The following is a 55,050-nucleotide window of genomic DNA, read 5'->3' as shown; positions in this document are numbered from 1 at the left end:
CGCAGCGGCGCGGTCCAGCTCTGGCGGCTCTGGCCCGACGCCTAGGACATGGCTCGACCGACCCGACGACCGTCCCGACGACCGACCGGCCGGACATCCGAACGTCCGGCCGTCCCGAGCGCCCGGGTCATCTGCGGGGCAGGCCGGTGCGGCGCAGCCACGCGTCGATGTCGGGGCCGGCGCCGGTGACCTCTTCGCCGCGGACGGCGAGGCCGTCGCCGATGGTGGCGCCGGGGCAGGAGGCGGCGTAGTCGCGTTCGGTGGTGCCCAGGCCGCTCACGGCGTAGGTGGTGACGGGGTGGACGGTTTTTCCGGTGAGGTCGAGCTTCTCGGTGAACGTCGTCATGATCATGGGGGCGCGGACGTTCCAGATGGGGCCGGCCAGCAGGACCGTGCCGTAACGGCCGAGGTCGGGCAGGGGGCCGGCGATGGCGGGGCGGGCGTCGGCGTCCTGTTCCCGGACGTTGCGGGCGACGGTCTGGCCGTAGTCGTCGGGGTAGGGGTCGGCGGCCCGGATGCGGTGGAGGTCGCAGTCGAGACGCTCGCTGATCATCTGGGCGAGGACCTGGGTGTTGCCGACCTTCAGGTTCCGGCGGCCGCCGTAGTGGTAGTTCTCGCCCGGCCGCGAGAAGCAGGCCAGCAGGACGGACGTCGCGGCCGGGCTGGAGCGGGCAGGCCGGCCCGCGCGGGGCTGGGCGGGTCGGGCGGGGAGGAGGCACAACCGAGGATCGGGACTCCGGCCATCACGGCCCCTCCGGCCAGGAACGTGTTACGCAGGAACGAGCGCCGTTCCGGCGCGGCGGTGTGATCGTCGCCGAGGTTCGTCATCACATGCTCCGGTGGGTGTGAGGGCGTGGGGCTGGACGACGTGCGGGCGGGCCGCCGCTCCGCGCGGCGTGGGGATCGCACCGACGCGGCAGGCCGACGGCGGAGCCCGCTTCCGGCATCGCACCGGCGCGGCGGGCCGGTGACGGAGCCCGCTTCCGGCCGGGTCAGTCGCTGACGCGCGCCCGGCCGAGTTGGCTGACCATGGCCGGGTCCCGATGGTCGAAGAACAGCGAGCTTCCGGTGTCCAGAGTGGCGATGCGGGCCATCTGGTCGTCGGTGAGCTCGAAGTCGAAGACGTCGATGTTCTGCGCCATCCGGTCGGGGCGCACCGACTTGGGGATCACCACGACGCCTCGCTGGACGAGCCAGCGCAGCACGACCTGCGGCACCGACCTGCCGTGCGCGCCGGCGACCTCGCTCAGCAGCGGGTGGGCGAACAGGTTGTTCCTGCCTTCGGCGAACGGGCCCCACGACTCGATCTGGACGCCGCGCTCGCGCATGATCTCCTGGTCGGCGGTGCGCTGGAAGAAGGGGTGGGTCTCGATCTGGTTCACCGCGGGGGTGACGTCGTTGTGGTCGATGAGGTCGACGAGCCGGTCGGGATAGAAGTTGGAGACGCCGATCGCCCTGATGAGGCCTTCGCGGTAGAGGTTCTGCATGGCGCGCCATTGGCCGTAGACGTCGCCGAAGGGCTGGTGCATCAGGTACAGGTCGAGGTGGTCCAGGCCGAGCTTGCGCAGCGAGGCGTCGAAGGCGCGTTTGGTGTTGTCCTCGCCGGGGTCCTGCACCCACAGCTTGGTGGTGACGAACAGGTCGTCGCGCGCGATGCCGCTGCTCTTGATCGCGCGGCCGACGGCCTCCTCGTTGCGGTACGCGGCGGCGGTGTCCAGCAGCCGGTAACCGGCGGCCAGGGCGTCGGTGACGGCCTGCTCGGTCTGCTCGGGCGGGATCTGGTAGACGCCGAAGCCGAGGATCGGCATCTCGACGCCGTTGTTCAGGGTGACGGTCCGCATGGGATGTCCTTTCGCGGGTGATGCCGGGACTGTGTCGCGGCGTCGCCTCATGCTCAGGGGCGGATGAGGACTTCGAGCGCGCGGCGCTCGGCCATGGCGCGGCAGCCGGTGCCGTACATGACGGCTGCTCGCATGACGTGCTCCTCGATACTCCTCGATACTCCTCGGGTCAGCGCTCCATCATCCGCAGGCCGGATTCGGGGTGGGTGTCTCCCGCGGCCGGAGGGAGGCTGGAGAGCCGGTCGATCTGCCGGGGGGTCAACCGGACGCCGTCGGCGGCGGTGTTCTCCTCCACCCGGCTGACACGCTTGGTGCCGGGGATGGGCGCGATGTCGTCGCCCTGGGCCAGCAGCCAGGCCAGCGCGACCTGGGCGGGGGTGGCGCCCGCCTCGGCGGCCACGGCCTCGACCTCGTCGGCGATGCGCAGGTTGCGCTGGAAGTTCTCGCCGGTGAAACGCGGGTTGCCGCGGCGGAAGTCGTCTTCGGCGAAGCCGTCGGTGGAGCGGACCTTCCCGGTCAGAAAGCCGCGCCCCAGCGGCGAGAAGGGCACCAGGCCGATGCCCAGTTCGCGCAGCACCGGCAGGACGCGCTCCTCCAGGCCGCGGGTCCACAGCGAGTACTCCGACTGGACGGCGGTGACCGGGTGGACCGCGTGGGCGCGGCGGATGGTCTCCGGGCCGGCCTCGGACAGGCCGATCGCGCGGATCTTGCCCTGGGTGACCAGGTCGGCCAGCGCGCCGACGGTGTCCTCGATGGGCGTGTTCGGGTCGACCCGGTGCTGGTAGTACAGGTCGATGCGGTCGGTGTCCAGGCGCTTGAGCGAGCCTTCGACCGCGACGCGGATGTTGGCGGGGCCGCTGTCGAGGTTCCAGGGGCCCGCGCCGCCGTGTGAGACCAGGCCGAACTTGGTGGCCAGCACCACCTGGTCGCGACGGCCCCGCAGCGCCCGGCCGAGGAGTTCCTCGTTGGTGTAGGGGCCGTAGATCTCGGCGGTGTCGATGAAGGTGACGCCCAGTTCCAGAGCACGGTGGAGGGTGCGGACGGATTCGGCCTCGTCGGTGCCGGCGCCGGTGTAGCCGTGGGACATACCCATCGCGCCCAGGCCGATGCGGGAGACCTCCAGGTCTCCGAGCAGGATGTGCTTCATCGGGTTTCTCCGTTCCTGGCATGGATGTCGTGAGGGGCGGGCGCGGCTCCCGCCCCAGGATGTCACTTTCCGCAATATTTCACATGCGTAGAGTGCGCTTCCGGGGCGGGGTGGCCGGGTGGTCACCGCCGCGTCGCGGCGATCATCAACCCGCACCAAAATGGACATATAGCTCGTTATTAATGTCCACTCTCGCGTGGTTCCGGCTTCGGTGCCAGGGCGGGTCGTGCCGGGGTGTGACGTTCGGGGTAATGACACGGCCCCCCACCCGGCCACCGAGCACGCCGGCACGGTGTGAGACTGAGGGCATGGCATCCCAGCACCCCACCACCGGCGGCAGCGACACGGAGCTGGGCCGGTTCCTGCGTGCCCGCCGTACCCAGACCGGCCCCGAGCAGGTGGGCCTGTCCGCCGGTACGGGTCTGCGCCGGACCCCGGGGTTGCGCCGGGAGGAGCTGGCCACCCTGTCCGGGATCAGCATCGACTACTACGTGCGCCTGGAGCGCGGCAAGGAGACCCGCCCCAGCCCCTCGGTGATCGACGCTCTCGCACGCGCCCTGCGGCTCGACGACCAGGAACACCAGCACCTGCGCGAGCTGGTCGCCCGCGCGGCCCACCACGCCTCCGGACCACCGCCCTCGCCCAGCCGTACCGTACGCCCGCACCTGAGGCTGCTGCTGGAGACGATGCGCCCCAGTCCCTCCTACATCGTCAGCCGCAGCATGGACCTTCTCGCCTGGAACCCCGGCGGGCTCGCCCTGTACGCGGGCATGGACGACTGGCCGCTCAAGCAGCGCAACCTGGCCCGCTACCTCTTCCTCCACCCCGCCTCCCGCGATCTGTTCCCCGACTGGGACAACCAGGTCCGCGGCTGCGTGGCCCGCCTGCGGGCCCAGGCCGGCACCGCCCCCGACGCGCCCGACCTGACCAGCCTGGTGGGCGAGCTGCTGCTGAAGAGCGCCGACTTCGCCAAGCTCTGGGAGCGCTATGACGTGACCGGCCGCAGGCACACCCTCAAGACCTTCCACCACCCCCACGTGGGCACCATCGAGCTCAGCCCCCAGTCCATGAACCTGGAGGGCACCCCCGGCCAGCGCCTGGGCGTCTATGTCGCCGAGCCCGGTACCCCCGACCACGACGCGATGCTGCTGCTCGACATGACCGCGCCCGGGCCCGCCGCCCGCCCGGCGGCGAAGGACGAGGGCCGGCCCCGCCCGCGGCCCTGAGCCCACCGGCGACGCGAGAGCGTCGGGGGGTGCCGTTCTCCCGGGCGCCGTTCCCCCGAACGGCGTTCCCCGGCACGCCGTTCCCCGGCACGGCACGGCCTGTCACGAAGCCGATCAAGCCGCCAGTCCGACAGGGGCGGTCGTGTACCGCCCCGGTCACGGTGCCACGTCCGCGCCGTGCACGCCTTCGCGCACCACGCACGCAACGGAACACCCTCTACCCCACCCCCGGCTCCGACAAGAGGCGGCCTCGATCCGGCCTGACGACGCGACGGTCGCCAAGCACGCCTCGTCGCCGGACGGAGACGGCCGGGCGAGGGGTCCGGATCTCGCCACCGCCCGCCCTGCCGCGTGCAAACTTTTCCTCCGGAAGGCGCGTCTCACCCTTATGGGAATGTTGTTTCGCGGCGCCGCCGCAGCCATCGCCTTCTTCGTCGCCGCCGGGCCGGCCGCCGCCCACGCCGTGGCACCGGCCGGTCAGTGGAGCATCGTCCATGAGCAGCGCCGTGACTCCTACGACGCGGTGACGGTGACGCCGGGCGGGGCGGTCTGGGTCGCCGGGACGAGGCGCCCGGATCGCGGATCGGGTCGCACCGAGTCGCTCCTGCTCAAGGGCGGCCGGTCCGCCTTCAAGCGGGTCACCGGGCCGGGCTTCCGGGTGAAGCGGCTGACGTCGGCGTCCGACACCAGGGTCTGGGCGTTCGGCACGTCGCGGTACGCCCGGTGGGACGGCAGGCGCTGGCAGGTCAAGCGGTGGCGCCATGGCCGGGTGGACCGGGCGTACGCCATCGGCGAGAACCTGTGGGTCGTCGAGAACTCGAACACCTTCCCCGTGGCCGACGGCTCCGGGTGGAAGGCGCGGTCCACGCTGCGGCGCCTGACCGGGTCGGTGTGGCGCAAGGTCGACACCCCGATCGTGGTCAAGGGACTCGACGGCAAGTGGGCGGCGGGCTCGGTGCGGGGCAGGGCGGCTCTGGCCCGCTGGAGCGGCGCGGCCTGGCGCACGGTCGCGCTCCCCGCGATTCCGTCCGCGCGCTCGGGCCAGATCTCGGAGCTGACGGATGTCGCGGTCGACGGTGAGACCGGCCGGGTGATGGCCGTCGGCTGGGTCGCCTGGCCGTGCGGCGGCGCCAGGCGCTCCTTCTGCGGTGAGACCTTGCTGCTGACGGGCTATCTGGGCGGCTTCGGCTTCGAGGTCCGTGGCGAGCCGGGCATTCAGCCGCGCGCCCAGGCGGAGCCCGACGGCAGAGGCGGGGCCTGGGTCGTCTACGACGCCAAGGGCGGGGGCAGCGGGTTCCTGCACATCGGCACCGACGGTGTCGAGCCGGACGCCTTTCCGGCTCCGCCGAACCGGAGAGCACTCGTCCGTGACCTCGCCATCCGGCCGGAGAGCGGTTCCGCCTGGGCGGTCGGCGCGGCGTCTTCCGGCCAGGGCGGTCTGATCTGGGCCCACGGCCGCTGAGCCGGCCGCGGTGATCCAGCCCCTGCCCGGCCGCTGCCGCCCTCCACGGCCCTCGACGGTCGCCGTCCAGGGCCGAGGACCGTGAACGTCGGCGATGTCCTCACCGGGACCGTCGCAGAGATCACGCGATCGGGAACGACCGTGCTTCTCGACGCTTTCGCCGGCGCTCCAGTCGGTGCCATCGGCCCGCTCGATCTTTCCCGGGGTCCTTCGGGGGCTCGGCCGCCGACATCCTTGAAGTCGGCGGCCGGGTCTCTGCCGAGGTGATCGCCGTTGATCTCCCCGGGCGACAGGTTCGGCTCTCGCGGTCCGCGACCGAGAACCCCCGGCCATGGGCCTATCCGAAGTCACCGCGTCCGGGACAGCGACTGTCCGGCACCGTTCTGCCGATGAGCGCCCCCCTGGCCTCCGGAGCGACGTCACGTGACGAGCACGGCGGTGAGCATCGAGAGATACGACTCATGGGCGAGACTCAGGCTGTCAAGGTCGGACGTCTCGAACCACGCCACAGCGTCGTGCTCGTCCGGCGCGGCGTTGACGGGTGTTCCGGCCCACCCGTCGACCAACCAGATCTGCATGTCGAACGTCGCGGTCCGGATCTCACGCATCGGCGGGCCGGACGGCTCCGATGCCGTGATTCCCAACTCCTCCCGAAGCTCGCGGACAAGGCTCTCCTTCGGATCCTCCCCCTCCTCGACATGACCGCCCGGCAGGTCCCACACATCGGGATACCAACGGCGTCCGGCGCTTCGATGACACAGCAACACCCGATCGCCGTCGCGAAGAACGGCCGTCACAATCCGGACCGGACCGGAGTCGCCAGCGGACATCGCCATCGGCACATTCTGACCCATGCGGATCTGCCGCAGACAAGGCGCTGTCGAGGCCGGTCTCGGCTCCTGCCCCTTCCAGGCCGGGATCTCCCAGAGCGCCTGCGGGTGCGGGCGGCCTCCAGGGAGTCGCCGATCAGGGTGGCCGGCACGCCGGCCCCCAGCGAGCCCGCCACGTGACGGCACGCCCGTGGGCTTACCGGTTTCCGGCGGGCGACCGTAAGCACCAGACGTCGGGGAGGCGACGGCCACCTCCGAACCCTCTGACATGCGGCTTTCACCTTAGTTTCAGCCGAAGCAGGCAGGACGGATTCATCGGCGCAGCTCAACGTGGCCCACTTGACGCGAATTCACGGGAATCCCCGCCCGGCCTTGTCCGGCCACGGCAACCTCATCAGAATCAGTTCAGTCTTCAACTAATTGGTCGGAGGCTCACTCGCACGGATGAGGAGAGGCATGAAGCGCACCATCTTCGTTCTCATCGGCGTCCTCGGCGCCATGCTCACCGGCATCAACCCCGCGTCCGCGGCCACCTCCGCGGTCGACTGTTCCACTGGCGGGTACACGCGGGCGTACAACAGCTATATCCCCTCCAACATGGAGCGAGGGGCCATCGACGGGCGCAGCTACAACATCGGAGGCTCGCTTTCGTACGATTACGAGATCTGCCTCGACATCCCGGACACCTCAACGTTCACGATCGAAGTGCGGATCTGGAACAACGGCACACAGACCGCCTTCGTGGACGACCGGCCCGGTGACAAGGTCTTCCGCTTCTCGCTCGCCCCGAACAGCTTCTGGCAGGTCTACGGCACGCTGACCGGGCCCGGCAGCACCTACCTCTACTACACCTGGCACGAGAAGCGGGTCTAGTCGCAGAGGGTCCGGCCGCTCTGCCACGCCGCCCTGGCGAAATCGCGGCCCCGGACGACGCGCTCCTTCCTCGCCAGGAGGCGGGTCGGGGCGGCGTAGACGGTGTAGCGGCCCCAGCCGTTACCGTGGGCGCCCTGCTGCACGCGCAGCAGGGCGCCCATCTCGACGGTGCACGGGATGACGTTCTTCGACAGGGTGACCCCTCGGTCGAGGCCGGTCCCCTGTTCGTACAGGAGATGGGTGGTGGCCCGGCCGTTCTGCCGGCGATGCCGGTCGACGACGGTGAACCCGGCCCCGTACAGGTCTTCGGCCGTGTTGGGGTTGGGCTCCCTGACCCTCGTCGGGCTCGGGCTCGGGGGACGGCGAGGGCGTCGGGGTCAGGCTCGGGCGCGGCTTGTCGGCCACGTGGGGGCGTTCGGTCGGGGCCTCCGCCGTCGGCGCGGGCGGTTCGGCTGTTTCACCTCCGCCACAGCCTGCGCGGGGTGTCGCTGTCGCCGCGCCGGACGGGCCGGTCGCCGCAGATGAGCGTGCACCCACTGACGACCCGTGTGCCGTACTGACATCCGCAAGGGCCCCAGGCAGACTGTCTGGACTCATCGAAGATGACAGTGGGACCTGCTCCCGACCTCGGCACTGTCAGTTCGACGGGTGTCGAAATATGGGTGGTCGCGTCATCGAAGTTGGCAGTACCCGGTCGAAGATCAAGTGTCATGCTTCGGGTGGACTGGGTGGAGGCTATGACGGCCTCGGGGAACAATGGAGCAGCCCTCAGCGCTGAGGGCTGCTCCATTGTTCCAACTGCCGCTGGACAATGTCGCCGAACGACGTGGGCGGCGGCGAGGTCTTCGATGGCCCGTCGTTGGCGCCCTTGGCCCTCACCGTGAGACAGCCGCCCGACGGTGTGCGCGGCGGGGCAGCTCGGTCAGCTCGCCGGATCGATGACATCGTGGAGGTACTGCACGGCAAGCTTTTCGGCGTGGCGGCGGCGTTCGATCGCCGCTTCGGTGTCGTCGAGCCACTGCCGGTAGATCTCGACGCTGGCGAGGAGAGCCTGACCGGCGTCGTGCCGGTCGTAACCGCAGAGAGTTCTCCGAAGGTCACGCGCCTCATCCGGTGCGATGGATTCGAGATGGCGGACTCCGCGGGGTGATGCACCCACCCGTTGAGCAGCCAGAGGACCCAGCACGGCCTCGCGCAGGTAGCTGAGGAAGCCGATGACCTCGAACAGCTCACCGCGGCCGAGTTTCGTCGCACCATAGTGCACCCAGATCCAGAACCGGTCCTCGATCCACTGGAGGTCGAGCTGCGGGGCTGCCAGCGGATGCTCCGCGAGGGAGCCGGCCAGGTCGCCGTCTCGGTCCCACAGGATGTCCGGGTCCTCAACGCGCTCGGCGAATTCGGAAGCCCGCACGAACTTGAAGTCGACATGGAGGAGGGGTGGCCCGACGAGCGTGATGATCAGGCGGGGTTCGCCGACGTGCTCCCCGGTGAACCCCGCCACAAGGGCGGCCCACGAGCCGATCAGCGCGAGACGCTCCTTCATGACCGAGCCGAACGCCTCGTCGTCGATGACCACGATGAGATCGACATCGGAGTAGATGTCGGGGTGTCCCCCCGCGAGGGACCCCGCGACGGCAACACCGGCCACTCTCGAATCCTGCCGAATCCGAGGAAGCGCGTCGCTGAGGAACCGGCTGTGCAAAGAGAGGGCGTCCATGGCGTTCCTTCCCGGTACGAACAAAGTTTTCAAACATACCAGGCCAGCCGGTCGGATTCGCGAGGAGAACACGGCGAAGAAGGCGCGGGCCGAGCCCGCGGTGCTCTCCAGGAGCTCGGCCCCGTTGTCGCACGCCGATACCCTGCCGGAGAGCACCTACGGTTACCATCCAGGCCGGGCTTCACGGGGAACCGGCGACAGTTGAAAACGAGCACCGTCACTCCGGTATCGGAATGCACACCCCGGCATCGGTGCACGACGGCTCCGCGGTCGAGGTCCACGCCCAGCGGATCGCCACCTTGAACGCGGCCTTCCTGGCCCACCCCGAGCGGTTCCGCGGCCGTCGGCCCTGCCCTCCGCCGCTGCCCACCCGCGTGTGGATCAACAAGCCATCCATGACTCTTCAGACGCAGACCTCAGTACAGACGCCACAAGTAGCCTGATGTCTCAATCGGTTTGACAGCTACCGACTGACCGGCACTCACCACTTGGCCCGCGATCAGCGCAGGCCGGCGACGCGTCGCCACCTTGAGCACGAGCTGCTGCTGATCGGCGAGTTCGTTGCTCACCGTGCTCGTGCTGATCTGTGGGATCGGCTGGTCGCATACAGCCCCGCTGAGGAGCGCGCCGCACTGCAACGGAGCCGACATCCGTGAGCGAGACAGACGGCCCGGCTGACCGGCCGGGCCCCGTCGCACGGGAACGCGGCATCTCGGGCAGTGATCCACCGGCAGCACCCGATGCGCGGGACAAACCGCGGCCCAGCCCAGCTTCCACCAGACCTGCCACACTCCCTCCGAAGCCGCTAGGCACTTCGGGCATGCCCGGCCGCCGAAGAACTGCACCCACTCACGGCCCTCTGCCCGACGGACTGACTCCCTACCCCCACGGGAACGCCTGCCAGGTCCACGGCCGAGCCGTCGAACACCTCCAGGTGCATACCACGCACGATCTCGGCGCTTACGCCTGTCGCAGCCTCGATCGCTCTGCACATCTTCGGTGTCGCAACGATGCCGTACGCCAGTGAACGAACGTCACTTGACGCGCGTACATCCAGCCCTAACGCCTCGACCATCGTCCACGGCGGGCATCCGTTCTGCAGGGCCATACGATCAACCCACGACGCGAACGACTCGCCGCACGCCGGTGCCACCACTAACGCCAGTCGCCGGGGCCAGATCGCCGGCATTTCTTGGGCCGAACCTCCTGCCGTACACGCCCCTACTGCCAACCCCGATGTCGCGCTTCCATGTCCGCTTCCATCTGAGGTGACGCACTTCCATCTGCAAGGCCGTCAGACACAGACGACCAGGGGATCACGCCACTGTTGACATATCAAATGAACGTTCTTTTAATTGGCCTATGGGGCGTATCGCGGGCGTCACCGCCACCGAGACCCGGGAGCGGCTGCTGCGAGCGGCGGCCGAGTCCTTCGCCCTGCGCGGCTATGACGGCACGCGCGTGGCCGACATCGCCGCGGCCGCGGGGGTGAGCAACGGCGCCCTGTACGCCCACTTCGGCTCGAAGGCCGAGTTGCTGGTGGTCGCGCTGCGCGCGCACGGGCCGCAGCTGCTGGCCAAGCTGTTCGCCGCCGAGCCGGACCGGCCGATCACCGAGCTGCTGGCCGTCGTCGGCCGCGGGCTCCCGCGCCGGCGGCCCGACGCCCACGGCTCCCTCATCGTCGAGGCGCTCGTGGCCGCGCGCCGCGACGAGGACGTCGCCCGGCCGATGCGCGACTACGTCGGCGAGCGCGCCGACTGGCTCGCCGGGCTCGTCCGTGCCGCCCAGGACGCCGGCGAGCTGGACGGCGCGCTGTCGCCGGACGCGCTGTCGCACTTCTGCCTGCTGCTCGCGATGGGCAGCGCGCTCGTCACATCCGACCTGCACACGGTCGACGACGAGGAGTGGGCGGCCTTGCTCACCCGTGTCGTCGCCGCCCTGGCCCCTGCCGACAGCGTCGACAGCACCGCACAGAGGGGAGCGCCCTGATGAGAGTGAAGCTCGACTCCGACAGATGCCAGGGGCACGGTCGCTGCTACGACCTCGCCCCCGGCCTGTTCGGCGAGGACGACGAGGGTTACGGGCATGTCGTCGGCGACGGCGTCGTACCACCGGACGAGGAGCAGGCGGCACGCCTGGCCGTGGCGAACTGCCCGGAAAGAACGATCGAGATCCTCCAGGAGGCGCGACATGACCGTCGATGACCGCTTCGGCCAGCAGGAGTTCCAGGAGAGGTTGCGAGACCGCCCTGACGGCGTGCGCAACGCGGTCGTCACCGGACCGGTCTCCGACTGGGCGACCGACTTCTCCCACACCGAGCCGGAGTGGGCGGCCGACCCGTACCCGATCCAGGACGACCTGCGGCGGCGCTGCCCGATCGCGCACACCGACCGGTTCGGCGGCGCGTGGCTGCCGACCCGCTACGAGGACGTCGCGGCCATCGCCTACGACACCGAGCGCTTCTCCTCCCGGTCGGTCGTCGTGAGCAACTTCCGGCCGCCGCCCGAGGTGGCGCCGGTGGGCGGCACGCCGCCGATCTCCTCCGACCCGCCCTTCCACCACGACGCGCGCAAGCTGCTGCTGCCGATGTTCACCAAGACGACGGTCGCCAGGCAGGAGCCGGCGACGCGGGCGTTCTGCCACTCGCTCCTCGACACGCTGGAGGGGCAGGACGTCATCGACGCCGCCCGTGACTACGCCCAGCACATCCCGACGCGCGTCATCGCCGACATGCTGGGCTTCCCGCCCGAGGACGGGCCGCGGTTCCGCGAATTCGTCGAGAACGCGCTGGAGGGCGTGAACCTGCCCCCGGAGGAGCGCATCCCCCGGATGGAGATGCTGTTCGACTACCTGCTGAAGCAGATCCGTGACCACATCGACAACCCTCGGGACGACCTCACGACCTACCTCATCAACGCGGAGCTGTACGGCCAGAAGCTGGAGTCGCTGCACGTGGCGGGCACGATGGCGCTGCTGCTCATCGCCGGCATCGACACGACGTGGAGCGCGATCGGCGCGTCGCTGTGGCACCTGGCCAAGACGCCGGCCGACCGCGAGCGCCTGGTCGCCGAGCCCGCCCTGCTGCCGACCGCGATGGAGGAGTTCCTCCGGGCCTACGCGCCGGTCACGATGGCGCGACTGGTCAAGGAGGACATGCACTGGAACGGCGTCGACATGAAGGCCGACGACTGGATCCTGCTGTCGTTCCCCGCGGCCAACCGCGACGAGGCGCAGTTCGACCGGGCGGGCGAGGTCGTCATCGACCGCGAGGTCAACCGGCACGCCGCGTTCGGCCTGGGTATCCACCGCTGCGTGGGCTCGCACCTGGCCCGCATGGAGCTGCGGGTCGCCCTTGAGGTCTGGCTGGAGCGGATCCCGGCTTTCAGCCTCGACGACCCGGCGGCGGTGACCTGGGCGACCGGCCAGGTCCGCGGGCCACGCACGCTCCCGCTCCGCATCGGCTGACCGCCTCGGCTGACCGGATCGGCCGACCGGATCGGCTGACCGGGGCCCGGTGCGGGTCCCGGACGAGGGCCGGTCGGCTCCCGGTGCGCGTCCCGCGAAGCGGGCCCGTGCTCAGCCGTCCAGCGGGAGTGCCCCGGCCAGGCGGCGCCACGCGGCGCGCGGCAGGTCATGGAAGGGGTCGTCGGTCACCACCTGGATCGCCAGGTGGTCGGCTCCCGCGGCCAGGAAGTCCGCGGCCCGCTCGGCGACGGCGTCGGCGTCCCCGAGCGCGAACACCGCGTTCACCAGCCGGTCGCTGCCCCCGTCGCGGAAGTCGTCCTCCCCGAACCCCAGCCGGCGCAGGTTGTTGGTGTAGTTGGGCAGCTTCAGGTAGAGGCGGAGATAGCCGCGCGCGGTGTCGCGGGCGCTTTCGAGGTCGGGATCGAGGACGACCTTCAGCTCGGGGGCGAGCAGGGCGTCCTCTCCCAGGATCTCGCGGGCCCGGGCGGTGTGCTCGACGGTGACGAGGTACGGGTGCGCGCCCGCGGCCCTGTCCCTGGCCAGCTCCAGCATCCTGGGGCCGAGAGCGGCCAGCACCCGCGCCTGCGCGGGCACCGGATCGGCGGCGGAGTCCAGCGCGTCCAGATACTCCCGCATCGCGGAGTACGGGCGCGCGTACCGCTCGGCGAAGCCCTCGTGGCTCACGCCGAGCCCCAGGACGAAACGCCCGGGATACCTTCTCTCAAGGTCGGCCCACTGGGCGGCGACCTCGGCGGCCCCGTACTCCCAGATGCTGAGGATGCCGGTGGCCACGGTGACGCGAGGAGCCGCGTCGAGGAGCGGTACGGCGTAGCCGACGGCAGGGTTCCCGCCGAGCCAGAGGGTGCCGTACCCCAGCGCGTCCAGCTCGGCCGCCGCGTCGTCGAACTCGCCCATGTCGGCCGGGCCGTTGCCGCGCAACGCGTTGCCCCAGGCCCCGCTCCAGATACCGAACCTGCCCAAGCGGCTGTGCCGCGGCATGACGACCTCCCTGAACGTAGGTGGACATGTCCTGCAATCCTCGGTTCCGCTCACGCGGCCGAGGCGCGGTCACCGGCCATCCGACGCACCGGCCCTCCCGCCTGCCCCTTCATCTCCACCACGTCCCCCGGTCAAACCGGGTGCGCGCGCAGCGTGGCGTCCGGCCTCCTCGGCCGGAACCGGCGGTGTCTGGATTAGGGTGGCGGTGCCCGTGGCGCGCGGCCTGCCCGTCGACGCGGGGCGACCTCCCCCCCTCACGCTTCACAGCCGAGGCCGAGGAGAGACCACATGTCCCGCAGTCACATCGCCGCCACGGGGTGCCTCCTGGCGATCACCGCGTTCATCCTGACGACCCTTCCGGCCGTCGCCACGCGCCGACCGGCGGGCACCGCCCCCGCCCCGGCACCTTCACCGGCCGGCACCGCACCCCGGCCGGTGGGCACCGTTCCCACCGCGCCGGCCGTCACCGCTTCCCCCGCCGTCACCGCACCCCGACCGGCGGGTACCGTTCCCGCTCCGACGGCCGTCACCCCGACGCTCCTCATCCCGGTGGCCGTCACCCCCACTCCCCTCATCCCGGTGGCCGTCACCCCGACGGTCCTCACCCCGGTGGCCCCGCCCCAGAGGGCGGAGAGCACTCCCCCCGCGATAAACCTGCCGCGGGGTGTCATCGAGGCGCTCCAGCGCGATCTCGGTCTCACCAGGAAACAGGCCGAGGAGCGGTTTCGCAACGAGATGCGGCTGACGCAGGTCGAGGCGCGGTTGCGCGAGGAGCTCGGCGGCCGCTTCGGCGGCTCCTGGTTCATCGGAGCCCTGGCGCAGACCCTCGTGGTCGCCACCACCAGCGCCGCCGACATTCCGAGGATCGTCTCCGCGGGCGCCAGGGCCGAGGTCGTCCGCGCGTCGCTGGCGACGCTCAGGGCGGTCAAGCGGAAGCTCGACGAGGCGCTGCTCACCCACCCGGCCGGGGGGAGCGTCCGCTACGTCGACGTGCGGAACAACAGGGTCGTCGTCCTGTCCAGGCACGCCCCGCTGACCCGCAACGCCATCAAGTCCATCGGGGTGGACATGGACCTGGTCGTCGTGCTGGCCTCCATGGAGGACCCGCGCCCTGCTCGCCCTGGAGCGTCCCGGGTACGGTCTCAAGGGCGGTGACGCCCACCACGTCGGCACGGGCCGGGTGCTCCGCCGGTTTCCCGGTGACCCGCGGGACCCGCAGGGGGTTCGTCACCGTCGGCCACTGCGGCAGGAGGGGAGACGCCACCACCGGCTTCAGCCAGGTCGCGCAGGGCGTCTTCCGGGGCTCGACCTTCCCGGCCCGCGACTTCGGGTGGGGCGCGGTGAACGACGACTGGGTGCCCACGGCGGAGGTGAGCGGTGGCGGCGGGCGGGTCAGCCCGCGAAGAGGAGGAGCAGGCCCACCACCGTGTAGACCACCATCAGCACGAGCAGCGGAATCTGCCCGATGACGGCGGTCCGCCTCGGGAACAGGGCCAGCGCGCGGTCGTGGGCGAGCACGGTGCCGAGCACGTGGCCGACGACGATGACCGTCACCTGGAGCATGGCGATCCCGGCGGGGGAGGTACCGATCGCCTGGACGGTCCACCCCGCGGTGCCCAGCCAGTCGGCACCGGTGCCCAGCGGGTCGGAGAGCAGGGCGAGGGTCCGCTGGCCTTCCAGGAGCAGGAGCGTGTAGTAGTGGGCGACCACGTACCCGACGGCGATCGGGACCACCGCGTGGGCGAGCTCGCCCGCCGTCGTCCCCGGCTCCGCCGCGCCCCACCGGCCGGCCAGCGAGGTCGCGCCACGGTACGCCGCGAGGACCAGCCCGATGACGGTGAGCAGGCCCACCGTCCCCATGACCGGGGCCGGCACCGAACTCTCCTGCACGAAGCGCACCCAGATCGGCGCGTTGGAGAGGCTGTCGTACATGGTGGAGCCCAGGAGCACCACCACCAGCACCGTCAGTCCCGGCACCGGCCGGAGCCCGGCCATCCCGTCGAGCGAGTTCCGCCAGGTCACGACGCCGTCGGGACCTCTCACCACCGGGGCGAGCCGGCCGACGAGGGTGCTGTAGACCTCGAACGCGTCCGCGTGGTCGAACCAGCGCGACCCGAAGAGCACCGCTCCCCCGAGCATGAACACGACGTACACGGCGAGCCAGGCCCCGATGACGGGCAGGGTGGCCCGTTCGGGGGCGACCAGTTCCAGCCAGACGAAGGCGAGGAGACCGGCGGCGGCGGGCCAGTAGCCGAGCCCCTCCGGCAGCGGGCGCAACCCGGTGCCGGGGTCGCGTCCCAGTCCCCGGCAGGCCAGCAGGTGCAGCGTCCGCAGCGGGTTGAGGGCCGGCCACACCGGCCCGAACAGCAGCGAGAGCGGCACCAGGCCGACCCAGAACAGGACGTAGAACACCCCCGCCGTGGGGTTCTCGACCCGGTCCGGGCCGAAGAGCAGGCCCACGCAGAAGTACGCCGCGGCGACGAGCCCGGCGACGCGCCAGAACCACGGCCACGCCCGCGCGGACACCATCCCCTGGACCAGGGAGGCGAGCGGGCGGGGACGGCGGAGGTCACCGCCCAGCCGCGGCTCGGTCCACAGGGCGCCCAGTGCCACGAACGACACCAGCAGGGCGAGGATCGCGCCGATCAGCGCGGCCGAGAACGGGATCGGCAGGTCCTGGCGACCGCCGATGCCGTGAGCCAGGAGCATCACGCGGGCCTAGCGCACCACGAGCTGGAAGAGCTGCAGCTTCGAGTGGTGGGTCTCGACCTCGAACAGGCCGTCCTGGTCGGCGACGAACTCGATCGTCGCGGGGGTGCCCGGCTTCAGGTCCGCCGCCTTGTCGTAGCCGTGGACGTGCGCCTCGTCGGCCGCGTCACCGGTCATCGTGATCCGTACCGTCTGGCCCTTGGTCACGTCGATCCGCCCGGGCGGGGGCGTCACCTGCCGCCCGGCGATGGTCACCGTGATCTCCTTGACCGTCGAGGCGCCGGGGGCCGCGCTGGGCGAGCCGCAGGCCGTGGCCGTCAACAGGGCCATCAGCATGGTCACGCCGAGCATGAGCGCGGCGGACAGCGGGCGGCGGCGGGCAAGGGGGGGCGTCATGACTGTTCTCCTGGGGGTGGGTGTCAGGCCGGCGCGAGAGGCGGCGAGCCGGCACGGTGGCGAGGACGGCGAATCGGTACGGGGACGGGACAGCGGGGCACCGGCGGACCGGAGGCGAAGGCGGGAGCGGGGGCGGGGGCGGGCGGGTCAGCGTCGCTTGGCGGTCTTGACCGCTTTGCCGCTCCGCGCCTTGCCCGACGTGGCCGCCGCGGGCCTGCCCGGGGGCTTTCTCCCTGGCGGCCCGGTGGAGCGCCGCCGGACCTCCGCGCCACGGGGCGACGGCCGCCGTGCCGCCCGGACCACCATGAACCCCGCTCCGACGACGAGGAGCGCGGGCAGCAGCCACACCGACAGGTCGAAGCCCGAGGTGGCCTGCGGCGCGTTCGAGGCCGCGGCCTGGGGCGTGGTCTGCGGGGTGGCCTGGGAGGTGACGGGCGCGACCGGCCCGGCCGACGGCGCGGTGGTGCCGGGTTCCGCCGGGTTGAGCAGCGCGGGGTCGGGCTCGTTCGTGGGAGCCTTCCACCCCTTGGGCGGTTGCGACATCTTGCCCTTGTAGGTGAACTTGACCTCTCCGGTGACCTTCTCGCCGTCCGAGGCGACCGACACGTAGCGGGCGACGTACAGGCCCTGCTCCGGCCAGTACGCGACCGGGACGATCGCCGGGAACCCGGTGTGGTAGAGGTTCGGCTGCCAGTTGCCGTCCACGAGGTTGTACTCCGTGACCGGCTCGTCGAGGCGCTTGGGCTGCCCGTGCGACCACGGCTCGTCGACGCGCGCGCCGCTGGGGGTGGTGACGGTGAAGTACGCGTTCGGGGCGGGCTTCTCGGTGAAGTAGAGCGCGAGCGACTCCATCGGCTCTTTCACCGTGCTGTCCTTGGCCGGCGTCGACATCGCGAGCTGGCCGTGCGCGGACGCGGGTGTCGCGAGGGCGGTCAGCGCGACGCCGGCGACAACGGCCAGTACGAGCAACTGGCCCAACCAGCGCGCCATCGCCACCTCTGCTCTCCACCGAAGGCCCGCAGGCCAAGGGAACCGCGGGCGATTTCGACCGCTCATGGTCAATTCCCGTCGAGAGTAGCCGCTTTTGTCCCATATGAACAGAACTACGGTGCTCATCCAACGAAAGAGCGCCAGAGATTGTGAACCACGCCCGTACCAGGCCCGCTCCGGGACCCGCCCCCCATCCGCCCCGGGCCCGCTCCGGGTCCGCCCCACATCCGCCCCGCGTCCGTCCCGCTCCCGTTCCGCGACGCGCGGCGGCTCCCCGCGGACCTCGCGGCCGGAGGTTGAGAGCGCTCTCAGGCTTTTTCCGACGAGAGTGTTGACCAAACTTAACCTTCGCGTAACAGTGAGATCAATCGGTCTTTACGCTGCAGCGACGTTCGGCCGTTCCTTCTCGTTCGCCCTGTGAGAGGTTCCGAATGAGCAACCCCCCGCGAAGAAAGCGCTCTCTCGGATGGATCTCGGTCATCGCCGCCGCCCTGGTGCCGACGCTGATCGCGATCGCCGCCCACGCCTCCGTACCGTCGACCCCCTCCGGCTGGTCCCTGGTCTGGAGCGACGACTTCAACGGCGGCGCCGGATCGCTCCCCTCGTCCGCCAACTGGATCGTCGACACCGGCCACGCCTACCCGGGCGGCCCCGCCAACTGGGGCACCGGTGAGGTCCAGCGCTACACCGACAGCCCCGCCAACCTCAGCCTCGACGGCGGCGGCAACCTGCGCATCACCCCGATAAAGAGCGGGAGCGAGTGGACGTCGGCCCGCGTCGAGACCCGCCGCGCGGACTTCAAGCCCGCCGCGGGGCGCGTCCTGCGCATCGAGAGCCGCCTCCAGATGCCCAATGTCACCGGCAGCGCGGCCCTGGGCTACTGGCCCGCCTTCTGGGCGCTGGGAGCCCCGTACCGCGGCAACTACTGGAACTGGCCCGGCATCGGCGAGTTCGACATCATGGAGAACGTCAACGGCCTCAACTCCGTCTGGGGCGTGCTCCACTGCGGCGTGAACCCCGGCGGGCCCTGCAACGAGACCACCGGCCTCGGCGCCAGCAGAGCCTGCCCCGGCTCCTCCTGCCAGTCGGCGTTCCACACCTACCGCTTCGAGTGGGACCGCGCCGTCACACCGAACCAGTTGCGCTGGTACGTCGACGGGCAGCAGTTCCACAGCGTCAGCCAGTCGCAGTTCGACTCCGGGACCTGGAACGCCATGACCGGCCACCAGGGCTACTTCCTGCTGCTCAACGTGGCCATGGGCGGGGCGTTCCCCAACGCCCTGGCCGGGTCGACCCCGACCTCCGCCACGGTCTCGGGACGCCCGATGCTCGTCGACTACGTCGCCGTCTGGCAGAGCGGCTCCGGCTCCACCCCCAGCCCGACGGTCACTCCTCCCCCCGGCGGGGTGGACGCCCGCTCGACCATCCAGGCCGAGCGCTACCAGGCGCAGTCGGGCACGTCGCTGGAGACCACCACCGACAGCGGCGGCGGGCAGAACGTCGCGCAGATCGGCAACGGTGACTGGCTGCGCTTCGACGGCGTGAACTTCGGCAGCACGGCGGCCACCCAGTTCAACGCCCGCGTCGCGTCCGGGGCGGCCGGAGGGGTCAGCGGGCTGGTCCAGGTGCGTCTCGGCAGCCCGACGGCCACCCCGATCGGCGACTTCGCCGTCGGCAACACCGGGGGCTGGCAGAGCTGGCGCACTGTCCCGGCCAACATCAGCGGGGTGACCGGGACCCAGACGGTCTACATCACCTTCAGCAGCGGGCAGCCCGCCGACTTCGTCAACCTCAACTGGTTCTCCTTCGGCGGCTGACCCCCGGCCACCGGACCCACCGCGGCTCGCGCGCCCCCCGGGACGCGCGAGCCGCACCGCTCCGGATCACGCCCACCGCGCGCCCCGGCGTACCGGGGAGACGTCACCCCACCGGGGAGACGTCAACCTGCCCGATGGGTCAGCCTGCCCGGTGGACGTCGGCGTACCGGGGAGACATCGACCCGCGGGGGAACAGCAGGGGGACATCGGCCGGGGAGACGCCGGCCCGTCTCAGTCGTCGACCCAGCCGTGGGACCGGGCGAACGCCAGGAAACGCTGCCTGACCTGCCCGATCTGCGCGCCCGTCAGCGTGGGCGCGTGCTCGATGAGCAGCTCGGTCACCGCACCGCTGAAGGACTTCGCCGACAGGACGTCACACACACCGTCGTCGTCACCGAGCTGCTGCGCGGTGGTGCCGACGACCGAGGGCGCCGCCACCACGACCGGCCGCCGGGTCGGCGGCGGGTCCAGAAGACTGACGGTCGAGACCTTCAGGCCGCGCTCGCCCTCCATGACCTCGTACTCCACCCGCAGACCGGGCTGGACGGCGTGCCGGCTCTCACCGAAGTCGTTGGCGTGGAAGAACACATCCTCGCCCCCGCCGACAGCGGCGATGAAACCGTACCCGCGTACCTCGTCGAAACGAAGGATCGTACCGACTGCCACAACAACACCACCTACACAGAGAATCGCACCGCTTCGCTGTCACTGTCCGGAACTGTCCGGACAGTGAGTCCGCCTGCCTGTCGCGCCGCGGACGACTCGATGCTAGACCGGAGGGCCCACCGTGTCCGAGCCGATTCCACGACACCACTCCAGGCCGCCGCCGTCTCACGACAGCGCGGGCGGTCACCCGCCGGGGCCGCCTCGCGCGGCGCGGGAACCTCCCCCGGTACACCGGCCGTTCGGCGGGGATGCCAGGCTTCGAGTCCGTAGCCGTGCCGACCGAGGAGAGGCAGCCGATGTCCCCGTCACCGACGCCACCGACCTACGACGACGTCCTGAGCGCCGCCGCCCACATCGCGCCGCAGGCCCACCGCACCCCCGTGCTGCGCTCACGCCGGGTCAACGAGAGCGTCGGCGCCGACGTGGTGTTCAAGTGCGAGAACTTCCAGCGGATGGGCGCCTTCAAGTTCCGTGGCGCGTTCAACGCGCTGTCGCGGTTCACCCCCGAGCAGCGGCGCTCCGGCGTGGTCACCTACTCCTCGGGCAACCACGCCCAGGCGATCGCCCTCGCCGCCCGGCTGCTCGACATCCCGGCCACGATCATCATGCCGCACGACGCGCCGGCCTCGAAGGTGGCCGCCACCGAGGGCTACGGCGGGAAGGTCGTCCGCTACGACCGCTACACCGGTCACCGGGAGGAGATCGGCCGCGCGCTCGCCGCCGACCAGGGCCTCACGCTGATCCCGCCGTACGACCACCCCCACGTGATCGCCGGTCAGGGCACCGCGGCCAAGGAGCTGTTCGACGAGGTCGGCGACCTCGACGCGCTCTTCGTGCCCCTGGGCGGGGGCGGCCTGCTCTCCGGTACGGCGCTGTCGGCCCGGGCGCTGTCGCCCGACTGCGCGCTGTACGGGGTCGAGCCGGAAGCGGGCGACGACGGGCGGCGGTCGCTGCGCGAGGGCTCCATCGTCCACATCGACACGCCGAGGACCATCGCCGACGGCGCGCAGACCCAGCATCTGGGCGCCTACCCCTTCGAGATCATCCGCCGCGAGGTCGACGCCGTCGTCACCGCCACCGACGCCGAGCTCGTCGACGCCATGAGGATCTTCGGATCCACCATGAAGATCGTCGTCGAGCCCACCGGCTGCCTCGGCCTCGCCGCCGTCCGCAACCTCGCCGCCGAACTGGGCGGGAAGCGGGTCGGTGTGATCGTCAGCGGGGGCAACGTCGACCTGGAGCGCTACGCGTCACTGCTGGCCTCGTGACCGCCCGCCCGCCGCGCGTGGGGCGCGCTCGGCCGGGGGGGACGAACCGGAACCGTGGTCAGCGGGCGGGGCGGTCGGCGCCGTAGGCCGGGATCGTGACCATCGGGGGGCGTTCGGCGACGGCGACGTCCCGGACGCTCACCTGGTGGCCGTCCGCGCCCCGGCGGAACTGGGCCAGTCGGGGGGAGGGCCGGTGCAGGGAGACCATCATGTTCTGGCGCTCCAGGCGCGACCACGAGGTCTGCAGGATCTGGGCGGCCATCCCGCCGAGCGCCTCCGTCGACTGGTGGGAGTGCACCCGGCGGCCCAGGTCGACCTGGGCCAGGGCGTCGAGCCCGGCGAGCTCGAGCAGGTCGATCAGCAGGGCGAGCTCCACCCCGTAGCCGGTGACGAACGGGACGCTCTCCAGCACGGACCTGCGCCCGGCGTACTCCCCCGCGAGGGGTTGCACGAACCCGGCCAGCCGTGGCCAGTGCAGGTTGAGCAGGGGGCGCGCGACCAGCTCGGTGACCCGGCCGCCGCCGCTCTGCACGTTCCGCAGGGGCCGGTCGTAGCAGCCCTTGACGTAGACCACCGACGGGTCGGCGAGCAGCGGGCCGAGCAGCCCGGTCACGAAGGACGTACGGAACTCGCGCAGGTCGGCGTCGACGAAGACCAGCAGGTCGCCGGAGGTCGCGGCGAGGGACTTCCAGAGCGCCTCGCCCTTGCCGTCCAGCGGCTTGAGGTCGGGCAGGACCTCGTCCTGGGCGATCACCGTCGCCCCGGCCCGCGCGGCGCGTGCGGCGGTGTCGTCGACGGAGCGGGAGTCGATGACCACGAGTTCGTCGACGAGCGGCGCGGCCTCCATGAGATCGCGGCGGATCGCGGCGACGATCTCCCCGACCGTCTCCTCCTCGTCGCGGGCGGGCAGCACGACGCTGATCGTCGTCCTCCCCTTGGCCGCCAGCAGCTCCGGCAGCGCCCAGTCGGCCGAGGATGAGGTGCGCCCGCGTAGCCACGCCTCGACCTCAGGCAGCACGGCCCGTCCTCTCCATCACCTCGGTGGTTAGGGGTATCACCCTATGTGGCGCCGATTCCGCACACCTACCGGCTCCCGTCCCCACCGCGCAGGTGGGAAGATCAGTTCAGTCCGGAAAGAGGCCGGAAAGAGGGGGGACGGCATGAACCCGGTAGCCGTGATGCGGGCGGCGCGCGGCGTCCGCGACGAGCTCGACAGCTTGATGGGCGGCGCCTCCGGCGAGCTTCGCGACCGGCTGGATCCGCTGCTCGCCGAGGCGGGCAGCCGGCCTCCCGAGCAGCTGGCCGACGCGGTCATCATGCTCATCGCCGAGTACGGCCCCGCCTGGGACCGGCTCACCACGCTGCTCAGCCTGGACCGGGGCATCACCGCCGAGCAGGTGCTTCCCCTGCTCTCCCAGAAAGCGGGCGCCGAGTCCGGCCCGCATGGGGGCGGCGGGAGCAGCCTCAGCCCTCCGTCGCCGGGCGGCGCGGGTCCCATGCCGCCCTCCTGGGGCGCGGCGCCGCCGAACGGCACCGACCCCTCCGGCTGGGACCCGGCCGACGCCCCGCGGACCGCCTCCTACACCCCGGAGTGGATGCTCTCCGGCGCGGAAGAGCGGGAACCTCCGGCATCGGGCCCCGGGCGGGCGTCGCGGGACCGGGGCGAGGACCCGCACGAGGGCGAGCACGACAACGGGTACGACGACATGCCCGCCACCGGTGCCATGAGCGCCGACTGGCTGCGTCCCGACCAGGCCGCGGACCTCGCGGACCCGGCGGCCCCCGTATCCTCCGCGTCTCCTGTGTCTCCTGTGTCTCCGCCGTTCCCGTCGCCGTTCCCCCAGCCGCCGCCGTCCCAGGGACCGTCGGCACCCCAGGTCCTCTCCCCCGGAACCCCGGGAACACCCGGAACACCCGGAACACCCGGAACGCTCGGAACACCGGGAACACCGCAGGCGTCACAGGCACCGCAGGGGGCACCACCGCCGGCACCCCAGGCGCCGATGCCGGCGGCACCGGCCGGGGTACCGGCACCGGCTCCCACCGGGGCCCGGGGCCCCTCGGTCCTCGACCGGCTCACCGGCGCCTTCCGCAGGCGGCGCAAGGAGACGCCCGCCGCCGCGCCGGGGCCGGAGTGGAGGGGGATCCCGCTGATCGAGTCCCCCGCCGAGGCGGTCGCGGGCTGGGGCGCCGAGGTCGCGATCGGCGTCGCCCCCGGCCAGGGGCAGGACGGCACCGCGACCCCGCGCGAGCCGCTCGACCTGGACATCCAGATCGTCGCCGAGGGCTTCGACGCGCCCGGCGGGTGGCGGGTGCGGCTGCGCGCCGACGAGACGGGACCGTACCCGCGCGCCGCGGTCAACCTGGTCGCCCTCCCCCAGGAGGAGCCGGAGGTCTCCCGGCAGATCCAGGCGACCTACGCGGTACGCGGCCAGGTGATCGGGTTCGGCCTGCGCGCGATCACGGTCCACGGCTCGCCCGGCAGTCTGAGCGGGCACGAGGCGCTGGAGCCGGTCTCGGGGACCCGCATCCGCCCGGCCCTGATGGGCGAGCCCGCGGACGTCACGGCGATCATCGTTCACGGCGACAGGCCGGGACGGCTGTGGTGGACCTACCAGTCGCCGCACTTCGTCACCCCCGACCGCGCCGAGCTGTGCGACCTCGGCACGCGGGCCTCGGAGTTCGGCGGGCGGCTGACCGGGCGGGGCCGTCTCTCGGAGGAGCTGGGACGGGAGGTCGGCTCGCGTGTGCCGTGGGGGTTCTGGGAGCTGCTGAACGCGGTGGCCGGCCGGGTGGCGCCGCGCCGCCCGAGCGTGCTGTTCCTCTCCCAGGAGCCGCACGTGCCCTGGGAGCTGGCCGTGCTGGAGCAGCCCTACGACCCCTCACTCCCCGGTTACCTGAACTGCCAGACGGTGACCGGCCGCTGGCCCCTCGGCGGGCGGCGTCCGGAGTTGCCCCCTCCCCCCAGCGCGCGCGCCGACCGCGTCGTGGTGGTGTCCGGCGAGGCGCGGGCGCATCCGCTGGTGACGGACCACGGCGCCACGCAGGTCTCCCCCGCCCTCGGCGACGTCCTGGGCGTGCTCGGCCAGGGCCCCGAGGTCGTCCACTTCACCGACGGCGGATCCGCCTCCGAGGCGCTGGGCCACGAGCTGCCCGGGTCCCCGTTCGTCTTCCTGGAGGAGCCGGGGAACGCCCAGGCGTTCCTGCTCGCGGGCGCGAGCGCGGTCGTCGCCCCGCTGTGGCCCGCCGGTGGCGGGCCGGTGCCGGAGTTCTACCGGCGCTGCTTCGCCGGCGAGCCGCCGGCCGAGGTGTTGCGGTCCATGCGCGGGCAGGACCCCGACGGCGCCGGCGCCTACCAGTTCCACGGCCACCCGTCCCTGACGCTGCGCCGGACGGCCCCGCCCGCGGGGTGAGCCCCGCCTGCGAGGTGACGCCGGGCCCCGCGCGTTCAGCCCGCGGCGTGGCGCTCCAGGAAGGTGTAGACGTCGGCCTCGTCCACCCCGGGGAAGGACCCGGGCGGCAGCGCGGCCAGGATGTGGGAGTTGCCGCGGGCAGAGGGCCAGGCGTACCCCTCCCAGCGCTGGGTCAGCTCGGCGGGCGGGCGGCGGCAGCAGTCGCCGGTGGGGCAGCCGGACTTGGTGCGGGTGGTGACCTCCCGGCCGCGGAACCAGCGCGACTCCCGGTAGGGGACGCCCAGGGTGATGGCGAAGTCGCGCTCGCGCGAGATGTCGACGTGGGCGAGGCAGAAGTAGGTGCCGGTGGGCGAGTCGGAGTACTGGTAGTGGACGGAGAAGCGGTCGGGTGACAGGAAGACCTGGCGCCCCGACCACTGCAGGCACATGCGCTGGCCCTCGATCGCGCCCTGCTCGTCGGCGGGGAAGACGATGCCGTCGTTCTCGTAGGCCTTGTAGATGATCCCGTCGGCGTTGTTGCGGACGAAGTGGCAGACCAGGTCCAGGAAATTGGTGGCCAGGTTGGTGAAGCGGTGCGCGGCCATCTCGTAGGAGACGGCGAACACGTCGCGCAGGTCCTCCACGCTCAGCGCGCGGTCCTTCTTGGCCTCCCGCAGGTACGGCACGGCGGCGGCCTCGGGCACCAGGACGGCGGCGGCGAAGTAGTTGGCCTCGGTGCGCTGGCGCAGGAAGTCGGCGAAGTCGCGGGGCCTGTGGTGGCCGAGGGAGAGGTGGCCGAGGGTCTGCAGCAGGATCGTGCGCGGGGTGTGCATGCCGACCTGCTCGTGCTTGACGTAGATGCGCCGGTTGCGCAGGTCGGAGATGGAGCGCACGGTGCGCGGCAGGTCCTGGACCGTCTGGACGGTGTAGCCGAAGTGGCTGACCAGCGCCTGGACCGTGCTCTGCGACAGCGCGCCCGAGCGGTAGCCGACCGCGGCGAGCGCCTCGGCGGCGGCCTGCTCGATCTCCGCGAAGTAGTTGCCCTGCTCACGCTGCTTGCGGCGGAGCTCGGCGTTGGCGGCGCGGGCCTCCTCGGGGGTGGCGGTCCCCCTGGCCTGGCGTGAGCGCAGCTCGCCGTAGAGGCCGAGGATGTGTTCGAGCACGTCGTTGGGGACGCGGGCGGAGAGTTTCAGCCTGGCCAGGCCGAGCCCGGCGTACAGGGGGTCGCGCTGGGCCTCCTCCAGGGCCATCTCCAGCTGGGCCCGCCGGTTGGGGGCCTGCCTGCGCAGCAGCTCCTCGATCGGCACGTTGAGCGCGGCGGCGAGGGACTTCAGCAGCGACAGCTTCGGCTCGCGCTTGCCGTTCTCCAGCAAGGAGAGCTGGCTGGGCGCGCGGTTCACGCGTTCGCCCAGGTCGGAGAGGGTGAGGCCGCGCTGCTTGCGCAGGTGTCTCAGCCGCTGGCCGAACGCGATGAGATCAAGCTCCTGCGTCAAGGAAAGCGGTTCTTCACCCACCAAAGATGCCATGACCCGATGCTAAACGAAATTTCCGAGGAAATTTCATCTCCGGCCGGGTCCCCGGGGCGGATGTCGTCCCACCCGCCCCTCGGGGACGTCGCCGCCCACGGAACCCACGCGGGGCGATCCCCGGCGCGCCCGTTCCGGCGCGGCGGTGATCTCCCCGCCGCGCCGGAACGGGCGCGCACCCCGGGCGACGGCATCCGGAACCTGATCCCGGCACAAGAATTGGTCTAGTCCATAGAGAAAACTATTAACTTCTTCCCATCCAAATACCGACGAGTATTGATCCCAGGAGAATAATCTCCATTCTTTCGTCCGAGTCGACCTTGTTTGACCGTTTCGTCGCGGCACACACTCGGAGTAGGCCACCCAGGGGACGAAAAGGAGCCACACCATGAATGATCGCCTCAAGGGAGCCGCAGACGAGCTGCGGCGCGAGTGGGAGACCGACCCTCGCTGGAAGGGGACCGAGCGGACCTACACGGCCGAGGACGTGGTTCGACTCAGGGGTTCCGTCCAGGAGGAGCACACCCTCGCCCGGCTCGGCGCCCAGCGGCTGTGGGACCTGCTGAACACCGAGGAATACGTGCACGCCCTGGGCGCGCTCACCGGCAACCAGGCCGTGCAGCAGGTCAAGGCCGGGCTCAAGGCCATCTACCTGTCCGGCTGGCAGGTCGCCGCCGACGCCAACCTCGGCGGCCAGACCTACCCCGACCAGAGCCTCTACCCGGCCAACTCGGTCCCGGCCGTCGTGCGGCGCATCAACAACGCGCTGCTGCGCGCCGACCAGATCACCTGGTCGGAGGGCGACGGGGACGCGCCGCACTGGCTGGCGCCGATCGTGGCCGACGCCGAGGCCGGCTTCGGCGGCGTGCTGAACGCCTTCGAGCTGATGAAGGGCATGATCGCCGCGGGCGCCGCCGGGGTGCACTGGGAGGACCAGCTCGCCTCGGAGAAGAAGTGCGGCCACCTGGGCGGCAAGGTGCTCGTCCCCACCGGCCAGCACATCAAGACCCTCAGCGCCGCCCGCCTCGCGGCGGACGTGCTGGGCGTGCCGACCCTGGTCATCGCGCGGACCGACGCTCAGGCCGCGACCCTGCTGACCACCGACGTCGACCCCCGCGACCAGGCGTTCACCACCGGCGACCGTACGGCGGAGGGCTTCTACCGGGTCCGCAACGGCGTGGACGCCTGCATCGCCCGCGGCCTGGCCTACGCGCCCCACTCCGACCTGCTGTGGATGGAGACCTCCACCCCGGACCTGGACGTGGCCCGCGAGTTCGCCGAGGCCATCAAGGCCGAGTACCCCGACCAGATGCTGTCCTACAACTGCTCGCCCTCGTTCAACTGGAAGAAGCACCTGGACGACTCCACCATCGCCAAGTTCCAGCGCGAGCTCGGCCACATGGGCTACAAGTTCCAGTTCATCACGCTGGCGGGCTTCCACTCACTGAACCACTCGATGTTCGACCTCGCCCGCGGCTACGCCGAGGACGGCATGACCTCCTACGTCGAGCTCCAGGAGGCCGAGTTCGCCTCCGAGGCGCGCGGCTACACCGCCACCCGCCACCAGCGCGAGGTCGGCACCGGATACTTCGACCTGGTCAGCACGGCCATCGCGCCGGACTCCTCCACCACGGCCCTGAAGGGGTCGACGGAGGAGCAGCAGTTCGCAGAGGCTCACTGACTCTCCGGACCGGGCTCGTCAGGACGACTTCCAGGGCGTGGGACGGTTCCCCGGACGAGCTCGACGACCAGGCCGACGGGCCCCGCCGCACGGATTCCCCCCGAGGCCGTGCGGCGGGGCCTCCCCGTTTCCCGGCCTGCCCGCCCCTCGCGCTCCGCGCGCCGGCCACGGCGGGCCTTCCCGTGCCCCACGGCCCGCGTTCCCGGGAGTCTCCTTTCCGGGAGTCTCCTTTCCGGGAACGCGGGCGGTGGACGGCGGGCGGCACCTCAGCGGCCGACGGCCTCGATGAGCTTGCGGCGCTGCTGGGTACCGAGGCCTCCCAGCCGGCGCGCCTCGTCCACGTCGGCCTGGGCCATCAGCTGCGCGGCCTTGACGGTCCCCACTCCGGGCAGGGCTCGAAGGGCCTGCGACACCTTGATGCGCTTGGCGATGTCGTCCTCACGGCCAAGCAGTTGCTCCAGGCTGAGCGCGCCGTTCTTGACCTCGGCGAGAAGCTTGGCGCGAGCTGTACGGGTCTCGGCGGCCTTGACCAGGGCGGCCTGACGCTGTTCGGGGGTGAGCTTGGGCAAAGCCATGGTGTTTTCTCCCTGATGACGGTAATTCCAGCGTCCTGCTACCCAAAGCCGCCAGGTTAATCATCGAGAGACATACATATAGATCCACAGCTTCCACTCCGCGTATCACGATATGCCCGTTTGGTTACCCCGCGCTTACCCGGTTCTCCGTAGCCTCGAGCTCATGGGTATCTGGCGAAGCCCCCAGGGCATCGAGGTTGAGGCGATCGTGATCCACGACGGCCCCTGCCTGCTGGTCACCCGCCGGATCGACGGGCGGAGGGTCCTGGTGGCGTACTGCATGAACATCCGTGAGGTCGGAGAGCACGTCGATCTGGCGCAGCTGGTCCCGGCCTAGCGGACCCCGGCGTATACGAACGATCAATGTTGGATCACGCCCGAGTCTTGTTCGGTACGCGTGTCAACTTCTGGGTCCGCTGGGGCGTCAAGTAGTCAGGGAGGCTCGATGGATGTTCTGATCGGCCTCGTTGACGAAGATCTCCTTCTGGAGCTCATCCTCGTCGAGGCACTGCACACAGAGGCGGAACGGCTGGCCGCCCAGCCCGAACGCTGAACGAGGACGGGTGCCCGCCGCCCGAAACGGCGGGCACCCACACGGCAGGCGAAGGCCACCCGAGCCGCGCCGGGGCCCGGTCACCGTGAAAGCCCTCGCGAGGACCAGGTCACCGTGAAAGCCCGTGTGGGGACCCGGTCACCGCGGAGACCTCCGGACGCCGGCGCAGAACGGCCGTACGACAACCCGGTCACCGCAGGAGCCTCCGGACTGCGGCGCACGACGGCCGGCCGTACAAGGACCCGGTCGGCGCGCGGCCGCCATGAGTGGCGAACGGGGCTCGATTCACCGGGTGGTGATGGCGTTAACTGTTCCCATGAACAAGCGCGAGCTGATCGAGAAGGCCGCCGCCGAGGCCGGGCTCACCCGGAGGCAGACGGCCGCGGCTCTCGACGCGATCCTGGGGACGATCCAGACGGCCGTGGCGGCCGAGGACAAGGTGGCGATTCCCGGGTTCGGGTCCTTCGAGATGGTGCACAGGCCCGCGCGGAGCGGGCGCAACCCGCAGACCGGGGAGCCGCTGGAGATCGCGGAGACCTGGACCGCGAGGTTCAAGCCCAGCCCGGGGTTCATGGGCCTGATCCGCCAGCGCAAGAAGGACTGACGGCCCCTCCCCCACCCCCTCGGGCGGGGAAGGCGACGGCCCCCGGGGAAGTATCCATTCCCCGAGGGCCTGGAGTGCCGCCATATCGCGGCACCGGCACGTTTAAGGATCCGGGTCACTCATGATGAGGTCGCACTCTGCCGTTAAGTTATAGGCGCATGTGGAGCACCCAGCGGGATTCGAACCCGCACTCGACCATCGTCGCCCGTATCCGTTCGATCCGGCGCCCGGCGGCGAATGCTGAGCCTGGAGCGAGAGTCTGAGCGTGAGCGGCTGCCTCTGCCGGTTGGGCTACCCCGGCAGGTGGTGCCGGGGGAGGGACTCGAACCCCCACTGTGGCCGCGTGTCAGTCTGACGGTTCAGTTTCAGCTTTCGCGCTTTCGCGCATCCCCGTGCTCCGACGGGGAGTCCTGTGATCTTACCCGAGCAGGTAGCCCAGCACCTTCTCACCGACGCGCTGGTAGGTGATCTCGGTGCCGTTCGCCTCCTCCCGGGCGAACTTCACCGCGTTCTGAAGCCTGCCGACCCGCTCCAGGAGCTCGTTGACCCGCTTCTGCGGCACGGCCCCGGAGAAGGTGACCTTGGTCCAGAAGCCGACGACGATGTCCTCGTGGTAGACCTCGACCTGGGCCGGGTGCTTGTCGGTGGCCTCCGCCTTGACGTGGTTGCGGGGCACCTTCTTGGTACGGGTCGTCTTGACCGGCTCGGTCCGCCAGCAGTCGGTCGACTGGTCCAGCGTCCAGGCCTCGGCGGCGTCCAGGACGGGCAGCTTGGCGATGAAGGTGTGCAGGTCGACCAGCTGCTTCTCCAGGAACAGCAGATAGGTGACGGGCACGTCCTCCAGGAGGGTGGAGCCGTCGACCTTCACGTCGGCCCGCGCGGTGCAGTTGGCCCAGTCCTTGGTGGCGGTGACGTCGAACAGCCGGGTGAGCGCGGCGCCCACCTGCTTGAGCAGGTCCTCGCCCTGCACCTGCACCCGGGTCGACTCCGGGGGCAGCCGCTCGCCCTCGTCGTCGATGGGCTGGTAGGTCCGCGAGAGGCCCGACAGCAGGGCGTTCTTCTGGATCGTGTGGTAAGCGTCGGTCACCTTGCGCTGGGTGTCGGACTTGACGCCCTTCTCCACGGCGAGGATCTGGTTCAACTTGGTCGCCATGCGTGACACCGTACCGGGAAGATCACCCGCATAACACCGCTTTTCCCGCAGATCACCCCTCCCCGGCGCGGAGCTCTCAGCCGCGTACCGCGCGGGCGGACCAGCGGCCGTCGAGGTGGTCGACGCGCAGCGGACGCCCGAAGCACTCCGACAGGTTCTCCGCGGTCAGGATCTCCGCCACCGGCCCGCCCGCCTGGACGCGGGCGTCGCGCATCAGCAGGGCGTGGGTCGTGGTGGCCGGGACCTCCTCCAGGTGGTGGGTGACGGTGACCGTGGTCAGCGCCGGGCGGGTCGCCGCCAGGTCCTCCACCGCGGTGATCAGGTCCTCGCGGGCGGGCAGGTCGAGACCGGCGAACGGCTCGTCCAGCAGCAGGATCACCGGATCGGACATCAGCGCCCTGGCGACGCGGACGCGGGCCCGCTCCCCCTGCGAGCAGACGCGAAAGAGCCGGTCCGAGAGGTCCTTGCAGCCCATGTCGGCCAGCAGCTGGTGGGCGCGCTCGTGCTCGGCGGGGCCGTAGCGGTCCCAGAGCGGGGCGCTGGTCCCGGTGTGGCCGGTCAGGACGACGGTGTGCGCGGTGGCGCCCTCCTCCTCCAGCAGCTCCTCGTCGACGAGCCGCTGGCTCGCCGCGACGAGGCCGATGTGGCGGCGCAGCTCCCGCAGGTCGACCCGGCCCAGCCGCTGGCCGAGCACGGTGACGGCCCCCTCGGTGGGATGGCGTACGGCGGCGGCCAGCGAGAGCAGCGTGGTCTTCCCGGCCCCGTTGGGGCCGAGCACCACCCAGTGCTCCCCGTATCCGACCCGCCAGCCGATGCCGTCCAGCAGGGTACGGCCGACCACCCGGACCCCGACGCCGCTCAGCTCCACCGCACCGGACACAGGCCCGCCCATCGGTATCCCCCTCCGCCTCGATTCGCGGCGCTCACTTTAACCGATGCACCGATATCTCCCTGTAAATCGTCCTAAAAGGATGACTCACCCCATTTGCATGGAGGGCCCCGGGGTGGGGTGCGGGGTGATGGTCGTCCCCGAGGGGGCGGGAGCGGTGGGCGTCGGGGACGGGCTCTCCCCGTCGCCGGTCTGCGGGATCTGGGTGAAGGAGGGCTTGGGGTCGCTCGAGGCCGTCGGGCAGTCCCTGGCCCGCCCCTTGCCCTTGGCGGTGGCGTCCGCGCAGTCTCGCGGGTCGTCGCCGTCGTCGGGCGAGTCGCCCGAGCCACGGGGCCCCTGAGGGCGCTCCGGCAACGGATCCTCCCGGCCGTCACCGCCGTCGACACCCGTGGTGGGCAGCGAGACGGTCCTGGTGGTGGTGACCTGGACGGTGGAGGGGGTGGTCGGCGTCGCCACCCGCGGCCTGCCGGTGGGCGGGCGGGTGCCGTCGCGGAAGACGGAGGCGGTGGGCATGCCCTCGGCGGGCAGGACCAGCGGCACCGGCTCGGGAACGCCGGGACCGCCCAGCGGGCCGGACCCGCCACCACCGGTCGCGGCGGCCACGGTGACCGCCGCCATGGAGACCGTGGCCAGCGCCGCGAAGCCGGCCTGCGACAGGTGCGCCCCCTTGCGCGGCCCGGCCCTGCGGGCCCCCTTACCGGGGATCCTCACCGGGACCGAGGGCTCGTCGTGCAGCGACGAGGACGACAGGGACGACGGGGACGACACTGACAGGGAGGACGAGTACGGCGGCGAGGACACGGCCGCGAGCCGACCCCTCCCGGCTCCCGGGGTGCAGGGCACCGGCGTCCAGATCTCCGCCAGCACCCCGGCGACCGCCTCGCGCAGGTCCCACGGGTCGCCCACGCCGCCCGCGGCGAGCAGCGCGCCGAGCAGGTCGGCGGCCCTGGGCCGCTCGGCGGGGTTCTTGGCCAGGGACGCCTCGACCGCCGGGCGCAGCAGCGCGGGCACCGAGGCCACCCTCGGCGGCTCGACCAGGATGCGCCGGGTCAGCACGTCCGCCTCCCCCGCCCCGAAGGGGTGATGGCCCGCGGCCGCGTAGGCGATCAGGCAGCCCCAGGCGAAGACGTCGGAGGCGGGCAGCGCGAGCCCGCCGGTGAGCCGCTCGGGGGCGACCCAGCCGGGGCTGCCCATGACCTGCCCGGCCTGCGTGTGCGCGGCGAGCACGTCGACGTCCCTGGCGATACCGAAGTCGATCACCCGGGGGCCGGTGTCCGACAGCAGCACGTTGCCGGGTTTGAGGTCGCGGTGGACCAGCCCCGCCTCGTGCACCGCCACCAGCGCGGCGGCCACCCCCAGGGCGACGCCGTACGCCAGGTCGGGGGTGAGGGGGCCGTGCGCGGAGACCACCTGGGACAGCGCGGGGCCCGGGACGTACTCCGACACCAGGTAGGGGCGGTCCTTGTCGGTGCCGTCCTCGATCACCGCGGCGGTACAGAAAGGCACCACTCTCCGGGAGAATCGCACTTCTTCCGCGAAACGGGCGCGGAGCGTGGCATCGTTGAGATGCATCGGGTGCGGCGTCTTGAGCGCCACCACCCCGCCCTGCGGGTGTTCGGCCAGATAGACGATGCCCATCCCACCCACCCCGAGGCGGCCGAGCAGCAGATAGCGGCCGATGATGACCGGGTCCCCGACGGTCAGCGGCCGCACACCGGTCGGCATGCCGTTCACGGGACCTGCTCCCCCACGTGCCATCCTCGTTGAGCCTCTCGTGCGCGGGCTACGGCAAGCACACTGTGGCGGGATTCGGGCGTTCTTCGCTCCCGACCGGTCAGAAGGGATATGAGAGGTAAGGCGAATGATCCCCCGGGGTAAGGAATCCATGGTGTACGGGATGCCCTTGGGATGGGGCGGAACGGTGTGACCAGCGGGAAGGACACGCACGCCATCGCACGGGCGGCCGTCCCGGCCGGCCGCGGTACGCCTTGGTCACACGGCGGTAGGGCCTCAGGCGGCGGCGGAACCGGAGCGGGCGGACGGCTTCCGCCGAGCCGGGGCGGCGACGTCCTCGGGGGAGGGAACCGTCTCGGCGAGACCGGGGACGGCGAGGTCCGGCAGGAGAAGACCCGAGCCCGACAGGTCCGGGCCCGACAGGTCGGCCACGGCGAGGTCCGGCAGCTCAAGGGCGGCCGGGGCGCGGCCCCGCTTCGAGGCGGCGCGGCCGGGCAGGAGGTCCTGGGTCGCGGCGAGGAAGCGGGCGATGTGCGGATACACCTCGCGGGCCTCGGGGACGACGTCGGCGAGGATGGCGAAGACGTGCGGCATGCGAGGCCACTCCTCGTACATCACCGGCACCCCGGCGCCGCGGGCCCGCTCGGCCACCCGGCGGCCCTCGTCACGCAGGACCTCGGTGGAGCCGGTGACGATCATCAGCGGGGGCAGGCCGGTGTAGTCGCCGAGGACCGGCGAGAGCAGGGGATCCTGGGGGTCGAGCCCCGCGGTCCAGCGCCGGGCGAGCCAGTCGACACGGCCGGCCGGGATCATCGGGTCGAGCAGCCGGTTGACCCTGCGGGGCGCGCCGGTCAGGTCCGCCCACGGGGAGAGGCACACGGCGGCGGCCGGCAGCGGCATCTCCTGGTCACGGAGCGCCAGAAGCGTGGCCAGGGTGAGGTGGCCACCGGCGGAGTCCCCGCCGAAGACGACGTCGGCGGGGTCGTACCCGCCCTCCAGGAGACATCGGTAGGCGGCGATGGCGTCCTCGAGGGCCTCGGCCGGCCGGTGGACGGGGCCCTGGCGGTAGTCGACCGCCAGCACCGGGCGCCGGGTCGCGGCCGACAGACGCCAGGTGATCGGCCGGTGGGTCGCCGGGGAGCAGGCGAAGTAGCCCCCGCCGTGGAAGTAGAGCAGCACCTTGCCCTCGTCGAGCTCCTCCCCCGCGCGCACCCACTCCCCCGGGCACGCCCCCGCCTCGTCGGGGGTGACACGCACGTGGACGGGCAGGCGGAACGGCACCCTGCCCGCCAGCGCGACGAGGCGGGAGGCCGCGGCGAAGCCGACGTCGTTTCTCAGCAGCAGGTCGGAGATGGGCTTGAAGGTGCCACGCATGATCGCGTTGAGGGTCGCGGCCTGCCAGCTGAAAGGGTAGACCGGACTGACGTCCATATTGATCTCGTCGCGCATGGGGGACCTCCACAAAAGGACATTCCCCCCAGAATGGTCTTCTATCGACGATTGGACATATCGGGGAGATTACAACTACATATCACGCAGGTAAATCTCACCCTGAGGACAGGGTGAAACACTCACCGTCACGGCCGTCCGGAGCCACGGACCACGCCGTCTCGACACCCTGTCCCGTCCCGTCCCCCCCGCCTCCCAATCCCCACCCGCCCCCACCTGCCCCCGCGTCCCGCCTGCCCCCCCGGGCAGGCGTCCGCTCACCCCGGCACACCTCGTCAGGCACGTCAGCTCACCTTCGCCCGGCCTGACCGGCGTCGGCTCGTCTTGGTCGGCATCGGCCCGCCCCGGCCCGCCGCCGAAAATCCGTTGCCTCACCCCGGAGCGCCCAGGAAGATAGGAGGGTTGTCCGGACACCCCCAGGGAGGCAGCCTTCCTGCTCTACGCGCGCATCGCCGGATACGGCTTCCGCCGCCACTCCACCTACCGTGCCGCCGCCGTCGCCGGAGCATTCACCAACACCGTCTTCGGCATCCTCCGCGCCTACGTCCTCATCGCCCTCTGGGAGGCCCGTCCCGGTCTCGCCGGATACGACCTCGCCGACGCCGTGACCTTCTGCTTCCTCAGCCAGGCCTTCATCGGCCCCATGCAGGTCTTCGGCGGCGGTCTGGAGCTCTCCGAGCGCGTGCGCAGCGGAGACGTCGCCCTCGACCTGCTCCGGCCCGCGTCCCTGCAGATGTGGAGCCTCGCCGACGACCTCGGCCGGGCCGCCTACCTCTTCCTCGCCCGCAGCCTGCCCCCCACGGCCGCCGGCGCCGTACTGTTCGGCCTCGTCTTCCCGGCCGACCCGCTGACCTGGCTGTCCTTCACGGCCGGCCTCACCCTCGGGGTGATCGTCAGCTTCGCCCTCCGCTACCTGGTCGCCCTGTCCGCCTGCTGGGTCATCGACGACCGGGGCGTGCAGACGATGTCACTGGTGATGACCTTCTTCTTCAGCGGCATGGTCCTGCCCCTCAACCTCTTCCCCGGATGGCTCGGCACCCTCGCACAGGCACTCCCCTGGTCGGCCATGGTCCAGGTCCCCGCCGACCTCTACCTCGGCAAGCGCGACGTCCTGGAGGCCCTCGGCTTCCAGGCCGCGTGGGCGGTGGCACTGCTGGCCCTGGGAGCCCTGGCCACGAACGCCGCCCGCAGGAAGGTCGTGATCCAGGGTGGGTGACGACAACGGCGCAACCGCCCGGAACCACAGGGACCACGGGAACCACGGGGAGAACAGACCCGCCACACGGAAGACGGCCGGGGAAGACCGGTCGCGGGGACCTCACGGGAACACGGCCGGAGGGAGCGGACGATGAGGACGTACCTCCTGCTGGCCTGGACCTGGCTGAGGGCCTCGGCACAGTACCCGAGATCGTTGATCATGATGGCGATCGGCTCGTTCACGATCAACGCGCTGGACGTGGCGGCGATCTGGGTCATCTTCGAGCACACCGGATCGCTGGGCGGATTCGACCTGGCCGAGGTGATGTTCCTGTACGGCACCGCCGGCCTGTCCTTCGCGCTCGCCGACATGCTCTTCGGCAACGTCGACCGGCTCAGCCAGCACATCAGGAGCGGCAGCTTCGACACCATGCTGATCCGCCCGGCGAGCGCGTTCACGCAGATGGCCGTCGACCGCTTCGGGGTGCACCGCTTCGGCAGGCTCGCCCAGGCGGCCGTCGTGCTCGCCGTCGCCCTGCCCCAGCTCGGCCTGAGCTGGAGCAGGGTCTGGATGATCCCGCTGATGGTCGCGTGCGGGCTCGTCATCTTCACCTCGGTCTTCGCCCTCGGCGGGGCCATGCAGTTCCTGCTGACCGACGCCCCCGAGGTGGCCAACGCCTTCACCTACGGAGGCAGCACCCTCACCCAGTACCCCCTGAGCGTCTACGGCTCCGAACTCGTCAAGGGCGTCACCTTCGTCGTGCCGCTGGCGTTCGTGAACTGGCAGCCCGCGCTGTTCGTCCTCGACCGCGACGACCCCCTCGGCCTGCCGTACTGGCTCCGCTTCGCCTCGCCCCTGGCGGCCGTCCTTCTGGCCGCCGTCGCCGCCCTCGCGTGGCGGGCGGGCATCCGCCGCTACCGCTCGACGGGAAGTTGACACATGATCGAACTCGACCGGGTCGGCCGCTCGTTCACCGTGGGCCGCCGCGGGACCAAGAAGACCGTGCACGCCGTACGGGATCTGTCGTTCACCGTGGGGGCCGGGGAGTTCGTCGGCTACCTCGGCCCCAACGGCGCGGGCAAGTCCACCACCATCAAGATGCTCACCGGCATCCTGGCGCCGACCTCGGGCAGCATCCGGGTGGCCGGGCTCGACCCGACCCGGCGCCGTACGGCGCTGGCTCGCAGGATCGGCGTGGTGTTCGGCCAGCGGACGACCCTGTGGTGGGATCTGCCGCTGCGGGACAGTTTCGAGCTGATCCGACACCTTTACAAAGTAGATCAGGTGGATTTCCGGCGGCGGCTGGGCGAGCTGACCGAGCTCCTCGATCTCGGCGGCCTCATGACCACCCCGGTCCGCCAGCTCAGCCTCGGCCAGCGCATGCGGGGCGACATCACGGCCGCGCTCCTGCACGACCCCACCGTGCTGGTGCTCGACGAGCCCACGATCGGCCTGGACGTGGTCAGCAAGGCCGCCATGCGCGACTTCCTGCGCCGCCTCAACGCCGACCGGGGCACCACCGTCCTGCTCACCACCCACGACATGGGCGACATCGAGAAGCTCTGCCGCCGCGTGATGCTGATCGACCACGGCAGCCTCGCCTTCGACGGCACCCTGGACGACCTGCGCGCCACCGCCCCCGAGGGGGAGTCCATCGAGGAGGTGGTCACCCGCCTCTACTCCGGCTGACCGCCGGGCGCCCGGAGGGGCGGCACCCCACCCGGAACCCGTGGCCGAACGGAGGGGCCATCTTTTACGCCACCCGCGAGCGGGGGGTCAAGATGTCCGGCCAAGATTCTCCCGGAAGACAAGTATGACCTTAATCACATTTTCACGATCCAGCCGATGCGGGGACATCCTTCACCCGCGCTTGGAGCCCGCTTGACCCCCCGGGCATTCTCCATACGAAAAGCCGGTTCCCGGTAACCGTTCCCCGCCGCCCTTTACCATTGGAATCCCCGTATACGGCCGCCAATGCCGCCGAGGAGAGAAAGGTAAAACGCGACCGAACGCGATTCCACGATCATCGATCCGGTGCGGAAACGATCGGAAAGAAACCTTAGAAAAAGGCTCCTACCAGGGCGTTCGTCAAGATCCGAGGGCGTCCGTGGGAGTAATACTGCCACCATGTCAAATGGGTTCTGGCATACCTTAATGCTATGGACAGCGACAATCTCCTAGGTGAGTTCCTACGCGCTCGGCGTGAACTCACCACCCCCGAACAGGTGGGGCTCCTGCCCGCCGGTTCCCGGCGGACGCCGGGACTGCGCCGGGAAGAAGTGGCGATGCTGGCCGGAGTCAGCACCGACTACTACATACGCCTGGAGCAGGGACGGGAACGTCACCCGTCCGAGCGGGTGCTCGGCGCCCTCATGCAGGTCCTCAACCTCAACGCCGACGCCGCCACGCACATGCACGAGCTGGCGCACCCCGGGCCGCGACAGTCCAGAACCGCCGACCAGCCGGAACGGGTCAAACCGGCGCTGGTGCGGCTGATACGGAGCTGGCCCTACACCCCGGCGATCGTGACCAGCCGCTGGATGGACGTGCTGGCCTCGAACCAGATGGCCGACGCCCTCTACGACGGGCTGGCGCACCGGGACAACCTGCTCCGGCTCCTCTTCCTGAACCCCGTCTCCCGCCGGTTCTACCGCGACTGGGAGGAGTCCGCCCGCCTCAAGGTCGCCCAGTTACGCGCCGTCGCGGGCGCCGACCTCGACGATCCGTACCTGACCGACCTGGTCGGCGAGCTCTCGCTCAAGAGCAAGGACTTCCGCCGGATGTGGGCGCGCCACGACGTGTCCAGCGGGAACGTCGCGACCAAACGCTTCCACCACCACGACGTCGGTGACCTGACGCTCACGTACGAGCTGTTCAACGTCAGCGGCTCCACCGGCCAGAGACTGATCGTCTTCCAGGCCGAGCCGGGAAGCCCCTCCGCGCACGCTCTGAACCTGCTGGGCAGCCTAGCGGCGCTGACGTCGCCATGAGGGCGCCGCGCATGCGCTCGATCCAGGCGCGATACACGATCATCACGACGATGCTGCTGCTGGTCATCCTCGCCCTGGTGGGGACGAGCATCGACATGGCGATCCGCTACCGGATCCAGGACGACGGCTTCGGCAACGCCGAGCGGGTCGCCAGCCAGTGGAGCGCGCTGGTACGGATCGGCGACATCCCCGACCCGATCCCCGCCACCGCCCCGGTCGACCTCGTCCAGCTGGTGAACTCCCGCGGCGTGGTCATCAACTCCAGCAGGCAGGCCATGGGCATGGCGCCGATCAGCACGACCCGCCCTCCGGCCGACGACCGGTTCCAGCAGCTGACCGAGGGATCCGTCATGGTCATGGCCATCCGGGTCTCCCCCGCGGCCGACTCCCCGGTGGTCTACGCGGGCCTGGAGGAACCCGCGATCCTGCACGAGCACCACCTGGAGTACTTCATCGCCGCGGGCGTTCTCATCCTGCTGGCCCTCGCGGCCTGGATGACCTGGTGCGTCGTGGGCCGGACGCTACGCCCGGTGGCGGCGATCCGCGCGCGGATGTCCGAGATCACGGTGAGCGACCTGAGCCTGCGGGTGCCCATACCCCCGGGCGAGGACGAGATCGCGCTGCTCGCCCGCACCGCCAACCAGACGCTGACCCGCCTGGAGGAGGCCGTGGAGCAGCAGCGCCGTTTCGCCTCCACCGCCTCCCACGAGCTCAGGACCCCGATCGCCGGCCTGCGTGTGCAGCTGGAGGAGGCCCTGCTCTACCCCGACGACATCGATCCGCGCGACACCATCCGGGGGGCGCTGACGGCGAGCGGCCGGCTTGAGGCGATCGTCAACGACCTGCTGCAGCTGGCCCGGCTGCGCGCCGCCGACCCGGCCCCACAGGAGCTGATCGATCTCGGCGCCCTCGTGACGGAGGAGGCGGCCCAGGGCACCGGGATGCCGGTACGGGTCCAGGTGAACGCCCGCGTACAGGTCAGGGGCTCCCGGATCCAGCTGATCCGGGTGGTGAACAACCTGCTGAGCAACGCGCGGCGGCACGCCGACAGCCGCGTCGAGGTCTCCGTCGGCTTCGAGGACGGCAACGCCGTCGTGGCCGTGGTCGACGACGGCGCCGGCATCGCGCCCGCCGACCGCGAGCGTGTCTTCGAGCGCTTCACCCGCCTGGACGACGGACGTCTGCGCGACTCCGGCGGCAGCGGGCTCGGCCTCGCCATCTCCCGTGACATCGCCCACGCCCACCAGGGAACCCTGCTGATCGAGGACTCGCCGCGAGGGGCCAGGTTCGTCCTCAGGCTCCCGGCGGAGGACACCCAGCCGCTCGGGGCCGCCGACTCGGACGTCCAGCGCACCGGCACGGTGAAGGCCGCCTCGCCCTCCAGGAGGGCGGCCGGTAAGGACTCCGCCGTCAAGGAGACCGCCGTCGATGGGCGCGGCTCGGGGCCGAGGGCTCAGCCGAGGGCTCAGCGGTAGCCCTGGGCGTCGGACTCCTCGTACTCCTCCTCGTCGTCCCGGAACCGCGGCGCCCAGCGGGAGGGCATCAGCACCGGCAGGAACAGCAGGATGCCGAGCAGCGCGTAGACACCGGTGGTGAGCAGCAGGCCCATGCCACGACCGGCCTGCAGGAGCACCTCGTGGAAGGCCGGATCGTCGGGGACCAGGCCCATCGCGCGCCTGACGTCCAGGGCGTAGACCACGGTCCAGGCGAGCAGGACCATCGACGGGACGAAGGTCGCCAGCGGGGAGACGCGACCGGCGACCACCAGGCCGACCAGCAGGCCGATCCCGGCCATCACCCCGAGGGCGATCCAGGTCCTCGAACCGCTCTCCGCCGGAAGGGGCACCAGGCTCGCCCCCGCCTCCTGCACGGCCCAGCCCGCGCCGAAGAGAAGCACGGCCGCCACGAACAGCCCGACAAGCACCCCAACGACGTGCCGCATCGCCACCACCTCGGCTTGAAGGACCTGTCACGGTCGCGGCAACCATAGCGACAAAAAGTCCAGAACGGCAGACATCCCAGGCGTGAGAACATATGGGTCACCATGCGTGCCCGCCTCCCGCTACGCCTCACGCGCGCGGCCACCTTCTCGGCCGTCTGCCTGGCACTCGCCGTCCTCGGCCACGTGGCCGCGGGCGGTTCCTGGCCGCGGCCGTGGGTGGTGGCCGCGGCGGGAGCGGCGGTCATGGCTATGGCCGTGCTGCTCGCCGGGCGCGAGCGGTCGATGGTGACGATCAACGCCGGGCTCGCCACCCTGCAGCTGGCGCTGCACGAGCTGCTCGCCCTCGGTGGCACCGCCGGGATCCCGCCCCCGCATCCGCACGTCAGGGGGCTGGGCGAGAGCCTCGGCATGCTCGTCGCGCACCTCACCGCGACCCTGATCACCGGATGGTGGCTGGCCCGCGGCGAGAGTGCCCTGTGGGTGCTGCTCCGCTCGGCCGGCCGCCGCCTCGGCGCCGTGTTCCTCCTGCTGTGGTCCCCGGCCGCCGTCGCCGCCCCGCCGGGCCTCGCGTACGCCCCGGTCACGCCCGTCCCCGCGCGTGCCGTCCTGCGTCACTCCGTCAGCCGGCGCGGTCCTCCGCTTCCCGCCGCCTGACCCGACCCCGGAGAACCCGAGATCACGAATTCCTGAAGTTCCGAAGTGGAGAACCCCCATGTCGCTCTCGCACGCCTGCCGCCGTCTGGCCGCCGTCACCGCCGGTGTCACCGCCCTCACCCTCGGTCTCGCCCTTCCCGCCCTCGCGCACGTCACCATCAATCCCGGCAGCGCCGAGCAGGGCGGCTTCACCAAGGTCGCCTTCCGGGTCCCGAACGAGCGTGACAACGCCTCGACGACCAAGCTGGAGGTGACCTTCCCCACCGACCACCCGCTGGCCTTCGTCTCGGTCAAACCGGTGCCCGGCTGGGACGTCAAGGTGGTCGAGGGCAAGCTGCCCAAGCCGATCACCACCGAGTACGGCGAGCTCACCGAGGCGGTCACGAAGGTCACCTGGTCGGGCGGGAAGATCGACCCCGGCCAGTTCCAGGAGTTCGAGGTGTCCATGGGCACGCTGCCCACCGACACCGACCAGCTCGTCTTCCCCACCACCCAGACCTACAGCGGCGGCGAGGTCGTCAAGTGGGCGGACGAGCCCAAGGCCGACGGCTCCGAGCCCGAGCGCCCGGCCCCGACGCTGAAGCTCACCCCCGCCTCCGCCGAGGGGGCCGGCCACGGCGCCTCCGCGACCCCCTCGGCCGCCTCCTCCTCGGCCCCGGCGGTGTCGACGCCGTCGGTGGCTCCCGTCTCCGCCTCGGAGGGCTCGGACGGCACCGCCCGCCTGCTCGGCGGGGCCGGACTGGTGCTCGGGCTCGCCGGGCTCGTGGTCGCGGCGTTCGGCCTGCGCCGGGGCCGCTCCTCCTGACCGTCTTCCGGCGCACCTCCCCCGACCGCCCCTTGACGGTCCCGTGACCACCTTCTGACCATCCTCCGACCTCCTTCCGATCTTCCTCCGATCGCGCGGAACGGCCCCGGGAAGCCTCCCGGGGCCGTTCCGCGTTCTCCGTCGCCCTCCCGCGTCCTTCCGGCGGCGGCCGCGGCCGCCCGTCCTCCTCCGGTCTCCTCCCGGCGGAGGGCCGCGTCACGCGCCTCCCGGCGTCCCCCGGCGTCCCCCGGCCGCGCCGACGCCTCGCCGGGCCGTGAGGCGGGGCGCCCGGCCGCGCGCCACGGAAATGTTCGCAGCTCAGGACGGTGTTCTATCGGTATGTCTGTTGCATCACGCTCCCGTGCCGTCCCCCCGCCCCCCTCCCCCACGGCACCGCCTGTTCCTCCGGTCGAGGCCGCCGAGCAACGTTCTCCCACTCCTCATGGAGGTCCCCGTCATGCGGCACAGCACGCGCGTCACAGCGATCGCCGCGCTCTCCGCCGTCCTGCTCGCCCCGGCGGCCTGCGGAGTGCCGTCCCAGTCCTACCCCGGCCCGCAGCCTCCGCCCCCTGAGGTCAAGGCCGCCGACATCGAGCGGGCCCTGCAGACCAAGACCACGCTGACCTTCTGGTCGTGGGTGCCCAACCTCAGGAAGACGGTGGCGCTGTTCGAGCGGAAGTACCCCAAGATCAAGGTCAACCTGATCGACGCCGGCCGCTCCAGGGTCGAGTACACCAAGCTCCGGGCCGCGCTGAAGGCCGGCACCGGCGTTCCCGACGTGGCGCAGATCGAGTACTTCGCGCTGCCCCGCTTCGCGTTCTCCGGAGCCGTGACCGACCTCAACATGTACGGCGCGGAAGACCTGGCGCGGAGATTCAGCCCCTCGGCCTGGGACCAGGTGGACCTCAACGGCAGCGTCTACGCGATCCCCCAGGACACCGGCCCGATGACCATGATCTACCGCAAGGACGTCTTCGACCGGCTCGGCCTGACACCGCCGAAGACCTGGAAGGAGTTCGTGACGGTCGCCGAGGAGATCAGGAGGAAGGACCCCCGCGTCTTCATCACCAACGTCGACCCGACCGACTCCGGCATCGCCGACAGCCTGATCTGGCAGGCGGGCGGGCGGCCGTTCGGCATCGAGAACGCCACGACCATCCGGATCGACCTGCAGGACAAGGGGACCAGGCGGTGGGCGAGGCTGTGGACGCGGCTGTCGCGCGAGAAGCTCGTCGAACCCGCCGCGAACTGGACCGGCCCGTGGTGGAAGAACATGGCGAGCGGCAGGTACGCGCTGTGGATAACGGGTGCCTGGGGCCCCGGCGTCATCGAGGGCGCGATCCCGCGGACCAAGGGCGTGTGGCGCGCCGCGCCCCTGCCGAGCTGGGACGCCGGGAAACCGGTCAACGCGGAGAACGGCGGCTCCGGCGTGTCCGTGCTCGCCACGAGCGGACACCAGCTCGCCGCCTACGGCTTCGCCCGGTGGCTGAACTCCGATCCCGAGGCCGTCAGGTCGATGAACACCGTCTCCGGGGTGTTCCCCGCGACGACCGGCCTGCTGGAGAGCGAGGAGTTCCTCGACGTCGAGATCCCGATCCTGGGAGGTCAGCGGGCGAACAGGCTGTTCGGCGAGGGCTCCGAGCGGGTGGCGAAGGGCTGGCAGTACCTGCCGTTCCAGCTCTACGCCAACAGCGTCTTCGCCGGCAGCGTCGGACGGTCGCTCTCGCACGCCACCGACCTCGACACCGGCCTGAGGGCCTGGGAGCAGCGACTCGCCGCCTACGCGCGACGGCAGGGCTTCAAGGTCTCCTCCGGGCAGTGAGCCTTCCCGCCGACGCCTTCATGGCCTTCATCGCCTTCATGTCCGGGAACATCGCGAGAAGGACGGGCGACAGGACGCGAACCCCTGCGGTCGCGCGGTTTCAGACCGCCGGGGCGTCGAACGCGAACCGCCCGCCCCTCCGTACGACCTCCGGGCGCCCGCGCCTCGGGGGACGCGGGGCCGGGGAAGGCGTGGTCAGGCGGTGATGTCCTTGCCGGTGAAGCGGGCCCAGGCGATGGAGCCGAAGACGACGGCGTAGGCGGCGAAGACCAGCAGGCCCTGGCCCATCTCGCCGGTGGCCATCGGATCCCGCAGGACCCCGTCGAAGCCGTTCCACCACTCGGTGAGCATGTACGGCCGGATCATCTCCAGCTGCGGGATCACTCCCAGCACCTGGGCCACGATGACGAGGACCACGGTCGAGGCGATGGCCCCGATGGACACCTCGGTCAGGGTCGACAGGGCCAGCGCGATGGCGGCCAGGGCGGCCATGCCCGCGGTGACGTAGAGGACGACGACGCCGATCCGCAGCACGCCGTCGAGGAAGGGGATCGTCCCTCCCGACAGCAGCGTGATCGGACCGGCGGGGAACAGCAGCAGGCCGGTGAGCAGCGCGGACAGCGCCACCACGGTGACGGCGGCGAGGCAGAAGAGGATCACGCCGACGTACTTGACGGCCAGCAGGCGGGTCCGGCCGGCCGGGGCCGCGAGCAGGTAGCGCAGGGTGCCGATGCCCGCCTCCCCGGCGATCGAGTCCCCGGCGACGACCGCGACGGCGACCGGCAGCAGCAGCTGTACCAGGACCGAGAGCGCGGCGAAGGTGAGGAACAGCCCGTTCCCGGTGACCTGTTCGAAGATCGCCGGTCCGCCGCCCTCGCCGACGCCCCCGCCCTCGCCCCCCATGGATCCGCCGAACGTCCGCAGCGTGATCCCGATCAGCGCCGGGATCACGGCGAGCACCGCGAGCATGGCGAGGTTCCTCGGCCGCCGGAAGACCAGGCCGGCCTCCGAGCCGAGCAGCCGCAGCCACGCCCGGGGGGCGCCCACCGCCCGCGTGACGGGAGCCGGGCTCCCGAGGACGCGCCCGCCGCCCGCGAGGGCCGTTTCCGGCGCCGTTTCCCGGGCCGTTTCGCGGGCCGTTTCGCGGGCTGTTTCCGGCGCGGGGCCCGTCCCCGTGGCGGGCTCCCCGCCGGGGGTGGCGCGTGTGGCGTTCTCGGTGGACACGGCTTCCTTCCCGCTAACCGTCGACATCGAATCCCTCCCCGGTCAGGCCCACGAACATGTCCTCAAGGCTGGGCCGCTGGACGGCCAGGCCGCGGACGGCGACGCCCCCGGCGACCAGGGCGGCGCACACCCGCTCCGGCGCGTCGGTCCCCAGCGCGGCGCTGACGTCGCCGTCGCCGAGACGGACCTCCGGCAGGCCGAGCCCGGCCAGCACGGCCGCGGCCTCGACGGTGTCGGGGGTCTCCACCCGGATCCTGACCGTCTCCCCCGCGCGCAGCTCGGCGATGGACCCCTGCGCGACGAGCCGCCCGGTCCGCATGACGGCGACGTGGGAGCACATCTGCTCCACCTCGGCCAGCAGGTGGGAGGAGACGAACACCGTCGTCCCCTCGGCGGCGATCTCCCTGACCAGGCCGCGTACCTCGCGGGTGCCCTGCGGGTCCAGGCCGTTGGTCGGCTCGTCGAGGATGAGCAGCTCCCTCGGGCCGAGCAGCGCGGCGGCGATGGCGAGCCGCTGGCGCATGCCGAGCGAGTAGGCCCGGTAGCGCTTGCGGGCCGCGGCGGCCAGGCCCACCCGCTCCAGCGCGTACCCGATCCTGGCCGAGACGGTGCGCGGATCGGCCGAGGGGTCGGCGGCGTCGTAGCGGCGCAGGTTGGCCTCGCCCGACAGGTAGGGGTAGAAGGCCGGCCCCTCGACGAGGGCGCCCACCCTGGGCAGCACGCCACCCGCCCCTCCGGGCATCGGGGCGCCGAGCAGCCGCCAGTCGCCCGCCGTCGGGGCCACCAGGCCGAGCAGCATGCGAATCGTGGTGGTCTTGCCCGAGCCGTTGGGGCCGAGGAAGCCGAACACCGACCCGCCGGGGACGGCGAGGTCGAGGGAGTCCACGGCCACCTGGCCGCCCTTGAAGCGCTTGGTCAGCCCGCTGGTGACGATGGCGAACCCCCCGCCGTCCCCGCCTTCCCCGCCGGAGTGGCTCGGGACCGGTCCCCCGTTGGTCAGCACGGCTCCCCCGTTGGTCGGCACGGCGCCCCCTGCGGTCGGCACGGCGCCCCCGCCCGCCGGGCCTTCCCCGGCCTCGCCGGTCCGGTTCTCCTCGCTCCCACTGTTCCTCACGTTCTGGGCGATCGGCACTTCTCCCCCACTGCTCGTCGGTTTCGGGACGGCCGCGCGGCCGTCCCGGCTGGATCTCGCGCCCTGGAGGTTCATGAGCGCCCCCGAACACTCGTGAACCGGCGAGTACGCCGAATCCGCTGGATCTGCTGGACGTGCTGGACGTGCTGGGTTCTCGGAACGTCGGCGCGCGGCCCGGACGGCGGCCCCGATTCACCCCGCCGGGCCCCGCCGGTGGATCCCGCTGAGCCCGCCGGTGGATCCCGCCGGGCCCCGCCTGTCGATCTCGCCGGGAGCCTGGCGCCTCCCCGTACGGAGGTGTCAGGCTCCCGGCGCCGGGCTCACTTCCGGCCGGCCACCTCGGACAGCTTCTCCGGGGTTACGGCTCCGACCAGCAGGCGGCCGTCGTCGGTCAGCAGCGCGGAGACCAGCTTGGTCTGGACGACCTTGCCGCTGCCCCACGTGCCGCTGATCGGCTTGGCCGACTCCAGCAGGGCCTCGGTGACCGCACCGGCGCCCTGCCCCGCGGCCTGCCCCGCGCCCTGTCCTGCGGGGTCCTCACCCTGGGGTGCCGAGGTCAGTTTCTCCACCTCGGAGGCGGGGATCACCGCGACCGTGGTCCAGCCCTCACCGACGACCCTGGTCTTCTCCCGGATCTCCTCGCCCTTCGTGAGCTTCTCGTCCTGCCGCGCGCCGCGCTCCTCGGCGAGTTCGCCGATCGAGGTCTCCTCGACCTTGGCCCCCGCGGGCGGGGTGAAGGTGAAGTTCTCCGCGGCGGGCGGGGAGAACGTGACCGAGGTGAAGCCGACCTCGAAGGCGGGCTCGGCCGCGCTCCTGGCGTACACCTGGATCCGCAGCGGGACGAAGGTCTCCCCGTCCAGCGCCAGCTTGACCTCCTTTACCAGGGACGAGGGGTCCTTGGGCGCGAGGACGAGCTGGTAGGCCGCGCGGTCGGCGACCTTCTCGGTGCTGGTCACGCTGACCGCGGTGTCGGCGCCGATCCGGCCCAGCAGCTCCTGTGCGAGTTGCTGCGGGGTGGTCGCCGTGGGCAGCGCCTTGTGCGCGTCGCCGGCCCCGGCCCCGGGCTTCCCCTCTCCGAGGCCTTCGGCGCCTCCCGCCTTGACGCGGGTGGCCTTGTTGACGTCGCTCTGCCACAGCCACACCTGGTCGCCGTTGACGATCAGGTCGGTCTCGCTCATCCGTCCGGGGAGGGCGAAGCGGAACCTGTCCTCCCCGCCGTACCAGACCTTGAGCTCGTGCGAGCCCGCCAGCAGGGCGGCGGGCGAGGATCCGCCCGCGCCCGGCAGGCCGGGCAGGCCCGGCAGTGCGGGCAGTCCGAGCGAGGCGGTCTGCATGACGGTGCCCGACATGGGCTTCAGCCCGCTCCGGCTCGCCTGGGCGGCGCTCGCCAGCAGTTGCTCCGCGGTGCGTTCGGGCAGTGTGGGATCCCCCTGGACGGCGGCGATGACCGGTCCGGCCCCGATGGCTCCGGCGACCAGCGCGGCCGCGGCGACCGGAACGGCCCACCTCACCGCGCGGCCCCGTCTCGCTTGCTCAGACATCTCATTCCTCCACGGTATGCCGTCGATCCCTGTCAACAGCAGCTTGCGTGACAGGTCCTGTGCCGAAGCTGAGACAGACTGAGAGGGCTCACAGTCTTCTCAGCCGTCTCTCAGGCCGGGTGGTCGAGGATGGGCACATCCGGTGACAGCAGTGGCGGCAGGTGGAAGGAGCGGTTCATGCGGGTTCTCGTCGTGGAGGACGAGCGGAGGATGGCGGCCGCTCTGCAGCGTGGCCTGCAGGCCGAGGGGTTCGCGGTCGACCTCGCGCACGACGGGGAGGACGGACTGCACCAGGCCAGGCACGGCGAGTACGACGTCGTGGTGCTGGACATCATGCTGCCCAGGATCTCGGGCTACAACGTCTGCAAGCAGCTGCGGGCCGAGGAGAACTGGGTGCCGATCCTGATGCTGTCGGCCAAGGACGGCGAGTACGACATGGCCGACGGGCTCGACCTCGGCGCCGACGACTACCTGACCAAGCCGTTCTCGTACGTGGTGCTGGTGGCCAGGCTGAGGGCGCTGCTGCGGCGCGGGGCGAACCGGCGCCCGTCCGTGCTGAGGGCCGGGGACCTCGCGCTCGACCCGGCGCGGCGGCGGGTCACCAGGGGCGAGACGCCGGTGGAGCTGACGCCCAGGGAGTTCGCGCTGCTGGAGTTCCTGCTCCGCCACCACGACGAGGTGGTCTCCAAGACGGAGATCCTGGAGCACGTCTGGGACACCTTCGACACCGACCCCAACGTGGTCGAGGTGTACGTCGGCTACCTGCGACGCAAGATCGACGTGCCGTTCTCCCGGAACGCGCTGCAGACGGTGCGCGGAGCGGGATACCGGCTGGCCGGCGATGGCGGCTGACCCGGCCTCCCGTGCCCAGGCCCCCCGTGCCCGCCGGGACCGGCCCGGTGCGGGGGCGGACGAGGGACATCCCGCCGGCGCGGCCTCCCCCGCCGGCACGACCTTCCACGCCGGAACGGCCTCCCCGGCCGACGTGACCGCGCACGGGGGAGGGCGCGCGGTCGGCCTGTGGCGGCGCAAGAGCCTGCGCTTCCGGCTCACGGCCGTCGCCTCGGCCGTGCTGGCGGTGGCGCTGGTGGTCTCGGCCTACGTGATGATCGCGGTGCTCGGCAACGCGCTGCTGGCCACCATCGACGAATCGATCTACCAGCGGGCCAGGGACACGGTCTCGCTGGCCGACGCCGGGCGGCTGCCCGACGAGATGACCTCGCCCGACGGCACGCTCCTGCAGGTGATCGACGGCACGGGGCGGATCACCCACACGACCACCGGCACCGACAGGCTGGTGCCGCTGCTGGGCGCCGGGGACCGGGCGGCGGCCGTCGGCAGGGGCGAGGCGCGCTTCCTGGACGGGAAGCCCTACGGCATCCCGCACATGCTCCGGGTCCGGGTGCTCAGCGCCGACCGGGGGCAGACAGTGATCGCGGCGCGTCCCTTCAGCGAGGTGCAGACCAGCGTCTCCACGGCCGGGCACGTGCTGATCGTCGGTACGCCGCTGCTGCTGATCCTGCTCGCGGGAGCCAGCTGGGTGATCATCGGCGGGACCCTGCGGCCGATCGCGGCACTGCGCCGGGGCGCGGACGAGATCACCGACACCGCCCGCTCGCGCCGCCTGCCGGTGCCCGAGGCGCGCGACGAGGTGCACAGTCTGGCCACGACGCTGAACGCGATGCTGGCCCGGCTGGAGAAGGCCGGCGTCCGGCAGCGGGCCCTGGTCTCGGACGCGGCGCACGAGCTGCGCAGCCCGCTGGCGAGCATCCGGCTCCAGCTGGAGGTGGCGCTCGGCCACCCCGAGGGACAGGACTGGCGGGAGACGGCCGAGGGCGTGCTGGAGGACACCATGCGCCTGTCCAGACTGGCCGAGGACCTGCTCTCGCTGGCCCGGCTGGACGAGCGCGGCGGCACGCCCGCGCGGGGGGAGCCGGTGGAGCTGGACCAGCTGGTCGCGCAGACCGTCGAACGGTACGGCGAGGCCGTCACGGTACGGATCGCGGGCGACCCCGGGGACGAGACGGGGAGGAGCCCGGAGGGCGGTCCGATCAGGGTCACCGGGGACGCACTGGACCTGAGCCGGGTGCTGGTGAACCTGGTCGACAACGCGCTGCGGCACACCTCCGCCCCGGTGGTGGTCGAGCTGTGGGCCGAGGGGGCCGACGCCGTGCTGACCGTCACCGACGACGGGCCGGGCATCCCCGAGGCCGACCGGGAGTGGGTGTTCGACCGGTTCACCCGGCTGGACAGCGCGCGCAGCCGCGACGAGGGCGGAGCCGGGCTGGGCCTGGCCATCGTGCGCGAGACGGTCCACGCCCATGGCGGCGCGGTCCACCTGGAGGACGCCTCCCCGGGGCTCCGCGCGGTCGTACGGCTTCCGCTATCTTGACCGAGGCTTGTGAATCACCCGCTTGGCCGGGCGATCGGCCGGGACCTAGCGTCGCACTATGACCTCAGTTGACGGCAGCCCGCGGGAGCTGATCCTGCGGGTCGCCACCAGCCTGTTCGCCGCGCTGGGGTACGACAGCACGTCCGCGAGCCAGATCGCCGAGGCCGTCGGGCTGAGCGTCGAGTCCCTCGGCGAGGAGTTCGGCAGCAAGCGGGAACTCTACCTGGAGATCATGGAGCGTGAGTACCGGGCCGAGCGGGCGTCCCTGGTGAAGGCTCTGGAGGGGATATCCGCGGTGACCCCAGAGCAGACGGCGCTGGTGGTCCACCGGGTCGTCGACCACTACCTCGACTTCTGCGTCGCCCACCCCGAGTTCCCCTCCCTCTGGATGCACCGGTGGCTCGCGGACGCCAGCGACGTCACCGAGCTGGAACGGAGATACATCCAGCCGCAGATCGACCTCGTCTCCAGCGTGATCACTCCCGCGATGGACGCGGGGTACGTGGACGCCGGCGTCGACACGAAGTACGCCTTCTGGTCGGTGGTGTGGTGCGTGCACGGCTTCTGCCAGGGCGGGGTCCTCGACCGGGAGGGCAACCGCCAGGACTCGGGGGATCCCGCCGTGCTGCGGCGGTTCCGCGCCTACCTGCACCGGATGATCCATCGCGTCGCCGCCCTGCCCGAGCCCTCACCCATGCCCTGACCACCGCCCGGCTCTCCGCCCCGTCCCGTATTCCGGTCCCCCGCCTCGTATCCCCGGCCCGGTGCGCGTCATCGGATCTTCGCGCGGCACGATTTCGTGTGATTTCGTGTGATGCTGGCACTTCCCGGCGGCCCCTGCGGGCCGCGCCCCCGGCCCGCGCGAGCCGTACCACCGAGGAGACCGATGAGCCTGCCTGACAAGGGCCGTACCACCGACGAACTGCTGGCCGAGATCGCCCGCCTCAAGCGGGACGACCTGCCGGTGCGCGGCGGCAAGGTGACCGCGTACGTCTACGACACCGGACGGCCCGAGGTGCACGAGGCCGCCGCCAGGGCCTACTTCGAGATGCTGGAGGTCAACACCCTCGACCCGACGGCCTTCCCCAGCGTGGTGGAGATGGAGAAGCAGGTCGTCGGCGCGGTCGCCGAGCTGCTCGGCGGTGGGGTGGGCATCTTCACCAGCGGAGGCACCGAGTCGATCATGCTGGCGGTGAAGGCCGCGCGGGACTCCCGCGAGACCGCGGGCCGCCCCCGGATGGCGGTGCCGGTGACCGCGCACCCCGCCTTCCACAAGGCCGCGCACTACCTGGGCGTCGTGGTGGACGCCGTGCCGGTGGACCCGGTGACGTTCCGGGCCTCCCCCGCGGACGTCGAGGCCGTGATCACCGAGGACACCGTCCTGGTGGTCGCCTCGGCGCCGTCGTACCCGCAGGGCGTGATCGACCCGATCGCCGAGATCGCCGGGATCGCCGCCGCGCGGGGCGTGCTCTGCCACGTGGACGCCTGCGTGGGCGGGTGGCTGCTGCCGTGGCTGCGCGAGGCCGGGGCGGAGATCCCGCCGTTCGACCTGTCGGTTCCCGGGGTCACGTCGCTCTCCTGCGATCTGCACAAGTTCGGGTACGCCCCCAAGGGCGCCTCGGTCGTGCTGTTCGCCGACCCGGCGCTGCGGCGCAGGGCGTACTTCGCCTCGGCGTCGTGGCCCGGCTACACGGTGATCAACGCCACCGTGCAGAGCTCGAAGTCCGCGGGCCCGCTGGGCGGCGCGTGGGCCACCTTCCAGGCACTGGGCCGGGAGGGCTACCTGGAGCTCGGCCGCGCCACCCTGGCGGCCGCCCGCGAGCTCCGCGAGGGCATCGCGAAGATCCCCGGGCTCCGGGTGCTCGGCGACCCCGAGTCGACGCTGGTCGCCTTCGGCTCGGCGGAGGGCGAGGACGGGGTTGACGTCTTCGTGCTGTCGGACGAGGCCAGGAAGCGCGGGTGGTTCCTGCAGCCGCAGCTGTCCTACGCCGGCATCCCTGCCAACATCCACATCACGGTGACCGGGGTGACCATGCGGGGGGTCGAGGCGATGCTGGAGGTGATCGCGGAGGCCACGGAGGCGGCACGCGAGCGGGGCCCCGCGGAACTGCCGGAGGGGCTGGTCGAGCTGGTCGCGGGCCTGGACCTGGACGCGCTCGACGACGCCGCCTTCGGCGAGCTGGCGGCGGCGGTCGGGGTGGACCTGGGCGGCTCGGGGCAGCCGGAGATGGCCGTGGTCAACGCGGTCCTCGACGCCCTCCCCGCCGACCGGCGAGAGGCGGTCCTGATCCGCTTCCTCTCCGTCATCTACTCTTGACCGCCGCTCTCCACTCCGAATCGCCCGCGGACAACTACATAACAAATTGATTTACCCTTGTCATGATATTGCAGTAAATATCGTGCTGGCCGACGATGGGGACGCTCCACCGCCGCCCGGGATCCCCGACCGGGATGCCGGGCCCACCCCCCTCCAGGAGGTCCGCGAACATGAGCAAGGCCCCCGCCCTCCGATTAGCGGGCTTGGTCACCGCCGCACTCCTGCTCGCCCTCGGGTCGGTCACCCCGGCCTCGGCGCGGCAGCACACGGGATCCACCGGATCCACCGGTTCCATCGGCTCCATCGTCAAGGCGGACAGCGCGACCGCGCTCCCCGACAGCTACATCGTGGTCCTCAAGGGCCAGTTCAGCCGCGTCGACCGCGAACGCATGGCGCGTGAGGTCGCCGAGGGCGAGGGCGCGCAGGTCAGCGCCGTCTACCAGCGCGCCATCAACGGCTTCGCCGTCCGGGCCAGCGAGGAGCAGGCCCGGCGGATCGCCGCTCGGTCCGACGTCGCCTACGTCGAGCAGGACCAGGAGTTCACCCTGGTCAACCAGGCCGTGTCCTCGTGGGGCCTGGACCGGGTCGACCAGCGGAACCTGCCGCTCGACGGCAACTACACCGCGCCGAACACCGGTTCCGGCGTGCGGGCCTACATCATCGACACCGGCATCCGGGTCACCCACTCCGACTTCGGCGGACGGGCGCAGGCCGGACGCGACGTCTACGACGACGACAACGACGTGGCCGACTGCAACGGCCACGGCACCCACGTCTCGGGAACGGTCGGCGGCGGTCAGTACGGCATCGCCAAGGCCGTCACGCTGATCGGCGTGCGGGTGTTCGGCTGCGGCAACAGCACCTCCACCTCGATCATCATCGAGGGCGTGGACTGGGTCACCGCCAACGCGGTCAAACCGGCCGTGGCCAACATGAGCCTGGGCGGCAGCGCGAGCACCACGCTCGACACCGCGGTCTCCAACTCCATCGCCTCCGGCGTCGTGTACGCGCTCGCCGCGGGCAACGAGAGCACCGACGCGTGCACCCGCTCCCCCGCGCGGCTCCCCGCCGCGATCACGGTGGGTGCCACCACCAGCACCGACGCCCGCGCGTCCTACTCCAACTTCGGCACCTGCCTGGACCTGTTCGCCCCCGGTTCGGCCATCACCTCGGCCTGGAACACGAACGACACCGCCTCCAACACGATCAACGGCACCTCGATGGCCTCCCCGCACGTCGCGGGCGCGGCGGCGCTGATCCTGAGCGGCACTCCCGGCGCCACCCCGGCGCAGGTGCGCGACACGATCGTCGCCAACGCCACGCCCGGCGTGGTGACCAGCCCCGGCACCGGATCGCCGAACCTGCTGCTGTACGTCGGGGGCGGCGGCCCCGGCCCCCAGCCCACCGTGGTCTACTCCGACGACTTCGAGGCCGAGCGCGGCTGGACGACCAACCCCGGCGGCACCGACACCGCGACGACGGGCCGCTTCGAGCGCGGCGACCCGGGACAGACGTCGAGCGGCGTGATCACCCAGCCCGGTACCACCCCCAGCGGCACGTACGGGCTGGTCAGTGGTGCGGCGGCCGGGTCGAGCGCGGGTGACGGCGACATCGACGGCGGCGTGACGAGCGCCCAGTCACCGGCGATCACACTGCCCGCGAGCGGGACGCTCACGCTGTCCTTCTCCTGGTACCTCGGTCACCTGAACAACGCGAGCAGCGCGGACTACGTCCGGGTCCGCGTGGTCGGCACGACCACCACGACCGTGCTGAACCAGACCGGTGCCGCGTCCAACCGCGCCGCCACCTGGGCCACCGCCACGGCCAACATCTCCGGCCACGCCGGACAGGTCGTCCGCGTCGTCGTGGACGCGGCCGACGCCTCCGGGGCGAGCCTGGTGGAGGCCGGGATCGACGACGTCAAGATCACCTCACAGTAGACCTTCCGGGAGCACGAGGCACCCTCGCCTCGCGATCGGGCCACCCTTCCCCCCAGGGGTGGCCCGATCCTTTTCTCCCGGAGGTGACGCGGATTCTCCCCCGGAGGTGACGCGGAGGTGATGCTCTAGGA

The 55,050-nt window shown here is 71.5% G+C and carries 52 protein-coding genes and 1 tRNA gene (2 of these 53 cut by a window edge); 27 read left to right on the top strand and 26 right to left on the bottom strand.

Annotated elements, in window-relative coordinates:
- On the top strand, positions 1–45 hold the final stretch of the coding sequence (locus ACFFRH_RS14060) for a WD40 repeat domain-containing protein (protein ID WP_344749585.1). 132 nt of this gene lie to the left of the window's left edge; only the last 45 of its 177 coding nucleotides appear in the window; the start codon falls outside the window, past its left edge; its stop codon occupies positions 43–45.
- Positions 46–127: 82 nt separating this feature from the next.
- On the opposite strand, the gene ACFFRH_RS14055 is transcribed toward ACFFRH_RS14060, so the two are convergent.
- From ACFFRH_RS14055 to ACFFRH_RS14045, 3 genes are all read right to left on the bottom strand, one after another.
- Positions 128–721: a flavodoxin gene (locus tag ACFFRH_RS14055; protein ID WP_344749583.1), complete on the bottom strand. Its 594-nt coding sequence runs from the start codon at positions 719–721 to the stop codon at positions 128–130.
- Positions 722–992: 271 nt separating this feature from the next.
- Entirely contained in the window at positions 993–1,841 is an 849-nt protein-coding gene (locus ACFFRH_RS14050) for an aldo/keto reductase (protein WP_344749582.1), read from the bottom strand.
- 169 nt (positions 1,842–2,010) lie between these two features.
- Entirely contained in the window at positions 2,011–2,988 is a 978-nt protein-coding gene (locus ACFFRH_RS14045) for an aldo/keto reductase (protein ID WP_386156781.1), read from the bottom strand.
- 308 nt (positions 2,989–3,296) lie between these two features.
- On the opposite strand from ACFFRH_RS14045, the gene ACFFRH_RS14040 reads away from it, so the two are divergent.
- Positions 3,297–4,214, top strand: coding sequence for a helix-turn-helix transcriptional regulator (locus ACFFRH_RS14040; protein WP_386156778.1), 918 nt, complete (start codon positions 3,297–3,299; stop codon positions 4,212–4,214).
- Between the two features lie 394 nt (positions 4,215–4,608).
- Positions 4,609–5,676, top strand: coding sequence for a hypothetical protein (locus ACFFRH_RS14035; RefSeq protein WP_386156775.1), 1,068 nt, complete (start codon positions 4,609–4,611; stop codon positions 5,674–5,676).
- A gap of 419 nt (positions 5,677–6,095) precedes the next feature.
- Here the strand turns inward: ACFFRH_RS14035 and ACFFRH_RS14030 are convergent, their stop codons facing one another.
- Positions 6,096–6,512: an NUDIX domain-containing protein gene (locus ACFFRH_RS14030; protein ID WP_386156772.1), complete on the bottom strand. Its 417-nt coding sequence runs from the start codon at positions 6,510–6,512 to the stop codon at positions 6,096–6,098.
- Between the two features lie 450 nt (positions 6,513–6,962).
- Here ACFFRH_RS14030 and ACFFRH_RS14025 point away from each other — a divergent pair, with 450 nt between their 5' ends.
- Entirely contained in the window at positions 6,963–7,379 is a 417-nt protein-coding gene (locus ACFFRH_RS14025; protein WP_386156769.1) for a hypothetical protein, read from the top strand.
- On the opposite strand, the gene ACFFRH_RS14020 is transcribed toward ACFFRH_RS14025, so the two are convergent.
- The 4 genes from ACFFRH_RS14020 to ACFFRH_RS44805 all read right to left on the bottom strand — a co-directional run bounded on the left by ACFFRH_RS14020 (position 7,376) and on the right by ACFFRH_RS44805 (position 10,285).
- Entirely contained in the window at positions 7,376–7,540 is a 165-nt protein-coding gene (locus ACFFRH_RS14020) for a hypothetical protein (protein ID WP_386156766.1), read from the bottom strand. The two genes, ACFFRH_RS14025 and ACFFRH_RS14020, sit on opposite strands and share 4 nt — an antisense overlap.
- 761 nt (positions 7,541–8,301) lie before the next feature.
- Positions 8,302–9,096: a nucleotidyltransferase domain-containing protein gene (locus tag ACFFRH_RS14015; protein ID WP_386156763.1), complete on the bottom strand. Its 795-nt coding sequence runs from the start codon at positions 9,094–9,096 to the stop codon at positions 8,302–8,304.
- Positions 9,097–9,512: 416 nt separating this feature from the next.
- Complete coding sequence (locus ACFFRH_RS14010) at positions 9,513–9,665, bottom strand: hypothetical protein (RefSeq protein ID WP_386156819.1); 153 nt, start codon at positions 9,663–9,665, stop codon at positions 9,513–9,515.
- Between the two features lie 236 nt (positions 9,666–9,901).
- Positions 9,902–10,285 carry a TniQ family protein gene (locus tag ACFFRH_RS44805; RefSeq protein WP_512701128.1) on the bottom strand — a complete coding sequence of 128 codons (384 nt, stop codon included), beginning with the start codon at positions 10,283–10,285 and terminating at the stop codon, positions 9,902–9,904.
- A gap of 173 nt (positions 10,286–10,458) precedes the next feature.
- Between ACFFRH_RS44805 and ACFFRH_RS14000 the strand changes: the two genes are divergently transcribed.
- Genes ACFFRH_RS14000 through ACFFRH_RS13990 form a run of 3 tightly spaced genes read left to right on the top strand, consistent with a single transcriptional unit; the run spans position 10,459 to position 12,561 of the window.
- Positions 10,459–11,085 (top strand): TetR family transcriptional regulator, encoded by a 627-nt coding sequence (locus tag ACFFRH_RS14000; protein WP_344750246.1) that lies wholly within the window; start codon positions 10,459–10,461, stop codon positions 11,083–11,085.
- A complete protein-coding gene (locus ACFFRH_RS13995) occupies positions 11,085–11,300 on the top strand; it encodes a ferredoxin (protein ID WP_344750245.1) in 216 nt (71 codons plus the stop codon). Before ACFFRH_RS14000 ends, ACFFRH_RS13995 begins: the two co-directional genes overlap by 1 nt.
- Positions 11,287–12,561, top strand: coding sequence for a cytochrome P450 (locus ACFFRH_RS13990; RefSeq protein WP_344750244.1), 1,275 nt, complete (start codon positions 11,287–11,289; stop codon positions 12,559–12,561). Before ACFFRH_RS13995 ends, ACFFRH_RS13990 begins: the two co-directional genes overlap by 14 nt.
- A gap of 111 nt (positions 12,562–12,672) precedes the next feature.
- Here ACFFRH_RS13990 and ACFFRH_RS13985 read toward each other — a convergent pair whose 3' ends face one another.
- The gene (locus ACFFRH_RS13985; RefSeq protein WP_344750243.1) at positions 12,673–13,560 is read right to left on the bottom strand and encodes an LLM class F420-dependent oxidoreductase; all 888 of its coding nucleotides are present in this window, start codon (positions 13,558–13,560) and stop codon (positions 12,673–12,675) included.
- Between the two features lie 288 nt (positions 13,561–13,848).
- Between ACFFRH_RS13985 and ACFFRH_RS13980 the strand changes: the two genes are divergently transcribed.
- The gene (locus ACFFRH_RS13980) at positions 13,849–14,715 is read left to right on the top strand and encodes an alpha-lytic protease prodomain-containing protein (RefSeq protein ID WP_344750242.1); all 867 of its coding nucleotides are present in this window, start codon (positions 13,849–13,851) and stop codon (positions 14,713–14,715) included.
- 237 nt (positions 14,716–14,952) lie between these two features.
- Here ACFFRH_RS13980 and ACFFRH_RS13975 read toward each other — a convergent pair whose 3' ends face one another.
- The 3 genes from ACFFRH_RS13975 to ACFFRH_RS13965 form a co-directional block, all read right to left on the bottom strand.
- Positions 14,953–16,269, bottom strand: coding sequence for a hypothetical protein (locus ACFFRH_RS13975; RefSeq protein WP_386156756.1), 1,317 nt, complete (start codon positions 16,267–16,269; stop codon positions 14,953–14,955).
- Between the two features lie 9 nt (positions 16,270–16,278).
- The gene (locus tag ACFFRH_RS13970) at positions 16,279–16,665 is read right to left on the bottom strand and encodes a cupredoxin domain-containing protein (protein ID WP_386156753.1); all 387 of its coding nucleotides are present in this window, start codon (positions 16,663–16,665) and stop codon (positions 16,279–16,281) included.
- Between the two features lie 147 nt (positions 16,666–16,812).
- Positions 16,813–17,655 carry a copper resistance CopC family protein gene (locus ACFFRH_RS13965; protein ID WP_386156751.1) on the bottom strand — a complete coding sequence of 281 codons (843 nt, stop codon included), beginning with the start codon at positions 17,653–17,655 and terminating at the stop codon, positions 16,813–16,815.
- Positions 17,656–18,086: 431 nt separating this feature from the next.
- On the opposite strand from ACFFRH_RS13965, the gene ACFFRH_RS13960 reads away from it, so the two are divergent.
- Positions 18,087–19,472, top strand: coding sequence for a glycoside hydrolase family 16 protein (locus ACFFRH_RS13960; protein WP_344750237.1), 1,386 nt, complete (start codon positions 18,087–18,089; stop codon positions 19,470–19,472).
- 231 nt (positions 19,473–19,703) lie between these two features.
- Here the strand turns inward: ACFFRH_RS13960 and ACFFRH_RS13955 are convergent, their stop codons facing one another.
- Positions 19,704–20,138: a cold-shock protein gene (locus ACFFRH_RS13955; protein WP_344750236.1), complete on the bottom strand. Its 435-nt coding sequence runs from the start codon at positions 20,136–20,138 to the stop codon at positions 19,704–19,706.
- 296 nt (positions 20,139–20,434) lie between these two features.
- On the opposite strand from ACFFRH_RS13955, the gene ACFFRH_RS13950 reads away from it, so the two are divergent.
- Positions 20,435–21,406 carry a threo-3-hydroxy-L-aspartate ammonia-lyase gene (locus ACFFRH_RS13950; protein ID WP_344750235.1) on the top strand — a complete coding sequence of 324 codons (972 nt, stop codon included), beginning with the start codon at positions 20,435–20,437 and terminating at the stop codon, positions 21,404–21,406.
- A gap of 58 nt (positions 21,407–21,464) precedes the next feature.
- Here the strand turns inward: ACFFRH_RS13950 and ACFFRH_RS13945 are convergent, their stop codons facing one another.
- Entirely contained in the window at positions 21,465–22,424 is a 960-nt protein-coding gene (locus ACFFRH_RS13945) for a glucosyl-3-phosphoglycerate synthase (RefSeq protein ID WP_344750234.1), read from the bottom strand.
- A gap of 142 nt (positions 22,425–22,566) precedes the next feature.
- Between ACFFRH_RS13945 and ACFFRH_RS13940 the strand changes: the two genes are divergently transcribed.
- On the top strand, positions 22,567–24,819 hold the full coding sequence (locus ACFFRH_RS13940) for a hypothetical protein (protein WP_344750233.1): 2,253 nt from the start codon (positions 22,567–22,569) through the stop codon (positions 24,817–24,819).
- A gap of 35 nt (positions 24,820–24,854) precedes the next feature.
- Here the strand turns inward: ACFFRH_RS13940 and ACFFRH_RS13935 are convergent, their stop codons facing one another.
- Positions 24,855–26,291 (bottom strand): helix-turn-helix domain-containing protein, encoded by a 1,437-nt coding sequence (locus ACFFRH_RS13935; RefSeq protein WP_344750232.1) that lies wholly within the window; start codon positions 26,289–26,291, stop codon positions 24,855–24,857.
- A 421-nt stretch (positions 26,292–26,712) separates the two neighbouring features.
- On the opposite strand from ACFFRH_RS13935, the gene aceA reads away from it, so the two are divergent.
- A complete protein-coding gene (gene aceA / locus ACFFRH_RS13930) occupies positions 26,713–28,005 on the top strand; it encodes an isocitrate lyase (protein WP_344750231.1) in 1,293 nt (430 codons plus the stop codon).
- Between the two features lie 266 nt (positions 28,006–28,271).
- On the opposite strand, the gene mihF is transcribed toward aceA, so the two are convergent.
- Entirely contained in the window at positions 28,272–28,580 is a 309-nt protein-coding gene (mihF, locus tag ACFFRH_RS13925; RefSeq protein ID WP_344750230.1) for an integration host factor, actinobacterial type, read from the bottom strand.
- A gap of 163 nt (positions 28,581–28,743) precedes the next feature.
- Here mihF and ACFFRH_RS13920 point away from each other — a divergent pair, with 163 nt between their 5' ends.
- Together ACFFRH_RS13920 and ACFFRH_RS13915 are read left to right on the top strand one after the other, a co-directional pair.
- Positions 28,744–28,917: a hypothetical protein gene (locus ACFFRH_RS13920; protein WP_344750229.1), complete on the top strand. Its 174-nt coding sequence runs from the start codon at positions 28,744–28,746 to the stop codon at positions 28,915–28,917.
- A gap of 532 nt (positions 28,918–29,449) precedes the next feature.
- Positions 29,450–29,737 (top strand): HU family DNA-binding protein, encoded by a 288-nt coding sequence (locus ACFFRH_RS13915; protein WP_344750228.1) that lies wholly within the window; start codon positions 29,450–29,452, stop codon positions 29,735–29,737.
- A gap of 161 nt (positions 29,738–29,898) precedes the next feature.
- Here the strand turns inward: ACFFRH_RS13915 and ACFFRH_RS13910 are convergent.
- The 5 genes from ACFFRH_RS13910 to ACFFRH_RS13890 form a co-directional block, all read right to left on the bottom strand.
- Positions 29,899–30,032: transfer RNA gene (locus ACFFRH_RS13910), tRNA-OTHER, on the bottom strand.
- A gap of 123 nt (positions 30,033–30,155) precedes the next feature.
- Positions 30,156–30,890 carry a DUF7873 family protein gene (locus ACFFRH_RS13905; RefSeq protein ID WP_386156741.1) on the bottom strand — a complete coding sequence of 245 codons (735 nt, stop codon included), beginning with the start codon at positions 30,888–30,890 and terminating at the stop codon, positions 30,156–30,158.
- Between the two features lie 76 nt (positions 30,891–30,966).
- Positions 30,967–31,782 (bottom strand): ABC transporter ATP-binding protein, encoded by an 816-nt coding sequence (locus tag ACFFRH_RS13900; RefSeq protein WP_386156739.1) that lies wholly within the window; start codon positions 31,780–31,782, stop codon positions 30,967–30,969.
- Positions 31,783–31,866: 84 nt separating this feature from the next.
- Positions 31,867–33,504 (bottom strand): serine/threonine-protein kinase, encoded by a 1,638-nt coding sequence (locus ACFFRH_RS13895; RefSeq protein WP_386156816.1) that lies wholly within the window; start codon positions 33,502–33,504, stop codon positions 31,867–31,869.
- Positions 33,505–33,789: 285 nt separating this feature from the next.
- A complete protein-coding gene (locus ACFFRH_RS13890) occupies positions 33,790–34,962 on the bottom strand; it encodes an alpha/beta hydrolase (protein WP_386156736.1) in 1,173 nt (390 codons plus the stop codon).
- 433 nt (positions 34,963–35,395) lie between these two features.
- Here ACFFRH_RS13890 and ACFFRH_RS13885 point away from each other — a divergent pair, with 433 nt between their 5' ends.
- From ACFFRH_RS13885 to ACFFRH_RS13865, 5 genes are all read left to right on the top strand, one after another.
- A complete protein-coding gene (locus ACFFRH_RS13885; protein ID WP_344746771.1) occupies positions 35,396–36,178 on the top strand; it encodes an ABC transporter permease in 783 nt (260 codons plus the stop codon).
- Between the two features lie 132 nt (positions 36,179–36,310).
- The gene (locus ACFFRH_RS13880; protein ID WP_386156733.1) at positions 36,311–37,096 is read left to right on the top strand and encodes an ABC transporter permease; all 786 of its coding nucleotides are present in this window, start codon (positions 36,311–36,313) and stop codon (positions 37,094–37,096) included.
- A 3-nt stretch (positions 37,097–37,099) separates the two neighbouring features.
- The gene (locus ACFFRH_RS13875; RefSeq protein WP_344746762.1) at positions 37,100–37,849 is read left to right on the top strand and encodes an ABC transporter ATP-binding protein; all 750 of its coding nucleotides are present in this window, start codon (positions 37,100–37,102) and stop codon (positions 37,847–37,849) included.
- A 470-nt stretch (positions 37,850–38,319) separates the two neighbouring features.
- Entirely contained in the window at positions 38,320–39,150 is an 831-nt protein-coding gene (locus tag ACFFRH_RS13870) for a helix-turn-helix domain-containing protein (protein ID WP_344746761.1), read from the top strand.
- A gap of 11 nt (positions 39,151–39,161) precedes the next feature.
- On the top strand, positions 39,162–40,625 hold the full coding sequence (locus ACFFRH_RS13865; RefSeq protein WP_386156729.1) for a sensor histidine kinase: 1,464 nt from the start codon (positions 39,162–39,164) through the stop codon (positions 40,623–40,625).
- On the opposite strand, the gene ACFFRH_RS13860 is transcribed toward ACFFRH_RS13865, so the two are convergent.
- Entirely contained in the window at positions 40,616–41,092 is a 477-nt protein-coding gene (locus ACFFRH_RS13860; protein WP_344746758.1) for a hypothetical protein, read from the bottom strand. The two genes, ACFFRH_RS13865 and ACFFRH_RS13860, sit on opposite strands and share 10 nt — an antisense overlap.
- Before the next feature lie 102 nt (positions 41,093–41,194).
- Between ACFFRH_RS13860 and ACFFRH_RS13855 the strand changes: the two genes are divergently transcribed.
- The 3 genes from ACFFRH_RS13855 to ACFFRH_RS13845 all read left to right on the top strand — a co-directional run bounded on the left by ACFFRH_RS13855 (position 41,195) and on the right by ACFFRH_RS13845 (position 44,373).
- Positions 41,195–41,746, top strand: coding sequence for an MFS transporter (locus ACFFRH_RS13855; RefSeq protein ID WP_386156726.1), 552 nt, complete (start codon positions 41,195–41,197; stop codon positions 41,744–41,746).
- A gap of 58 nt (positions 41,747–41,804) precedes the next feature.
- A complete protein-coding gene (locus tag ACFFRH_RS13850; protein WP_344746754.1) occupies positions 41,805–42,551 on the top strand; it encodes a YcnI family copper-binding membrane protein in 747 nt (248 codons plus the stop codon).
- A 457-nt stretch (positions 42,552–43,008) separates the two neighbouring features.
- The gene (locus ACFFRH_RS13845) at positions 43,009–44,373 is read left to right on the top strand and encodes an ABC transporter substrate-binding protein (protein WP_344746753.1); all 1,365 of its coding nucleotides are present in this window, start codon (positions 43,009–43,011) and stop codon (positions 44,371–44,373) included.
- 195 nt (positions 44,374–44,568) lie between these two features.
- On the opposite strand, the gene ACFFRH_RS13840 is transcribed toward ACFFRH_RS13845, so the two are convergent.
- From ACFFRH_RS13840 to ACFFRH_RS13830, 3 genes are all read right to left on the bottom strand, one after another.
- Positions 44,569–45,624, bottom strand: a complete 1,056-nt coding sequence (locus tag ACFFRH_RS13840) for an ABC transporter permease (protein ID WP_344746752.1) — start codon at positions 45,622–45,624, stop codon at positions 44,569–44,571.
- Positions 45,611–46,711 carry an ABC transporter ATP-binding protein gene (locus ACFFRH_RS13835; protein WP_386156721.1) on the bottom strand — a complete coding sequence of 367 codons (1,101 nt, stop codon included), beginning with the start codon at positions 46,709–46,711 and terminating at the stop codon, positions 45,611–45,613. Before ACFFRH_RS13835 ends, ACFFRH_RS13840 begins: the two co-directional genes overlap by 14 nt.
- Positions 46,712–47,049: 338 nt before the next feature.
- The gene (locus ACFFRH_RS13830) at positions 47,050–48,270 is read right to left on the bottom strand and encodes a LolA family protein (protein WP_344746750.1); all 1,221 of its coding nucleotides are present in this window, start codon (positions 48,268–48,270) and stop codon (positions 47,050–47,052) included.
- A 177-nt stretch (positions 48,271–48,447) separates the two neighbouring features.
- Between ACFFRH_RS13830 and ACFFRH_RS13825 the strand changes: the two genes are divergently transcribed.
- The 5 genes from ACFFRH_RS13825 to ACFFRH_RS13805 all read left to right on the top strand — a co-directional run bounded on the left by ACFFRH_RS13825 (position 48,448) and on the right by ACFFRH_RS13805 (position 54,919).
- The gene (locus ACFFRH_RS13825; protein ID WP_344746749.1) at positions 48,448–49,122 is read left to right on the top strand and encodes a response regulator transcription factor; all 675 of its coding nucleotides are present in this window, start codon (positions 48,448–48,450) and stop codon (positions 49,120–49,122) included.
- The gene (locus ACFFRH_RS13820) at positions 49,112–50,662 is read left to right on the top strand and encodes a sensor histidine kinase (protein ID WP_344746748.1); all 1,551 of its coding nucleotides are present in this window, start codon (positions 49,112–49,114) and stop codon (positions 50,660–50,662) included. Before ACFFRH_RS13825 ends, ACFFRH_RS13820 begins: the two co-directional genes overlap by 11 nt.
- A 58-nt stretch (positions 50,663–50,720) precedes the next feature.
- Positions 50,721–51,365: a TetR/AcrR family transcriptional regulator gene (locus ACFFRH_RS13815; protein WP_344746747.1), complete on the top strand. Its 645-nt coding sequence runs from the start codon at positions 50,721–50,723 to the stop codon at positions 51,363–51,365.
- Positions 51,366–51,548: 183 nt separating this feature from the next.
- Positions 51,549–52,979, top strand: a complete 1,431-nt coding sequence (locus ACFFRH_RS13810) for a pyridoxal phosphate-dependent decarboxylase family protein (RefSeq protein ID WP_344746746.1) — start codon at positions 51,549–51,551, stop codon at positions 52,977–52,979.
- 170 nt (positions 52,980–53,149) lie between these two features.
- Positions 53,150–54,919 carry a S8 family peptidase gene (locus tag ACFFRH_RS13805; protein ID WP_386156715.1) on the top strand — a complete coding sequence of 590 codons (1,770 nt, stop codon included), beginning with the start codon at positions 53,150–53,152 and terminating at the stop codon, positions 54,917–54,919.
- 125 nt (positions 54,920–55,044) lie between these two features.
- Here the strand turns inward: ACFFRH_RS13805 and ACFFRH_RS13800 are convergent, their stop codons facing one another.
- Positions 55,045–55,050, bottom strand: partial view of a VOC family protein gene (locus ACFFRH_RS13800; protein WP_386156713.1) — the final stretch only. Its footprint extends 612 nt past the window's final position; 6 of the gene's 618 nt are visible here — the last part of the coding sequence; its start codon lies off the right edge, out of view — the gene reads right to left on this strand; the stop codon is at positions 55,045–55,047.

Origin of the sequence: Streptosporangium vulgare (assembly GCF_042428775.1) — a bacterium.
GTDB classification, from domain to species: domain Bacteria; phylum Actinomycetota; class Actinomycetes; order Streptosporangiales; family Streptosporangiaceae; genus Streptosporangium; species Streptosporangium vulgare.
Note: the sequence above shows the minus strand (reverse complement) of the source record. Positions and strands in the feature narration are given on the sequence as shown.

Coding starts and splice junctions, on each gene's coding strand:
- ACFFRH_RS14050 (WP_344749582.1), bottom strand. CDS start 1,841: ATGCGGACCGTCACCCTGAACAACGGCGTCGAGATGCCGATCCTCGGC.
- ACFFRH_RS14045 (WP_386156781.1), bottom strand. CDS start 2,988: ATGAAGCACATCCTGCTCGGAGACCTGGAGGTCTCCCGCATCGGCCTG.
- ACFFRH_RS14040 (WP_386156778.1), top strand. CDS start 3,297: ATGGCATCCCAGCACCCCACCACCGGCGGCAGCGACACGGAGCTGGGC.
- ACFFRH_RS14035 (WP_386156775.1), top strand. CDS start 4,609: ATGTTGTTTCGCGGCGCCGCCGCAGCCATCGCCTTCTTCGTCGCCGCC.
- ACFFRH_RS14030 (WP_386156772.1), bottom strand. CDS start 6,512: ATGGCGATGTCCGCTGGCGACTCCGGTCCGGTCCGGATTGTGACGGCC.
- ACFFRH_RS14025 (WP_386156769.1), top strand. CDS start 6,963: ATGAAGCGCACCATCTTCGTTCTCATCGGCGTCCTCGGCGCCATGCTC.
- ACFFRH_RS14020 (WP_386156766.1), bottom strand. CDS start 7,540: ATGGGCGCCCTGCTGCGCGTGCAGCAGGGCGCCCACGGTAACGGCTGG.
- ACFFRH_RS14015 (WP_386156763.1), bottom strand. CDS start 9,096: ATGGACGCCCTCTCTTTGCACAGCCGGTTCCTCAGCGACGCGCTTCCT.
- ACFFRH_RS44805 (WP_512701128.1), bottom strand. CDS start 10,285: ATGCCGGCGATCTGGCCCCGGCGACTGGCGTTAGTGGTGGCACCGGCG.
- ACFFRH_RS14000 (WP_344750246.1), top strand. CDS start 10,459: ATGGGGCGTATCGCGGGCGTCACCGCCACCGAGACCCGGGAGCGGCTG.
- ACFFRH_RS13995 (WP_344750245.1), top strand. CDS start 11,085: ATGAGAGTGAAGCTCGACTCCGACAGATGCCAGGGGCACGGTCGCTGC.
- ACFFRH_RS13990 (WP_344750244.1), top strand. CDS start 11,287: ATGACCGTCGATGACCGCTTCGGCCAGCAGGAGTTCCAGGAGAGGTTG.
- ACFFRH_RS13985 (WP_344750243.1), bottom strand. CDS start 13,560: ATGCCGCGGCACAGCCGCTTGGGCAGGTTCGGTATCTGGAGCGGGGCC.
- ACFFRH_RS13980 (WP_344750242.1), top strand. CDS start 13,849: ATGTCCCGCAGTCACATCGCCGCCACGGGGTGCCTCCTGGCGATCACC.
- ACFFRH_RS13975 (WP_386156756.1), bottom strand. CDS start 16,269: ATGCTCCTGGCTCACGGCATCGGCGGTCGCCAGGACCTGCCGATCCCG.
- ACFFRH_RS13970 (WP_386156753.1), bottom strand. CDS start 16,665: ATGACGCCCCCCCTTGCCCGCCGCCGCCCGCTGTCCGCCGCGCTCATG.
- ACFFRH_RS13965 (WP_386156751.1), bottom strand. CDS start 17,655: ATGGCGCGCTGGTTGGGCCAGTTGCTCGTACTGGCCGTTGTCGCCGGC.
- ACFFRH_RS13960 (WP_344750237.1), top strand. CDS start 18,087: ATGAGCAACCCCCCGCGAAGAAAGCGCTCTCTCGGATGGATCTCGGTC.
- ACFFRH_RS13950 (WP_344750235.1), top strand. CDS start 20,435: ATGTCCCCGTCACCGACGCCACCGACCTACGACGACGTCCTGAGCGCC.
- ACFFRH_RS13940 (WP_344750233.1), top strand. CDS start 22,567: ATGAACCCGGTAGCCGTGATGCGGGCGGCGCGCGGCGTCCGCGACGAG.
- aceA (WP_344750231.1), top strand. CDS start 26,713: ATGAATGATCGCCTCAAGGGAGCCGCAGACGAGCTGCGGCGCGAGTGG.
- mihF (WP_344750230.1), bottom strand. CDS start 28,580: ATGGCTTTGCCCAAGCTCACCCCCGAACAGCGTCAGGCCGCCCTGGTC.
- ACFFRH_RS13920 (WP_344750229.1), top strand. CDS start 28,744: ATGGGTATCTGGCGAAGCCCCCAGGGCATCGAGGTTGAGGCGATCGTG.
- ACFFRH_RS13915 (WP_344750228.1), top strand. CDS start 29,450: ATGAACAAGCGCGAGCTGATCGAGAAGGCCGCCGCCGAGGCCGGGCTC.
- ACFFRH_RS13905 (WP_386156741.1), bottom strand. CDS start 30,890: ATGGCGACCAAGTTGAACCAGATCCTCGCCGTGGAGAAGGGCGTCAAG.
- ACFFRH_RS13900 (WP_386156739.1), bottom strand. CDS start 31,782: ATGGGCGGGCCTGTGTCCGGTGCGGTGGAGCTGAGCGGCGTCGGGGTC.
- ACFFRH_RS13895 (WP_386156816.1), bottom strand. CDS start 33,504: ATGCCGACCGGTGTGCGGCCGCTGACCGTCGGGGACCCGGTCATCATC.
- ACFFRH_RS13890 (WP_386156736.1), bottom strand. CDS start 34,962: ATGCGCGACGAGATCAATATGGACGTCAGTCCGGTCTACCCTTTCAGC.
- ACFFRH_RS13880 (WP_386156733.1), top strand. CDS start 36,311: ATGAGGACGTACCTCCTGCTGGCCTGGACCTGGCTGAGGGCCTCGGCA.
- ACFFRH_RS13875 (WP_344746762.1), top strand. CDS start 37,100: ATGATCGAACTCGACCGGGTCGGCCGCTCGTTCACCGTGGGCCGCCGC.
- ACFFRH_RS13870 (WP_344746761.1), top strand. CDS start 38,320: ATGGACAGCGACAATCTCCTAGGTGAGTTCCTACGCGCTCGGCGTGAA.
- ACFFRH_RS13865 (WP_386156729.1), top strand. CDS start 39,162: ATGCGCTCGATCCAGGCGCGATACACGATCATCACGACGATGCTGCTG.
- ACFFRH_RS13860 (WP_344746758.1), bottom strand. CDS start 41,092: ATGCGGCACGTCGTTGGGGTGCTTGTCGGGCTGTTCGTGGCGGCCGTG.
- ACFFRH_RS13855 (WP_386156726.1), top strand. CDS start 41,195: ATGCGTGCCCGCCTCCCGCTACGCCTCACGCGCGCGGCCACCTTCTCG.
- ACFFRH_RS13850 (WP_344746754.1), top strand. CDS start 41,805: ATGTCGCTCTCGCACGCCTGCCGCCGTCTGGCCGCCGTCACCGCCGGT.
- ACFFRH_RS13845 (WP_344746753.1), top strand. CDS start 43,009: ATGCGGCACAGCACGCGCGTCACAGCGATCGCCGCGCTCTCCGCCGTC.
- ACFFRH_RS13840 (WP_344746752.1), bottom strand. CDS start 45,624: ATGTCGACGGTTAGCGGGAAGGAAGCCGTGTCCACCGAGAACGCCACA.
- ACFFRH_RS13830 (WP_344746750.1), bottom strand. CDS start 48,270: ATGTCTGAGCAAGCGAGACGGGGCCGCGCGGTGAGGTGGGCCGTTCCG.
- ACFFRH_RS13825 (WP_344746749.1), top strand. CDS start 48,448: ATGCGGGTTCTCGTCGTGGAGGACGAGCGGAGGATGGCGGCCGCTCTG.
- ACFFRH_RS13820 (WP_344746748.1), top strand. CDS start 49,112: ATGGCGGCTGACCCGGCCTCCCGTGCCCAGGCCCCCCGTGCCCGCCGG.
- ACFFRH_RS13815 (WP_344746747.1), top strand. CDS start 50,721: ATGACCTCAGTTGACGGCAGCCCGCGGGAGCTGATCCTGCGGGTCGCC.
- ACFFRH_RS13810 (WP_344746746.1), top strand. CDS start 51,549: ATGAGCCTGCCTGACAAGGGCCGTACCACCGACGAACTGCTGGCCGAG.
- ACFFRH_RS13805 (WP_386156715.1), top strand. CDS start 53,150: ATGAGCAAGGCCCCCGCCCTCCGATTAGCGGGCTTGGTCACCGCCGCA.